Here is a 54713-nt window from a genome sequence, read left to right as displayed (position 1 = left end):
AGCTGAACCAGGCCAAGTTCATGGGCCTGTTCGCCGCCGAGGAAGCGGCCGAAGCGCAGGCCGGGGCCGAAGCCCAAGCCCGTGCTGCAGCGCAAGCGCCCGCCACGCCCGTCCACCCTGCCGACGCGGTGCCTGTCGCGGAGGCGTCCCCGTCCACCTTTCCCCCTGCCGAGGACGCAGGCGCGAAGGCTCCCGCCGTCGCCGCTGTGCCCCACGCCTCCGATGAAGACCCTGATCTGCAACTGCAACCAGACGATGCCGCTGGACGGCCCGGCGCTGCAACGCGCGCTGGGACCGGCGGCCTCTGACGGCCTCGACGTCGTCCACACGCTGCTGTGCCGCCGCGAGGCCGGCGCGTTCCAGCGCGCCGCGAAATCGGGCGAGGACCTGGTGGTCGCCTGCACCCAGGAGCAGCGGCTGTTCCTCGAGCTCAACGCCGAGACCGAGGGCGCACCCGGCGTGCAGGAGCGGCCGATCCGCTTCGTCAACCTGCGCGAGACCGGCGGCTGGTCGAAGGACGTGCGTGCACGGCCGTCGACGCTCACGCCCAAGCTCGCCGCGCTGCTGGCAGCGGCTCAGTTGCCCGATCCGGAACCGGTCGCCACCGTCGGCTACCGCTCGGCCGGGCGCTGCCTGATCGTCGGCCCGGCCGACGCGGCGCAGCGCGCCGCACTGCTGCTGCAGGACGCACTCGACGTGTCGCTGCTGCTCACGGCGCCCGGCGGCAGGCTGCCGCAGGCGCGCAGCCTGCCGGTCGCCGCGGGCCGGGTGACGGCGCTGACCGGCTGGCTCGGCGCCTTCGAGGCGACCTGGACCTCGACCAATCCCATCGACCTGGACCTGTGCACGCGCTGCAATGCCTGTGTCGAGGCCTGCCCCGAGTCGGCGATCGACTTCAGCTACCAGGTCGACCTGGCGAAGTGCAGCGCCCACCGCGACTGCGTGAAGGTCTGCGATGCCGCCGGCGCCATCGACTTCCAGCGTGTGCCGGGCGAGACCACCGAGCGCTTTGACCTCGTGCTCGATCTCGGCGTCGAGCCGCTGATCGGCCTGCACCAGCCGCCCCAGGGCTACTTCCACGCGGCCGACGAGGCCCGGCTCGTGTCCGCGGCGCTGCGCCTGCGCGGGCTGGTGGGCGAGTTCGAGAAGCCCAAGTTCTTCCAGTACAAGCACAAGCTCTGCGCCCACAGCCGCAATGAACGCGAAGGCTGCACCGCCTGCATCGACGTGTGCTCCGCACAGGCCATCGGCAGCCGGCGCAGCGAGGACGGGCCGGACAAGGGTGGCATCGCCGTCAACCCCAGCCTGTGCGTGGGCTGCGGCGCCTGCACCACCGTCTGCCCCAGCGGCGCGCTGACCTATGCCACGCCCACGCCGGCGCACCAGGGCCAGCGGCTGCGCACGCTGCTCTCCGCCTACCGCCAGGCCGGCGGGCCCAAGCTCGTGGGTGACGCGGCGCTGCTGCTGCACAGCCAGGGTGCCGGCGTGCAGCTGGTCGACGCGCTCGGTCGCGCGGCGCGCACCGATCCCGCGGTCCGCGGCGTGCCGGCCCGCGTGATCCCGGTCGATGTGTTCCACACCGCCTCGGTCGGGCTCGACCTCTGGCTCGCGGCCATCGCCCAGGGCGCCGCGCAGGTCTGGGTGCTGATGACCGACGAGGAGGCGCCCGACTACCGCGCGGCGGTGGCGGCCCAGATGGCCGTGGGCCAGGCGCTGCTCGACGGACTGGGCTACCGCGGCCGCCACCTGCGGCTGATCGAGGCGCGCGACGTCGCCTCGCTCGACGCGGCGCTGCAGGTCGAGCCGGCGCAGACCGTCGCGCAGCCGGCCGGCTTTGCGGTGCAGGCCGACAAGCGCGCCACGCTCGACCTCGCGCTCGACCACCTGCTGGCCCAGGCGCCGGCGCGGCCGGTGCCCGAGGCGATCGCGCTGCCGGCCGCGTCGCCGTTCGGCAGCCTGCAGATCGACACCGGCAAGTGCACGATGTGCCTGAGCTGCGTGGGCGCCTGCCCCGAGAGCGCGCTGGGCGACAACCCCGAGCGCCCGCAACTGCGCTTCACCGAGAAGAACTGCGTGCAGTGCGGGCTGTGCGTCGTCACCTGCCCGGAGGACGCGCTGGCGCTCGCGCCGCGCCTGTGGCTGGCCGACAGCGGCAAGGCGCGCAAGCAGCCGCGCGTGCTGCACGAGATGCAGCCCTGGGCCTGCGTGAAGTGCGGCAAGCCCTTCGGCACGCAGAAGGCGATCGAGGGCATGCTGACGAAGCTGGCGGGCCACTCGATGTTCCAGGGCGCGGCGCTCGAGCGCCTGAAGATGTGCGGCGACTGCCGCGTGATCGACCTGCACACCAACCCGAACGAAGTGAAGATCACCGACCTCTGAGCCGCGTGAGCGACAGGACTGCCTCCCGATGAAACCGCAACCGATCCAGTTCGCCACGCCGGCCGACGACCGCGAGGAACTCGCGCGGGCCGAGATCTACGGCCTGCTCGCGCAGCTGTTCGTCGCGCCGCCCGATGCCGCCTTCCACGCGCAGCTGCGCGTGGCGCCGACCGAGGCGCCCACGCCCGGCGGTTTTCTCGAGCCGGCCTGGGGCGAGGTGGTGGCGGCCGCGCGGCGCGTGCCGCCGGACGCGGTGGCCGCCGAGTACGACGCGCTGTTCCTCGGTGTCGGGCGGGCCGAGATCTTTCTCTACGGCTCCTTCCACCTGGCCGGCGCGCTGAACGACCGGCCGCTGGTCGAGCTGCGCGCGGACCTGCGCAGCCTGGGGCTGGAGCGCGCCGACGGCGTGAGCGAGACCGAGGATCACATCGCCAGCGTGTGCGAGGTGATGCGCTTCCTGATCGCCGGCGACGACCCCGAGATCTGCAACCTGGAACAGCAGCGGCGCTTCTTCCGCATCCACCTGCAGACCTGGGCCGAGGCGCTGTGCGCCGCGATCGAGGCGCACCCGCGCGCCGATTTCTACCGTGCCGTGGCCGGCTTCCTGCGCGCCTTCGTCGAAGTCGAGACGCAGGGCTTCGACCTGATCGAATAGCGCCTCAGGCCGGCGGCGCTGCTTCCGGCGGCTCGCTGTAGAGCCGCACGCTGAACACCGCGCCGCGCGTGCCGTCGTCCCGGTTGCGCGCGGTCAGCGTGCCGCCGTAGCGCTCGATCAGGCTGCGGCTGATCCACAGGCCCAGGCCGGTGCCGTCGGTCTTGGTCGTCACGAAGGGCTGGAACAGACGTGACTCGAGCTCCGGCCCCAGCCCCGGGCCGCTGTCGGCCACGTCGATCTGCACGCCCTGCACACGGCCGTCGGCGGCGTGCCAGTCGCGGGTGCGCAGTGCCAGCGTGCCGCTGTCGGGCATCGCGTGCAGCGCGTTGATCAGCAGGTTGAGCAGCACTTGCTGCAGCTCCTGGCGGTTGATGGCGGCGCTGGCCGTCGCCCGGTCGTCGCGCTGCACGGCGATGCGGGTGCGCGCGAGCTGCGGCCCGACGAGCAGCAGCGCGTCGTCGAGCGCACGCGACGGGTGCACGCTGTCCACGTAGCCGGCGTATTCGTTCGGGCGCGCGAACTGCAGCAGCTGCGTGACGATGAGCCGCATGCGCTCGATCTGCTCGTCCACCAGCCGCAGCTCGGCGTCGACCTTGGCGGCGGTCTGTGGCCCGAGCAGCTCGCGGAGCAGGTCGAGGTTGCCCTGGATCACCGCGATCGGGTTGTTGACCTCGTGCGCGATGCTGGCGGTGAGCTGGCCCACGGTGGCCAGCTTCTCCGAGCGCAGCAGCTGCGCCTGCGCCTGCTCCAGGTCGCGCGTGCGATCGACCACCTTGCGGTCGAGCTGGTCGCCCCAGCGCTGCAGCGCGCGCGTCTTGTCGTCGATCACGTCGAGCAGGTGGTCCAGGTGGGCGGCGAGCCGGCCGATCTCGTCGGGGTGGTGGCCGGCCGCGCCGACGCGTGCGTCGAGCCCGCCGGCCTCGACCAGCTGCATCGTGCACGCCATCTGCTCCAGCGGCTTGAAGATGCTGCGCGCCCAGCGCAGCGACACCACGGTGGCGCCGATCATCACGGCGAAGAAGATCAGGCCGATGCTCAGCAGCACGGCGTACTTCAGCCAGGTGAAGGGCCGCTCCAGGTAGCCGACGTAGAGCATGCCGACGCGCCGGCCGGCGCCGTCGGCCAGCGGCAGGTAGCCCGAAACGTACCAGTCGTTGACGACGAAGGCGCGGTCCAGCCAGGGCTGGCCGCCACCGAGCACGGTGTCGCGCACCGCCTGCGACACGCGGGTGCCGATCGCGCGGTTCTTCGGGTCGTCGCCGAACAGCCGCACGTTGGTGCTGATGCGCACATCGTCGAGGAACAGCGTGGCGGTGCCGCGGCTGCCGAACGGCAGCGCGCCTTCGGGGTAGACGATCTCGTTGATGTGGTCGATGAAGGGCAGGTTGCGCTTCAGCAGCACGCCGGCCTGCACATGGCCGCGCAGCGTGCCGCGTTCGTCGCGCACCGGCGCAGTGGCCAGCACCACCATCGCGCGGTCTTCCTGCGTGCGGTCGGTGGGCGCGGCATTGCGCGTGGTCACCAGCGGCACCGCGACGCGGTCCTGCAGCGTCGGCGCCAGCCGCGCCAGTTCGTCGGGCTGCAGCACCTCGACGCTGGCATGCGGACGGACGCCGTCGGCGGCCGTCGTCGCCGCACCGAACGCGGGCGAGCGCCGGTCGGTGGCCGGCGCCGCGCCGGAATCGGTGACCAGCAGCGTGCCGTCGGGGGCACGCAGGTTGATGAAGTCCAGCCCTTCACGGGCCTTGAAGGCCTGCAGCAGCGCCACCCAGGCGGCCGGATCGGCCGGCGCCGCCGTGCGCTCGCCGAGGGCACGGTGCAGCGCCTGCGAGTCGGCCACCGCGGCGGCGCTGCTGCCCACCTCGCCGAGCACGCGCTCGAAGTAGCCCTGGGCGACCGCCAGGTCGCTGCGCACCTTGGTGATCAGCAGGCGGTCCAGCGCCACGTTGCCCCAGACCAGCAACAGCAGGCCCAGCAGCGGCAGCACCACCACCAGCGGCAGCAGCACCATCGCCAGCAGCTTGCTGCGGATCGGCAGCCGCTGGAAGCGCGCGTAGAACCTCATCTCAGCCGCAACGGGGGAATCAAGCACCCATCCACTCGGCGCAGCGCCGCTCGAGGGTGCGGCGCGAGATGCCCAGCAACTCGGCTGCGCGCGTCTTGTCGCCCTGCACCGACTCCAGCACCGCGAGGATGTGCTGCTTCTCCAGCGTCTGCAGGTCGGTCGGGCCGGCGCCCGCGCCGCCGCGCGGCGCGCTGCCGCCGGGGTAGAGCGCCGACACGTTGAGCGCGCCCAGGATCATCGAGCGCTCCACCAGGTTGCGCAGCTCGCGCACGTTGCCCGGCCAGTCGTACTGCTGCAGGTAGGCCATCTCGGCCGGGCTGACGGCGATCGGCTCGACACCGAGATGGGGCGCCAGCGTGGCGGTGAAATGCGCCACCAGCTCGGCAATGTCGTCCTTGTGTTCGCGCAGCGGCGGCAGGCCGATCTCGACCACCTGCAGGCGGTAGTACAGGTCCTTGCGGAAGCGCCCGGCGGCCACCTCGTCGGCCAGCCGCCGGTTGGTGGCGGCGACGATGCGCACGTCGACCGGGATCTGCTGCTCGCTGCCGACCGGGCGGATGCGGTGGTCCTCCAGCACGCGCAGCAGCGCGGCCTGCTGGGCCAGCGGCAATTCGGCGATCTCGTCGAGGAACAGCGTGCCGCCCTGGGCGTAATAGAACAGCCCGTCGCGGCCGTGGGTGGCGCCGGTGAAGGCGCCCTGGGCATGTCCGAACAGCTCGCTCTCGATGCGCTCGGGCGCCAGGCTCGCGCAGTTCACGGGCACGAAGGGCTCGGCCGCGCGCGGGCTGTGGCGGTGCAGCGCGATCGCCGCCAGCTCCTTGCCGGTGCCCGACTCGCCCGACAGCAGCACGGTGCTGGCCACCGGCGCGGCGCGCTGCAGCGCGCGCCGCAGGTCCTGCATCGCCGGCGAGCTGCCCACCAGGCCGTCGAAGCCCTCGCCGCGCTGCGAGATCATGTGCTTGAGCACCCAGTTCTCGCGCTTGAGCAGCGTGCGGTCGAGGCCGTGCTTCACCGCGTTGAGGATCTGCGTCACGCGGAAGGGCTTGAGGATCAGGTCGGAGGCGCCGGCGCGCAGCGCCTCGATCGCGGTGTCGAGGTCGGCATAGGCGGTGATCAGCACCACCTCGCCGCTGTAGCCCTGCTCGCGCAGTTCGCGCAGCCAGGCCAGGCCGCTCTTGCCGGGCAGCGAGATGTCGAGGACCACCAGGTCGAAGCGGTGCCGGCGCACCAGCGCGTCAGCCTCCTCGGCGCTGGCGGCGCTCTGCACGTTGCCGCAACGCGGTGCCAGGGTCTTCTCGAGGAAGTTGCGCATGCCCTGCTCGTCGTCGACCAGCAGCACCGAGGCGCGTGGCCAGGCGTCGAGTCCGGGGGCGGGAACGGGCAAGGCAGTGCTGGCGGACATCGGGCGGTGGGACAGGGCGGACAGGGGAACGGCTGCGACTGTGGCATATCCGCCGGGGCCTGATGTCGCCGGTGCCGCAGGCCGGCGACGGCGGTGCGCGGCACCGTGTGCCGTGGCGATGCGTGGGCAGTGCCCGAGCCAGTCCCTGGGACTTTCCCGCATCCCGCGACCCGGCGCACTGCGACAGCTTGTCGTGCATCCGGCGGTCAATCTGTCGATGTCCACGGGCGGGCCGCGACAGGCTGGCGCAGGTTCCGAACTGCTGCGCTGCAGCGTCCTTGCCAGGGCGGCGGCTGCGGGGTTTCCCTCTGCGCAGTCACGCGCAGCGTGCAAAAGCCAGGGCTAACATAGGAACGGAATTGCCGAAGTCGGCGATCAGCTCGATGCCAAGGCACGCGCGCCCCACCGGGCGCAGAGACCCAGGAGTCAGCCATGAACGATCCGAAATCCAAGCTCTCGCGCCGCCACGTCGTGGCCGGCGCCGGCACCGTGGGAGCGCTGGCCGCCGCGGCGGCGGTGCTGCCGGGCGCTCGCGAGGCCGAGCCCGTGTCCGCCACGGCAGGCGCCCGGCCCGAGGCCGGCGAAGCCGCCGGCTACCGCCTCACGGCGCACGTGCAGCGCTACTACCAAACCACCAAAGTCTGAGTGCCGGAGGTCCCATGTTGCTCACGCGCAAGTCGCCTGATGCGGGCTCCGGCTCGCCTGCATCGTCGCTGGTCTCGAGCCTCTCGCGCGGCCTCTCGCGCGCCATCCCGACGATGGACCGTCGGTCCTTCCTGCGCCGCTCCGGCCTGGGCGTGGGGGCCGGCCTCGCCGCCGGGCAGCTGACGCTGGTGCGCAAGGCGCAGGCCTCGGAGGCGTCCAAGGCCGAGGCGGGCCCGGGCAAGGTGGAGGTCCGGCGCACGGTGTGCGGTCACTGCTCGGTCGGCTGCGCGGTCGACGCGGTGGTGCACAACGGCGTGTGGGTGCGTCAGGAGCCGGTGTTCGATTCGCCGATCAACCTGGGCGCGCACTGCGCCAAGGGCGCGGCGCTGCGCGAGCACGGTCGCGGCGAGTACCGCCTGCGCTACCCGATGAAGCTGGTGAACGGCAAGTACGAGCGCATCAGCTGGGACACCGCGCTCGACGAGATCAGCGCGCGCATGCTCGAGCTGCGCAAGCAGAGCGGCCCGGACTCGGTGTTCGTGGTCGGGTCGAGCAAGCACAACAACGAGCAGGCCTACCTGCTGCGCAAGTGGATGAGCCTGTGGGGCAGCAACAACTGCGATCACCAGGCGCGCATCTGCCACAGCACCACGGTCGCGGGCGTCGCGAACACCTGGGGCTACGGCGCGATGACCAACTCCTACAACGACATGCAGAACGCCAGGATGGCGCTCTACATCGGCTCCAACGCCGCCGAGGCGCACCCGGTGTCGATGCTGCACATGCTGCATGCCAAGGAGACCGGCTGCAAGATGATCGTCGTGGACCCGCGCTTCACGCGCACCGCGGCGCGCGCCGACGAGCACGTGCGCATCCGCTCGGGCTCGGACATCGCCTTCCTGTTCGGCGTGCTGCACCACGTCTTCAAGAACGGCTGGGAAGACAAGCAGTACATCAACGACCGTGTCTACGGCATGGACAAGGTGCGCGAGGACGTGCTCGCGAACTGGACGCCCGACAAGGTGCACGAGGCCTGCGGCGTCGACGAGGCCACCGTGTTCCGCGTGGCCAAGACCATGGCCGAGAACCGCCCCGGCACCATCGTCTGGTGCATGGGCCAGACCCAGCACACCATCGGCAACGCGATGGTGCGTGCCTCGTGCATCCTGCAGCTCGCGCTCGGCAACATCGGCAAGAGCGGTGGCGGTGCCAACATCTTCCGCGGCCACGACAACGTGCAGGGCGCCACCGACGTGGGCCCGAACCCCGATTCGCTGCCCGGCTACTACGGCCTGGCCGAAGGTTCGTTCAAGCACTTCGCCAAGACCTGGGGCGTGGACTTCGAGTGGATCAAGAAGCAGTACGCGCCGGGCATGATGACGAAGCCCGGCATGACGGTGTCGCGCTGGGTCGACGGCGTGCTCGAGAAGAACGAGCTGATCGACCAGGACAGCAACCTGCGCGGCCTGTTCTTCTGGGGCCATGCGCCGAACTCGCAGACGCGCGGCCTCGAGATGAAGAAGGCGATGGACAAGCTCGACCTGCTGGTCGTCGTCGATCCCTTCCCGTCGGCCACCGCGGCGATGGCGGCGATGCCCGGCAAGCCCGAGGACCAGAACCCCAACCGCGCGGTCTATCTGCTGCCGGCGACGACGCAGTTCGAGACCAGCGGCTCGTGCACCGCGTCGAACCGCTCGATCCAGTGGCGCGAGCAGGTCATCGAGCCGCTGTGGGAGAGCCGCAACGACCACATGATCATGTACCAGCTCGCACAGAAGCTGGGCTTCGACAAGGAGCTGACGAAGAACTACAAGCTGGTCGCCGGCAAGGGCGGCATGATGGAGCCCGAGCCCGAATCGATCCTGCGCGAGATCAACAAGAGCGTCTGGACCATCGGCTACACCGGCCAGAGCCCCGAGCGCCTGAAGGCGCACATGCGCAACATGCACGTCTTCGACGTGAAGACGCTGCGCGCCAAGGGCGGCAGCGACAAGGAGACCGGGTACTCCCTCGACGGCGACTACTTCGGCCTGCCGTGGCCGTGCTACGGCACGCCGGAAATGAAGCACCCGGGCTCGCCCAACCTCTACGACACCTCGAAGCACGTGATGGACGGCGGCGGCAACTTCCGCGCCAACTTCGGCGTCGAGAAGGACGGTGTGAACCTGCTGGCCGAGGACGGCTCGTTCTCCAAGGGCGCGGACCTCACCACCGGCTATCCGGAGTTCGACCACGTGCTGCTGAAGAAGCTCGGCTGGTGGGACGAACTGAGCGAGCCCGAGAAGGCCGCGGCCGAGGGCAAGAACTGGAAGACCGATTCGTCGGGCGGGATCATCCGCGTGGCGATGAAGAACCACGGCTGCCATCCGTTCGGCAACGCGAAGGCGCGGGCCGTGGTGTGGAACTTCCCCGATGCGATCCCGAAGCACCGCGAGCCGCTGTACTCGACGCGTCCGGATCTGGTGGCCAAGTACCCGACGCACGACGACAAGAAGGCCTTCTGGCGCCTGCCCACCTTGTTCAAGACCGTGCAGGACAAGAACAAGGACATCGGCAAGGAATTCCCGCTGATCATGAGCAGCGGGCGGCTGGTGGAGTACGAGGGCGGCGGCGAGGAAACCCGCTCCAACCCCTACCTGGCCGAGCTGCAGCAGGAGATGTTCGTCGAGATCAACCCGGCCACCGCCAACGATCGCGGCATCCGCAACGGCGAGACGGTGTGGGTGCGCACGCCGACCGGTGCGCGCCTCACGGTCAAGGCGCTGGTCACCGAGCGCGTGGACCGCGAGACGGTGTGGCTGCCCTTCCACTTCTCGGGCCGCTGGCAGGGCGTCGATCTCGCGCCCTACTACCCGCAGGGGGCGATGCCGGTCATCCGCGGCGAGGCGATCAACACCGCCACCACCTACGGCTACGACAGCGTCACGATGATGCAGGAGACCAAGACCACGGTCTGCCAGGTCGAGCGGGCGACTGCCTGAATTGGAGAGTTGACATGGCAAGAATGAAATTCATCTGCGACGCCGAGCGCTGCATCGAATGCAACGGCTGCGTCACCGCCTGCAAGGCCGAGCACGAAGTGCCCTGGGGCGTGAACCGCCGCCGCGTGGTGACGCTCAACGACGGCGTGCCGGGCGAGCGCAGCATCTCGGTGGCCTGCATGCACTGCTCCGACGCGCCCTGCATGGCGGTGTGCCCGGTCGACTGCTTCTACCGCACCGACGAGGGCGTGGTGCTGCACGACAAGGACATCTGCATCGGCTGCGGCTACTGCAGCTACGCCTGCCCGTTCGGCGCGCCGCAGTTCCCGACCAACGGCACGTTCGGGCTGCGCGGCAAGATGGACAAGTGCACCTTCTGCGCCGGCGGCCCGGAGGCCAACGGCTCCGAGGCCGAGTTCGAGAAGTACGGCCACAACCGCCTCGCCGAGGGCAAGCTGCCGGCCTGCGCCGAGATGTGCTCGACCAAGGCCCTGCTTGGCGGAGATGGCGACGTGGTCGCCGACATCTTCCGCACCCGCGTGCTGACGCGTGGCAAGGGCTCCGAGGTGTGGGGCTGGGGCACGGCCTACGGCAAGCCGACCGGTGGCGCCGCGCAGCCGGCCGCGGCCGAAGGCGGCAAGTCATGAGGCGGTCCCTGCCGCGCGGTCTGGCCCTCCTCGGTGGGGTGCTCCTGGCCGCCGGGCTGGCGGCGTGCGCCGACAAGCCGCAGACGGCGTCCGGCCCGTCCAAGAAGGGCGACAGCAAGCCCTGGGACGGCAGCACCGAAGCCGGCTACACGGTGCCGGACTGGAAGCAGGGCGACCGCGCCAGCTGGGAACAGCAGCTGCGCGCCCGCAACCAGCAGCAGAACGAGTACACGCGCTCGCGCTGATGGCGCGCGTCGAACACCGGCCGCAGCGTTGACACGGGGATGCCGATGACACATACGATGCTTCGATGGTGGGCTGCCGGCTGCCTGGCGCTGCTCGGCAGCGTGGCGGCGGCGCAGGGCTCCCCGGTCGCCGACCCGGCCGTGTCGCCTGCTGCACAGGCCGCACCGACCGTCCCGGCCGCCAGCGCGGCGGCCCTGGCGCTGCCCGACGCGAACGAGACCAACGCCCAGCGCGCCAAGACCCAGCCCTACAACAATGCGCCGTTCTGGCGTGCAGTGCGCGAGTCGGGGCAGCAATCGGGCATCAGCAACCTGCCGGGTGCCGAGAAGGGTGTGCTGATCCAACAGTTCGTGCAGTACCCGGGTTCGCGCTTCACGACGGCGGGCGAGGCCTGGCGCGAGGTGCGCAATCGCTGGATCATTCCCTACGGCGGCGCGCTGCTGCTGATCGTGGTGGTGGCGATCGGCCTGTTCTTCCTGGCCAAGGGCCCGATCGGCGTGCACGCGCCGGACACGGGCCGCAAGATCGAGCGCTTCACCTACTTCGAGCGTGCCGCGCACTGGAGCAATGCGGTGGCCTTCGTGGCGCTGGCGGTATCGGGCGTGGTGATGGCGTTCGGCAAGTTCTTCCTGCTGCCGGTGATCGGCGGCACGCTGTTCGGCTGGCTGGCCTATGCGCTGAAGAACCTGCACAACTTCGCCGGGCCGATGTTCGCGGTTTCGCTGGTGATCGTGTTCTTCACCTTCGTGCGCGACAACCTGCCACGCAAGGAAGACCTGCAGTGGCTGGCCAAGGGCGGCGGCCTGTTCAACGGCGCCCACGTGCCCTCGCACCGCTTCAACGCAGGCGAGAAGCTCATCTTCTGGGGCGGCGTGTTCGCGCTGGGCATCGTGGTGGTGGGCTCGGGCCTGGTGCTCGACAAGCTCATCCCCGGCCTCGCCTACACGCGCGGCGACATGCAGATCGCCCACATGATCCACGCCGTGGCCACGGTGCTGATGATGGCGATGTTCCTCGGCCACATCTACCTCGGCACCATCGGCATGAAGGGCGCCTACCGCGCGATGCGCGACGGCCAGGTCGACGCCGCCTGGGCACGCGAACACCACGAACTCTGGTACGACGACATCCAGGCCGGGAAGATCCCCGCGCAGCGCACGCCGTCGCCGACACCACCGGCGGCCGGCACGCAGGGCGCGGCCGTGCAGTCCTGAACGGGAGCGAGACGATGCTGATGATGAACCGACCCACCCCGGGCCCGTGCGCCGCCGCCGCGGCGCTGTGCGCCGTGCTCGGCCTGGCCCTGCTGCCGGCCGCTCACGCCAAGCTCCCCGCCCCCACGCCCGAAGCCAAGGCCAAGGCCGACGAGGCCAAGGCGAAGACCGCCTGGTCCGACAAGGTGGCGGCCTTCCAGCTCTGCAAGTCGATGGATCGCGTGGCCGCTCGTTACGCCCAGGAGGCCAAGGCGGCCGGCAAGGAAACCAAGCCGTCGACCGCCACGCCGGCCTGCACTGATCCCGGCCCCTACCAGGTCGCCGCGACCGCCGCCACGCCGCCGCTCGAGGCCGCCGGCGCGCACTCGCCGGCCAAGACGGCGGCCAGCCCGCCCAGCGGCAAGGCGACCTCGGCCGAGCAGACCGGGACGCCGAAGAAATAGACGCTGCCCGCGCGCGCCCCGGCCCGGGCCGACGGGGCGCGCCCGTTTCGGGCCACACTGCAGGCATGGACGACCCGCACCCGATGCTGCCCCGCATGAGCCGCGCACAGGCGGCGCTGACCCGCAGCGTCGACGTGCTCGACGAGCACGGCCGACGCGAGACGATCCAGATCCCGGCCGAGCGCCCGTTGACGGTGTTCGTCGACAAGCGAGAGCTCGTCACGCTGATGACGCTGGGCGCCGAACCCGAATTGCTGGTGCTCGGCTACCTGCGCAACCAGCGCCTGGTCGACTCGGTGCATGACATCGACTCGGTCACGGTCGACTGGGACGTGGGCGCCGCCGCGGTGAAGACGCGCGCCGGCATCGAGGACTTCGACCGCAAGACCGCCCGGCGCGTGGTCACCACCGGCTGCGGTCAGGGCACGGTGTTCGGCAGCCTGATGGACGAGCTCGACACGCTGGTGCTGCCGGACCCGCAGGCCGCCCGCATCAGCCAGCGCGCGCTGGTGGCGCTGCTCGACGCGGTGCGCCGCCAGGAGAGCACCTACAAGTCGGCCGGCTCGGTGCACGGCTGCGCGCTCTTCACGCTGGCCGGCGACGACGCGCGGCTTGAGCTCTTCGTGGAGGACGTGGGCCGCCACAACGCGATCGACACGCTGGCCGGCTGGATGTGGCTGCGCGGCCTGGGCGGGGCCGACAAGGCCTTCTACACCACCGGGCGCCTGACCAGCGAGATGGTCATCAAGTCGGCGCAGATGGGCGTGCCCATCGTCGTCTCGCGCTCGGGCGTCACGCAGATGGGCCATGAACTGGCCACGCGGCTCGGCCTGGCGCTGTTCGGCCGTGCCACCAACCGGCACTTCCTCTGTTACAGCGGCTTCGAGCGCTTCGACGGCGATCCGTCGCTGGCGCGGCCCCCTGCCGTGCCGCCGGTCGGGGAGAGCGGGAGCCGGGCTGCCTAGAATCCGGGCTTCTTGCAGGAAGAAGCACCGCGATGAGCATCAAGAGCGACAAGTGGATCCGGCGCATGGCCGAGCAGCACGGAATGATCGAGCCCTTCGAGCCCGGCCAGGTGCGCAACGCCCCCGATGGCCACCGCATCGTCAGCTACGGCACCAGCAGCTACGGCTACGACATCCGCTGCGCACCCGAGTTCAAGGTCTTCACCAACATCTACAGCACGGTGGTCGACCCGAAGGCCTTCGACGAGAAGAGCTTCGTCGACATCGACGCCGAGGTCTGCATCATCCCGCCCAACAGCTTCGCGCTGGCGCGCACGGTCGAGTACTTCCGCATCCCGCGCAACGTGCTGACCATCTGCCTGGGCAAGAGCACCTACGCGCGCTGCGGCATCATCGTCAACGTCACCCCGTTCGAGCCCGAATGGGAAGGCTACGTGACGCTGGAGTTCAGCAACACCACGCCGCTGCCCGCCAAGATCTACGCGGGCGAGGGCTGCGCGCAGGTGCTGTTCTTCGAGAGCGACGAGGTCTGCGAGACCAGCTACAAGGACCGCGGCGGCAAGTACCAGGGGCAGCGGGGCGTGACCTTGCCCAAGACCTGACGTTGGTGGCGCCGTTGCGCCGTTGCGCCGTGGCGTTGTGGTGATGTGGCGGACCGGCACGGGCGCCGCGCCAGGCCGCTGTGTTGCGCTCGTGCCCGGCCGCTTGTATCGCGGTCGGGCGTTCAGCAGCCGAGTGTCGCCTTCCGGCGCCACTCGCGCGGCTTCACTCCCCCGCGGTCCGCCCTGCGGGCCGACCGCTCCTCCTTTACCTCGCTCCACACAGCGGCCCGTCACGGTGCTTCGATACCCCGAGGTACTCTGGGTTTGAAGACCTTCGCGCGTTGCGGTGGTTCGTGCGACCAGGGCGTCGGGTGAATGGCGAAGTGAGGTAGAGGAGGAGGGCCGGGCGTGAGCCCGGCACGGGGGACACGAACGCAGCCGTTCACCCGACGCCCTGGTCAGCAGCGCTCCGCCCGCGCAGTAGCGCAGCAGCCTGTAGGAAGTTGCCTGACACGCCACTTCCGCTCCGCGCAGCAAGCGCTCAACTGCGGAGGCTTCGGCGGTGTATTCGCGGCATCGAGGGGCGGCGGCGCCCGTAAGCTGGTGCCATCGAAATGCCATCCCCGATGGCCCCGGAGCCGACCCATGAACCCGCGCGACCTGCCTGCCGACTATCACGACCTGCCGACCATGCCGGCCGAACTGCTCACCGAGTTCGACGACACCGGCTTCGCGTCGATCGATGACATCGCCTGCACCCGCCTGGGCGTGAAGGCCTCGCAGACGCCGCTGGCGGTCGATGTGTGGACGCTGTCGCGCTTCCGGGCGCTGATGGCCGAGGAGGGCTGGCCCGTGCATGCTGCCCGCATGCTGTTCGACCGCGTCTACGCGCACGAGCGCCTGGCCTTCGCCCACAGCAGCGCCAACCAGATCCTGCGCGAACTCGCGCTCGACCTGTTCCGCCGCATGCACGCCGACGACGGCCTGTCGCACTGAGGCCGGCGCCGCCGGCGCGCGGCCAGCCCAGCGGCTGTCCTTCCCCGAGACCGCTCCCGGCCGCGGCGCGAAAGCGCGGTGGCCGGCAGTACCATGGGCCGCATCGTTCGGCTTCCGGGGAGGAGCGCCATGAAGTGGGAAGGCCAGGAACAGAGTGACAACGTCGAGGACCGCCGCGGCATGGGTGGCGGCGGGCGCGGCGGCCTGCCGATCGGTGGCCGCGGCATCGGTGTCGGCACCATCGTCATCGCGCTGGTGGCGGGCTGGATCTTCGGCATCAACCCGCTCACCGTGCTCGGCATCCTGAGCGGCGGCGGGGGCGCACCCACGGCGCAGGTCTCCACCGGCCCGGCGCCGGCCCCACCGGCCGACGACGCGCAGGCGCGCTTCGTCTCCGTGGTGCTGCGCAGCACCGAGGACGTGTGGACCGAGGTCTTCCGCAGTGGCCAGGCGCAATACGTGCGGCCCAAGCTGGTGCTGTTCCGCGGTGCCACGGCCACCGCCTGCGGCACGGGCCAGAGTGCGATGGGCCCGTTCTACTGCCCCGGCGACCAGCAGGTCTACATCGACCTCCAGTTCTTCGACACGCTGCACCAGCGCCTCGGTGCGCCCGGCGATTTCGCGCAGGCCTATGTGATCGCGCACGAGGTCGGCCACCACGTGCAGCAGCTGCTGGGCATCAGCGAGAAGGTGGAAGCGGCGCGGCGTGGCGGCAGCGAGGCCCAGGCCAACGCGATGAGCGTGCGCCTGGAGCTGCAGGCCGACTGCTTCGCCGGCGTGTGGGCCAACCGCTCGCAGCAGGCCCGGCAGTGGCTGGAGCAGGGCGATGTGGACGAGGCGCTGAACGCAGCCTCGCAGATCGGCGACGACACGCTGCAGCGGCGCAGCCAGGGGCAGATCGTGCCCGAGAGCTTCACCCACGGCAGCAGTGCACAGCGCGTGAGCTGGTTCAAGCGCGGCATGCAGACCGGTCGCATCGCCGACTGCAACACCTTCGAGGCCAGCCGGCTCTGAGCGGGGCTCGGGCGGCGCGGTGCGCCGCTCGCCCCCGTCGGGCCTACTTCGAGGCCGGCTCGCCGATCTCGATCTGCAGCCCGGTTGTCCCCACGGCCACGGCGGCCGACAGGCCCTGCAGGTCGCCTGGCTGAGGCATCGCATCGCCGCTGCGCGACAGGCGGGCGCCGACCACCACCTGGGTCGCGCCCGAGAGCCGGGCCGCCGGCGACATCGACAGGCTGTCATCGAGCGTGAACTGCAGCGGCAGGTCCTTCGCCTGGCGGCGCAGGATGGCGAGCGGCATGCGCGGAGCGCCTTCGCCGGCCGCCCGCGCGAACACGAACAGGGTGTCGTCCGGGGCCACGCGGTCCTTCAGCGATGGCGCCAGCCGAACCGTGCCGCTGACCCGGGCCGGCGCGCCGGCGGGCGAAGGCGACGAGGTGGCCGGCACCGCGGCGGGCGCGGCCTCGGCGGACGGCGGCAGCCCGGCGAGCTGGCGGGCCTGCGCCACGCTCGCGCGGATCTGCTGGGCGAACGGGCTGTCGGGCGGCTCCACGCGTGACAGCGCCTCCCAGTGCTTCACCGCCGTCGGGTAGTCCTTGCGGTCGAAGGCGATCAGGCCGGCGAAGGCGAGCGCTTTCGGGTGCGCCGGGTCGAGCGCGAGCGCGCGTTCGACCAGCCGGGTCGGCTCGCCGTGCATCGCGTCGCGGTCCAGTGCGACCAGCGAGGCGCCCAGGTCCACCAGCAACGAGGGGTCGCGAGGATTGAGCGCGACCGCCTTGCGGTAGGCCTCGACGGCTTCCGCGTGCCGGCCCAGCGCCGCGTAGGAGCGCGACAGCATCTGCCAGCCCTCGGCGTCGTCGGGGCGGGACTTCAGCCGCTCGGCAAGCTGATCGACCATCGCGGCGATCTGCGCCCGGGCCGGGTCGCCGCCCGCGCCGCTCGCAGCGGCCGGCGGCGGGGCCGCGGCCGATCGCGACCCGGGGCCGAGGTCCAGCAGGCCGGGGGCGCCGAGCCAGCCGTAGCCGCCGACGACGACGACGAGCGAGAACACCGCGAGCGCGGCGGTCAGCCCGAGCCGGCGGCGCGGGCCGGCGGTAGCCGCGTCGCCGGCGCTGGCCGGTGGGGCGGCGCGCCACAGCGGGCGGGTCAGGGCGGCGATCGCGGCGAGGCACAGGGCGGCCGCCAGCAGCAGGAAGAACAGCATCGGGGTCATGGGGCGCGCGGTCCGGCGCCGTCGGCGTCGTCCTCGTCGGGTTCGAAGTGGTCGTCGCTCAGCCGCGCGCGCCGGCGCAGCACCAGCACCAGGGTGGCCAGGCCGCCCACCAGCAGCACGAAGGGGCCGAACCACAGCAGCCAGGTGCTGGTCCGGACCGGCGGGCGGTAGAGCACGAAGTCGCCGTAGCGGTCGGTCATGTACTGCAGGATCTCGGCCTGGCTGCGGCCCTCGCTCAGCATCGTGCGGACCTGCCGGCGCAGGTCGACGGCGAGGTCGGCGTGCGAGTCGGCGATGGTCTGGTTCTGGCAGACCAGGCAGCGCAGCTCGGCGGCGATGCGCATCACGCGCGCCTCGAGCACCGGGTCGTCGGCCAGCGGCGGCGCGTCTTTGGCCAGCACAGGACATGCCAGCAGGCCCGACAGCAGCGCGCCTGCGACCAGCGAGATCCACCTAGCCATTCAATTCCTTCAGCAACGGTCGGATGCGGGTCTCGATGACGACGGGCGTGAGCGGGCCGATGTGCTTGAAGCGCACCAGGCCCTGCCGGTCGATCACGAAGGTCTCGGGCACGCCGTAGACGCCGAAGTCGATGCCGACGCGGCCGTCCACGTCGAAGGCCGAAGCGTCGTAGGGGTCGCCGAAGCGGCGCAGCCACTCCAGGCCGGCCGGCCGCGTGTCCTTGTAGTTCAGGCCGATCACCGGCACCGACTTGCTGCGGGCGAACTCCATCAGCGTCGGGTGTTCCTCGCGGCAGGCCACACACCACGAGGCCCACACATTGAGGATCCACACCTTGCCCAGCAGGTCGTCGCGGCGCAGCGTCTGGTTCGCGTCGTCCAGCCGCGCGAGCGTGAAGGCCGGTGCGGGCTTGCCGATCAGCGGCGACGGCACCTCGGTCGGCGACAGCCCGAGCCCGCGCCACAGGAAGACGACGAGGACGGCGAACAGGCCGAGCGGAACGATGTAACGCAGGCTCCTCAGCATCACGCCACCGCTCCGGCCGGGCCCGCCTGCTGCCCGTGCTCCTGGCGCTGCCGGGCGCGGTAGCGCCGGTCGCTCGCCGCGAGGGCGCCGCCCAGCGCCATCAGCACGCAGCCGCCCCAGATCCAGTTGACGAAGGGCTTGAAGTAGACGCGCACGATCCAGCTGCCGTCGGCGGTGGGCTCGCCCAGCGACACGTAGAGGTCGCGCGTGATGCCGCGGTCGATGTCGGCCTCGGTCATCGGATTGCGCTGCACGCGGTAGATGCGCTTCTCGGGCTTCAGCAGCGCCACCGCCTTGCCGTCGCGCGTGACTTCGATCTGGCCCTGCAGGCCGTCGTAGTTCGGGCCCTGGATCTCCTTCAGGCCGCGCAGCGCGAACACGAAGCCGCCGGCCTCGGTGGTGTCGCCGATCGCCATCTTCACGTCGCGCTCGAGCTGGTAGGTGGTGACCATGCTCACGCCGAAGGCGAACACCGCCACGCCCAGGTGGGCCAGCATCATGCCGAGCATCGCGCGCGGCAGTTGCCGTGCGCGGGCCAGCAGACTCATCGGCAGGCTGCCGGCCGGGCGCAGCCGCTCCCACAGGTCGACGCCGAGCGTGGCGACGATCCAGTAGCTCATCAGCAGGCCGAGCGTCGCGCCCAGCGCGATGCGGCCGGCCAGCCAGCCCGTGAGCAGCGCAGCGACCACCGCGATGGCGGCGGCCCAGCGCAGCCGGCGGGCCAGGTCGGGCAGCTCGGCCTGCTTCCAGCGCGCCAGCGGCCCCACGCCGAGCAGGAACACCGCCGGCGCCATCAGCGGCACGAACACCGCGTCGAAGTAGGGCGGTCCGACGGAGATCTTGCCCAGGCCCAGGGCGTCGAGCAGCAGCGGGTAGAGCGTGCCGAGCAGCACCGACAGCGTGGCGACGACGAACAGCACGTTGTTGGCGAGCAGCATCGACTCGCGCGACACCACGCCGAAGCGCGCGCCCAGCCCGACCTTGGGCGCGCGCCACGCGTACAGCGTGAGCGAGCCACCGATCACGATCACCAGGAACAGCAGGATGAACAGGCCGCGCTGCGGGTCGGTGGCGAAGGCGTGGACCGAGGACAGCACGCCCGAGCGCACGAGGAAGGTGCCGAGCAGCGAGAGCGAGAAGGCGACGATGGCCAGCAGCACTGTCCAGGACTTGAAGGCGCCGCGCTTCTCGGTGACCGCCAGCGAATGGATCAGCGCGGTGCCGGCCAGCCACGGCAGGAAGGAGGCGTTCTCCACCGGGTCCCAGAACCACCAGCCGCCCCAGCCCAGCACGTAGTAGGCCCAGGTGCTGCCGAGCATGATGCCCAGCGTCAGGAAGGCCCAGGCGGCGGTGGTCCAGGGCCGCGTCCAGCGCGCCCAGGTGGCGTCGAGCGTGCCGCCGAGCAGCGCCGCGACGGCGAAGGCGAAGGCCACCGAGAAGCCCACGTAGCCCATGTAGAGCATCGGAGGGTGGACGATCATGCCGGGGTCCTGCAGCAGCGGGTTCAGGTCGTTGCCGTCCGGCGGCACCGGGAACAGGCGGTCGAAGGGGTTGGAGGTGATCAGCATGAACAGCAGGAAGCCCACGCTGATCAGGCCCATCACTGCGAGGATGCGCGACACCACCGGCATCGGCAGGTGGTGGCTGCGCAGCGCCACCGCGAGCGTCCAGCTGCTGAGCATCAGCACCCACAGCAGCAGCGAACCCTCGTGGCTGCCCCAGGAGGCCGCGACGCGATAGAACAGCGGCAGCGCGCTGTTCGAATTGGTGGCCACGTTCAGCACCGAGAAGTCGTGGCGCACGAAGGACGCCACCAGGCAGCCGAAGGCCAACGCGACCAGCAGGAACTGCGTGTGCGCCGCCGGCCGCGCGAGCGCCATCCAGTCGGCGCGGCCGCGGGCGGCGCCCAGCAGCGGCAGGGTGCCCTGGACCAGGGCGGTGGCCAGCGCCAGCAGCAGCGCGATCTGCCCGAGCTCGGGAATCATGGTCGGGTTTCCTTGACGACGGTCTCGCCGAGCTTCTGGTTGCTGGCGCCGGCGCGCTGCAGTGCCTCGGCGGCTTCGGGCGGCATGTAGTTCTCGTCGTGCTTGGCGAGCACCTCGCGGGCGACGAACACGCCGTCGTCGCCGAGCTGACCCTGTGCGACGACGCCCTTGCCCTCCTTGAACAGGTCGGGAAGGATGCCCTGGTAGCGCACCGGGATGCTCTTGACGGTGTCGGTCACGACGAAGCGCACCACCAGGCCGTCGCGCTGCACGCTGCCGCCGTCGACCAGGCCGCCGAGGCGGAAGGTGCGGCCCACCGGGGCCTCCTTCGCCGCCACCTGGGCCGGCGAATAGAAGAACACCAGGTTGCTCTGGAAGGCATTGAGCACCAGCGCCGCGGCCACGCCCACGGCCGCGACGATGCCGACGATCAGCGCCAGGCGCTTCTGACGCGGCTTCATGGCTGCAGCTCCGTGTCGACCGCCTCGCCGGCGGCGCGCGCCAGCGCGCGGCGTTGGCGGCGTGCGACGTGCCAGGGTTCGGCGGCCATCAGCAGGGCCGTGACGGCATACGAGCCCCACACGTAGAGGCCGTAGCCGCCCATGTCGAAGAACGCCGAGGCGCTGGGCCAATTCATCAGGAGGTCTCCTCGTTTGTTCGGGACCGGGCCGCCAGTTCGCGCACCCAGTCGGCATGCGACTCGCGTTCCAGCACCAGCGCGCGGGCGCGCATGAAGACGACCGCGAAGGTGTAGGCCCAGAAAGCGAACGTCATCAACAGCATTGCCGTCAGCATGGTGGTGGCCATCTTGGGCGCCGCGGTCATGGTGATCGTGGCGCCCTGATGGAGGGTATTCCACCACCGGACCGAGAAATAGATGATGGGGACATTCACCGCGCCCACGATCGCCAGCAGTGCGCCGGCGCGGTCGCCGCGTCGCACGTCGTCGATCGCCGCAACCAGCGCGATGTAGCCTAGATACAGGAACAGCAGGATCAGTTCCGAAGTCAGCCGGGCGTCCCATACCCACCAGGTGCCCCATGCGGGTTTGCCCCAGAGGGCGCCGGTCCACAGCGCGAGGAAGGTGAACAGCGCGCCGGTCGGCGCCAGCGCGTGCGCCAGCATGAAGGCCATGCGGGCATTGAACATCCAGCCGACGGCGGCCCAGAAGGCCATCGCGAGGTAGATCACCATCGACATCCATGCGGCCGGCACATGGATGAAGATGATGCGGTAGGACTCGCCCTGCTGCGCGTCGGTGGGCGCGACGAAGAAGCCCATGTAGAGCCCGGCCGCCGCCAGCGGCGCGGCCACAGTCCACAGCCAGGGGATGAGGCGGCCGGCCAGCGCGTGGAAGCGCGCGGGCGCGGCGAAGGTGAACCAGCGAAAGCGTTCGGTCACGCCGTTTTACTCCAGTGAGATGCGCAGCGCGGCTGCGGTGGCGACCGGCGCCGTCAACGCCGTCAGGATCAGCAGCGCCCCGAGGATGGAGAAGTGTCCTCCAGGCGACAGGCCGGCGTCGACCGCGGCGACGGCGCCGGTGCCGAAGATCAGCGCCGGGATGGTGAGCGGCAGCACCAGCAGCAGCAGCAGCACGCCGGCGCTGCGCAAGCCGAGCGTCAGCGCCGCGCCCACCGCGCCGAGCAGGCTCAGCACCGGCGTGCCGAGCAGCAGCGACACGAGCAGCGCGCCGAGCGCGTCGCGGTGCATGTCGAACAGCAGACCCAGCAGAGGCGCGGCGGCGATCAGCGGCAGGCCGCTCAGCGTCCAGTGGGCCGCCGACTTGGCCGCGGCGATCACCACCGCGCTGCGGCCGGTCAGCAGCATCTGCTCCAGCGAGCCGTCGGCGAAGTCGCTCGCGAACAGCTGCGACACCGACAGCATGGCGGCGAGCAGCGCGCACACCCAGGCCAGGCCGGGCGCCAGCTGGCGCAGCACCTGCGGCTCGGGCCCGACGCCGAGCGGGAACAGGCTGGCGGTGACGACGAAGAAGGCCACCGGCATCAGCGTCTCGACGCGCCGGCGCAGCGCGAGACGCAGGTCGCGCAGGTAGACGGCGAGGAACAGGTCGCGCATCTCAGGCGCACCGGTCCAGGTCGATCTCGCGCGGCCGCAGCCGCGCCGTGTCGAGCGCGAGGTGGCTGGTCAGCAGCACGCTGCCGCCGCGCGCCGCATGCGCCAGCAGCAGATCGTTCAGCCGCTCGATGCCGTCGGCGTCGAGCGCGTCGTAGGGCTCGTCGAGGATCCACAGCGAGGGCTCGTCCTCGACCGCCAGCCGAGCCAGCGCGACGCGCCGCCGCTGCCCTTGCGACAGGGTGCGTACCGCGGCCGTGCGGCGGCCCTGCAGGCCCATGCGGTCGAGCGCGGACTGCACAGTGGCCGCGCCGCAAGGGCGCCCGTGCAGGCGCAGCAGGAACTGCAGCGATTCGGTCGCACTCAGGTCGTCCTTCAGCGCATTGGCGTGGCCGATGAACACGAAGCGCCGGTCCACGGCAGATGCGCTGGCCGCCACGCCGCCACGCAGGATCTCACCGCCCTCGGGTCGGGCCAGTCCGGCGGCGAGGCGCAGCAGGCTGGTCTTGCCGCGGCCGTTGCGACCGCGCAGCCAGACGATCTCGCCGCCGGCGACCTCGAACGCCAACTCCTTGAACAGCAGGCGGTTGCCGCGCCGGCAGGCCAGGCCGGTGGCCGACAGGTGGGGTGCAGCGGCAGGGGACGGCGGGACGTGTGGCGACAACACGGGACGTTTCAGGTTGCAAGGGCGGTGCGCAAGGCGTGCCGACTGTACTGCGGTCGTGGCCGGCCGCTGGGCGTGCGGACGGTCCATGGCGGAGACCGGACGGCGACGCCGGTTGCGCTTGCTCACATCTGAATCGTCTTCATGCAGACAAGCACAAATACGGCAGCAAATCATCTGCGACAGCGTGTAAGCGCTGCGTGCACTGCCAACTATTGACGCGTTTTTCGCTGGTTCAAGCGCGAGTATTCGTCCGCTCCGAACCCGCCGGCTTCCGGCAGCGTCCGGCGCACGAAAGAACGAATGAACAAGAAGGGTCCGTCGCCCGATCGGCGGACGAGCAGCTCAGGGGAGATCGTGATGTCCATGTCCAGCATGTCGAGTGTCGGCCACCGCGCGGCGGGTTCGGCGCGCCTGCCGGCGGGCGCCTGGGTGCAGGGAGGCTGGATGCGGCGCGAGGAGGCCATCATGGGCACCTCGATCAGCGTCGAGCTGTGGAGCGAAGACCCGGCCGCCGGCAACGCCGCGATGGATCTGGTGATCGGCGAGATGCACCGCATCGACCGCGGCATGAGCCCGCACAAGCCGGACTCCGAACTGTCGCGCATCAACCGCGAGGCGGCGGTTCGGCCGGTACCGCTCAGCGAGGAGATGTTCGCGCTGCTGGCGCGCTCGCTGGAGTTCTCGCGCCGCTCCGAAGGTGCCTTCGACATCACCTTCGCCGGCGCCGGCCGGCTGTACGACTACCGCGAGCGCATCCGACCGACCGATGCCGCGCTGGCACAGGCCTGCGCGGCCGTCGGCCACCAGCACCTGGAGCTCGACGCCGCTGCGCGCAGCGTGCGCTTCGCCCGCGACGGCCTGCGCATCGACCTGGGTGGCTTCGCGAAGGGGCATGCGGTGGACAACGCCGCCGCGATCCTCGCGCGCCGCGGCATCCGCCATGCCTTCATCAGCGCCGGCGGCGACAGCCGCGTCATCGGCGACCGCCGCGGCCGGCCGTGGACGATCGGCGTGCGCGATCCGCGGCGGCCGGGCGAGATCGTCGCGCTGCTGCCGCTCGAGGACGCGGCGGTCTCCACCTCCGGCGACTACGAGCGCTACTTCGACGCGCCCGACGGCGCGCGCTGCCACCACATCCTCGATCCGCGGACCGGCAAGTCCCCGGACAGCGTGCGCAGCGTGACCATCATCGCGCCCGACGGGCTGACCAGCGAAGCGCTCTCCAAGTGCCTGTTCGTGATGGGCTTGGAGCTCGGCATGCGCTTCGTCGAATCGCACGCCGGCGTCGACGCCGTGGTGGTCGACGCGGCGGGGGCGCTGCACTACTCCTCCGGGCTGCTCGCTGCCGGCGCGCAGCCGAGGCAGTGACACAAGAACCTCAAGTGACTCTCGCTCGTTGAATTCACCGATCAGGGGACCAGGATGAAGAACCAGCTGGGAAGACAACAGGCACTGCTGCTGGGCTGCAGCGCCGCGCTGCTGGGCCTCGGGCTCACGGCGTGCGGCAGCGGCGGTGGCGGCTCGGACACGGTCACCGTCCAGGGCGACGTGCCGATCGCCTACGTGAAGCGCGCCAACACGATCCGCATGAACCCGACCAACGGCGCGCCGACCGCGCCGGGCGGCGACCTGATGATCCGCGAGAAGTCCTCGCCGAGCGCGCCCGAGCACAACATCACCACCCAGTTCACGCAGGGGCAGGGCGACGCGTCCGACCCCGAGGTCTCGTACGACGGCAAGAAGATCGTGTTCGCGATGCGCTGCCCGACCACGAACACCGCGCAGATCGATGGCGGGCCCGCCTGCACCGGCCGCTGGAACATCTGGGAATACGACATGACCACCGGTGGCTACACCGGCGGCAGCTTCCGGCGCCTGACCAGTTCGACGCAGGACGACGACGTGGACCCGGCCTACCTGCCGGCCGACCGCGGCTTCGTGTTCTCGTCGAACCGCCAGACCAAGTCGAAGACGACGCAGGCGCTCAACCAAACCTACTACGCGCTCGACGAGTACGAGCGCGAGCGCGTCTTCAACCTGCACACGATGACCGCCAACGGCGTGAACATCCAGCAGATCTCGTTCAACCAGAGCCACGACCGCAACCCGGTGGTGCGCCCGAACGGCGACATCCTGTTCTCTCGCTGGGAGCACGTGGGCGACCGCAACCGCTTCGCGATCTTCCGCACCAAGCCCGATGGCACCGACATGTTCGTGCTGTACGGCGCGCACAGCCCCGGCAACAGCTTCCTGCACCCGCGCGACATGGACCCGGCCGGGGCCTACAACGGCTTCCTGACCTCGTCGCTGATGTCGCTGTCGGGCACCGACGAGGGTGGCTCGCTGATGCTGGTCGACGCCGCGAACTACTCCGAATACAACACGCCGACCAACCGCAACGTGCAGGCGCTGGGCGGGCAGGCGCAGATCACCGCGCAGTCGCTCAACGACGGGCGCGGCCTGTCGCGCTACGGCCGCGTCACCTCCCCGTTCCCGCTGTGGGACGGCACCGACCGCGTGCTGGTGGGCTACCGGCCCTGCGAGGTCACGCGCGACGGCGACGTGGTGTCGTGCGCGACGCTCAGCAGCGCCGAGATCGCACGGCTCAACGACGAGGAGCGCACCGAGGCCGAGATCGCCGCCGACCCGCTGCAGGACAACGTGCCGCCGTCGTACGCGATCTACATGTACGACCCGGCCAAGCAGACCTGGCTCAACGTGGCCGCGCCGCCCTCGGGCTTCATGTACACCGACCCGGTCGCGCTGCAGGCGCGCTCCGAGCCGAACGCCGCCGACCCGACCAACGTGGACCCCACGCTCGCGGCGCAGAACCTGGCGCTGATCGAGGTGCGCAGCGTCTACGACACCGACGGCCTCGACCGCATGGGCACCTCGATGCTCGCTGCCGCTGACCTGCCGAGCGGCTGCACCACCGCGATCGAGAAGACCGCGCCGACCGATCCGCTGGACACCCGCAACCTGGTCGCCGACCTGCTGCGCATCAAGGACCCGGCCGACCCGGCCTACAACTGCGCGCCGGCGCGCTTCGTGCGCGCGGTGCGGGCGGTGGCGCCGCAGGCCAACATGATGGGCATGCGCGAGGCGATCGGCGAGACCGACTTCGAACCGCAGCAGATCCTCGGCTACGCGCCGGTGGAGCCCGACGGTTCCTTCAAGCTGCAGGTGCCGGCCGACACGCCGCTGGCGCTGGCGATCGTCGACGCCAAGGGCCGCGGCATCCAGACCCACCTGAACTGGATCCAGGTCCGGCCCGGCGAGCGCCGCACCTGCGACGGCTGCCACAGCCCGCGGCGTGGCGCGGCGCTCAACTCGGGCTCGATCGTCAACACGCTGGCAACGGCGCTGCTGCCGTCGATGTCGGGCGCGCACCAGTCCGGCGAGACCATGGCCTCGCTGCGCACCCGGCTCGATCCCACCGCGCTGAGCCTCGGCGCCGACATGGTCTACACCGACGTGTGGGCCGACACCAGTCGCGGCGGCGTGGCGCGCGCGCCGATCACGGTGCGCTACACCGGCAACACCAATCCGGCCGACGACCTGGCGACCGCGGTGCCGGTCAACGGCATCATCAACTACGCCGAGCACATCCAGCCGCTGTGGACGCGCAACCGCGGCGGCAACACCTGCACGGGCTGCCACAACGACCCGGCCAAGCTCTCGCTGCAGGGCACGACCAGCGGTACGGGCCGGCTGCTGTCCTACGACGAACTGCTGATCGGCGATCCGGTGATCGACGCCGGCACCGGCCTGCCGGTGACGCGCATCGAGGACGGCGTGCCGGTGATCGTGCGCGGCGCCGCGGTGGTGGAGACCATGAGCGGCAATGCCGGCGGCCTGGCACGCATGAGCCGGCTCACCGAGATCCTGTTCGGCGAGGAACTGATGGCCGGCGCCGCGGCGCGCACCGCGCATCCGAACCCGCCCGGGACGGCGCCGAACCACGCGACCCTCCTCAACGCGGCGGAACGTCGCCTGGTGACGGAGTGGATGGACCTGGGCGGCCAGTACTTCAACGACCTGACCAGCAGCCCGAGCGTCGTCAACGTCGCCGCGGCATTGACCCAGGCCTCGTTCGAGGCCCAGGTGCAGCCGGTGCTGCGCGCCAGCTGCTCGGCCGGCTGCCACCAGCCGGGCGGCAATGCCGGCGCGTCGCAGACGACGCCGTCCTATGCGCGCAACCGGTTCATCCTCACCGGCGACCCGGGCGGTGACTACAACGTCACGCTGACGATGATCTCCGACACCTGCAACGCGGCCGCCAACTACCTGCTGAGTCGTCCGTCCACGGTGCCGCACCCGGCCGGGGCCACCGGCCAGAGCGCCGCCGTGCTGCCGGTCGGCAGCGCGGGCTACACGGCGATCGCCAACTGGATCACCAGCGGATGCACGCCATGACCCTGAAGACCCTGCTGCCGCTGACGGCGCTGCTGCTGGTGAGCTGCGGTGGCGGCGGCAATCCGCTCGGCAATCCGTCGGACGTGGACAACAGTGGCGGCGTGACCGGCCAGAAGCTGTCGTTCATCTACTTCCAGAAGTGCATCAACCCGATCTTCCAGGCGCAGCTGCAGATCAACATCAACGGTGTGATCTCGACCAACAGCTGCGCCGGATCGGGTTGCCACGACAACACCAACGGCACCGGTGGTGCCTTCCGCGTGGTGCCGACGGCCGCCGAGGTCGACCTGGCCGATCCGGCCAACACGCCCGAGGTGGTGCGCGACAGCGACATGTACAAGAACTTCTACTCGGCGCAGGGCGAGGTGATTCCCGGTTCGCCCACCACCAGCCGGCTCGTCACGAAGCCCCAGGTGCTGGGCGTGCTGCACGGCGGCGGCCTGATCTTCGAGAACGACCAGGACCCGAACGTCAAGCTGCTGCAGTACTGGATCGGTCACCCCTCGCCGCAGGGCCAGGACGAGTTCAGCGTCGCCGGCAACAGCATGTTCACGCCGGCCGATCCGGATACCGGCGTCTGCAACACCCAATGAACCGACCTCGTCTCTTCTCCGCCCGCCCGGCCGTCACGCGCGCGCGCCACGGCCTCGCCCTCATGCTGCTCGCCGCCGCGGTGGCCGGCCTTCCAGCGCGTGCCGCCGAAGACGCCCCCGCGGCGCCCGACGACGAGGAGCGCGTGCAGATCGCCGACCCCTACATCGAACTGCACACCGGGCCCGGCCGCGGCTACCCGGTGCACTTCGTCGCGGCGCGCCAGGAGTGGATCGCCATCACGCTGCGGCACACCGATTGGTACAAGGTGCGCACTGCCGGCGGCAAGGAAGGCTGGGTGCACCGCAAGCAGCTCGAGACCACGCTGACCGAGGCAGGTGGCGCCAAGACCTTCCGCGACATCGCGCTCGACGACTACCTGGGCCGTCGCGTCCAGCTCGGCGCGGCCTGGGGGCAGTTCAAGTCGGAGCCGATGCTCAAGTTCTGGACGAGCTATAAGCTGTCGGACACGCTCAGCGTCGAGGGCACGATCGGCCAGGTGCAGGGCTTGTATTCCGGGACCGACTTCTGGCACGTCAACGTGCTGGCCGAACCCTGGTCGGACCAGCGGCTGTCGCCGTTCTTCGGCATCGGCCTGGGCAAGTTCCGCAACTTCCCGAACCAGAGCCTGGTGGCGGCGTCGGTCACCGACGCGAAGCTCGCGAACGCCGGCCTCGGCGCGCGCTACCACGTCTCCGAGCGCCTGGTGCTGCGGGTCGACTACACGATCTACACCGCCTTCGTTGCCGACACCCGCAGTACCGAGTACCGCGCGGTCACCGCCGGCCTGTCCTTCTTCTTCTAACGAGAACACCATGAACGGAAGAACCACTGCCCCGTCGCTGCTGATGACGGCCCTCGCGGCCGCCGCCCTGACCACCGCGCTGGTCACCGTGCCCACCACGGCCGCCGCCCAGAGTCAGCAGCCCGGCAACGAGCAGGTCATCGTGCCCGAGGTCGACCGCCGCGAGGTCAAGCTGCCGCGCTATCCGTCGAACGACTTCGAGATCGGCCTGTTCACCGGCACCTACGCGACCGAGAACTTCGGCTCCAGCGTCGTCGGCGGCGTGCGCCTGGGCTACCACATCACCGAGGACTTCTTTGTCCAGGGCGTCTACGCGCAGACCAAGGTCAGCGACGAAGCCTTCCGCCAGGTGCTGCCCGGCGGCGTGTTCGCCGACGAGGACGAGAAGCTGGCGTACTACAACCTCTCGGTCGGCTACAACGTGCTGCCCGGCGAGGTCTTCCTCGGCCGCAAGCGGGCCAAGGCCACCGCCGTCTACGTGATCGGCGGCATCGGCAGCACCAAGTTCAACGACCAGCGGCGCCAGACCTTCAATGTCGGACTGGGCATGCGCCTGATGCTGGCGGACTGGGCGGCGATGCAGGTCGACATGCGCGACCACATCTTCTCGATCGACGTGCTGGGCAAGCGCCAGAGCACGCAGAACCTCGAGCTGACGGCCGGCCTCAGCTTCTTCTTCTGAAGGAAGGACGCCCATGACCCCGATCCTGCAAGCCCCGCGACGCCAGGCGCTGCGCCTGTGCGCCGGCGCAGCGCTCGGCGCCTACGCCGGCCTCTGCGTCCCGGCCATCGCGCCCGCCTCGACGGCGCCCGACTTCACGCTGCGCAGCATGAACGGGCCGAACCTGCGACTGCAGGAGCAGCGCGGCCGGGTGGTGATGGTGAACTTCTGGGCCACCTGGTGCGGGCCCTGCCGCCAGGAGATGCCGCACCTCAACCGGCTGTACGAGAAGTACCGCGCCTCGGGCTTCGTGCTGATCGGCGTGAACGTCGACGACGACGTGCGCAAGGCGGCCGACGTGGCCGCCAAGCTGGGTGTGAGCTTCCCGGTGCTGCTGGACACCGACAAGAAGGTGAGCCGCCAGTACGACCTGAGCACCATGCCGTCGACGATCCTGATCGATCGCGACGGGCGCGTGAAGTACGTCCATCTTGGCTACAAGACCGGCTACGAGGACACCTACGACAAGCAGGTCCGGGAGCTGCTCAAGCAATGAAGTCGTCACGCATCCTCACTTCCGCGGCGGCTGCGCTGCTGGGCCTGTCGCTGCTGACGGGCTGCGCCATCCAGCCCTGGGTCAAGCCCTATGAGCGCGAGCGGCTCGCCGATCCCATCATGCAGTTCGCGCAGGATCCCTTGGTGGACAAGCACCGCGAGCATGTGCGCAGCGTGCGCGAGGGCGCGCGCGGCGCCACCGGGGTGCAGGGAGGTGGCTGTGGCTGCAACTAGCCTTCGCCGCCTGCGCCGGCGCCACTGGGCGCGCGTCGCCGGCCTGCTGGGCAGCGTGCTGGCCGCCGGCGCGGCCCGCGGCGTCGACCTGCCGGGCGATCAGGCCGAGGCGATGGCCCACGTCTACAAGGGCGGCGGCGTGACCGCCTCCGGCCCGGCGCTGCTGGTGCGCAAGAGCCTGGCCGACAAGGTGTCGCTGTCGGCCTCCTATTACGTGGACGCGGTGAGCAACGCATCGATCGATGTCGTCACCACCGCCAGCCCCTACCGCGAGCGTCGCACCGAGTACGGCTTCGGCGCCGACTACGTGGTTCGCGACTCCAAGCTCACGCTGGGCTTCACGAACAGCAAGGAGCCCGACTACACGGCCGAGACCATGAGCTTCGACGTGAGCCAGGAGGTGTTCGGCGGCATGACCACCGTGAACCTGGGCTTCACGCGCGGCTCCGACAAGGTCGGCAAGAAGGACTCGCCCGAGTTCTCGGACTACGCCCGGCACTGGCAGTACCGGCTGGGCGCGACGCAGATCCTGACCCCGCGCTGGCTGATGAGCGCGAACCTCGAGGTGCTGTCGGACGACGGCTTCCTCGGCAGCCCCTACCGGGTCGCGCGGGTGTTCGGCGCCGCCGTGCCCGAGCGCAACCCGCGCACGCGCTCGGCGCGGGCCGTCAAGTTCCGCGTGGTCGGCGACCTGGGCTCGCGCGACGCGCTGCGCGCCGAGTACCGCTACTTCTGGGACACCTGGGCCATCAAGGCACACACCGCGGAGGTCGGCTACAGCCGCTATTTCGGCGAACTCTGGCTCGGCGATGCCTTCGTGCGCGTGCACACCCAGGACCGTGCGCTGTTCTACAGCGACAACGCCACTGTCGAGACGACCTACATTTCGCGCAACCGCCAGCTGAGCAGCTTCAACAACATCGGGCTGGGCAGCAAGCTGTCCTACACCTTCAAGCAGGTGCCGGGGCAGTACGAGCTGAAGGCGGGCGGTGCGCTGGAGTTCGTTCGCTACAACTTCCGCGATTTCACCGACATCCGCACCGGCAGCCGCTACAGCTTCACCGCCAGCGTGCTGCAGGTCTATGTCTCGGCCACCTTCTGAAAGAGTCCGGCGTATGTTCAGTCGATGCTGTAGAGCCCTCGTGGCCGGGTGCCTGATCGGTGCGGTCCTCGAGCCGGCGCTGGCCGCCGATGCGGCCGCAACGGCGCCGGCCAGCGTGCCCGCCGGCGGCCTGGACGGCCGCATCCAGGACGTCAAGGGCGACGTGATCCGTCTCAACCGCGACCTGCTGGTGCTGGAGGAGGAACTGCTGTTCCCAGCCAGCACACAGGTGGCGCTGTTCGTGTCGATGGACGTGGGCAAGCTGTTCGAGCTCGACTCGGTGCAGATCAAGCTCGACGACAAGGTGGTGGCGAACTACCTCTACACGCCGCTGGAAGTGCAGGCCCTGCACCGCGGCGGCGTGCAGCGTGTCTACCTCGGCAACCTGCGCACCGGCGAGCACGAGCTGGTGGCCTTCTTCACCGGCAAGGGCCCGCACGAGCGCGACTACAAGCGCGGCGCGACCGTGAAGTTCGAGAAGGGCACCGACCCGAAGTACATCGAGCTGCGCATCAACGACTCCACCGGCAAGCTGCAGCCGGAGTTCGACGTCAAAGTCTGGCAGTGAGGCGCATGGGTTCGAGGTCCTTCCTGTCGCGCGCGACGAAGCGGCTCCTGGCCACGGCCGCGTTCGCGGCGCTGTTGCCGGCCGGCGGCGCGCTGGCGGCCGAGCCACAGCCGCAGCGGGTGATCAAGGACCCGCACTACGGCGACACGCTGTTCCACTTCTTCCAGGACCACTACTTCACGTCGATCACCACGCTGATGACCTCGCAGCACTTCGACCGCGTGCCCGCGCACGCCGACGAGGCCGAGGTGCTGCGTGGCGGGCTGCTCCTGTCCTACGGCCTGCACCGCGAGGCCGGCGAGATCTTCGCGCAACTGATCGAGAAGGGTGCGTCGCCGACGGTGCGTGACCGCGCCTGGTACTACCTGGCCAAGATCCGCTACCAGCGCGGCTTCCTCGCCGAGGCCGAGCAGGCCATCGACCGGGTCGAGAACCACCTGCCGCCGGCTCTGGAAGACGACCGCGGCCTGCTGAAGGCCAACCTGCTGATGGCGCGCGGCGACCACGCCGGCGCCGCCGCCGTGCTGAACGGCATGGCCAAGCGCCCCGGCGCCGGCCAGTACGCGCGCTTCAACCTCGGCGTGGCGCTGGTGCGCAGCGGCGACACCGCGGGCGGCAGTGCGCTGCTCGACGAAATCGGCCGCGCGCCGCAGCCTGACGAGGAGTTCCGCACGCTGCGCGACAAGGCCAACGTGGCGCTGGGCTTCGCCGCGCTGCAGGACGAACGGGCCGAGGCGGCACGCGGCTACCTGGAGCGCGTGCGGCTGGAGAGCCTGCACGCCAACAAGGCGCTGCTCGGCTTCGGCTGGGCGGCGGCGGCGCTCAAGCAGCCGGCCAAGGCGCTGGTGCCGTGGACCGAACTGGCGCAGCGCGACGGCAGCGACGCGGCGGTACTCGAAGGCCGCATCGCCTTGCCCTATGCCTATGCCGAGCTGGGGGCGCTGGGCCAGGCGCTGGAGCGCTACAACGAGGCGATCGCCGCCTACGACCGCGAGGCAGCGCACCTGAACGAATCGATCGCGGCGATCCGCGCCGGCAAGCTGGTCGAGGGCCTGATCGACCGCAACCCGGGCGACGAGATGGGCTGGTTCTGGACGCTGCGCGAGCTGCCCGAGCTGCCGCACGCCGGGCACCTGTCGCAGGTGCTGGCGGAGCACGAGTTCCAGGAGGCCTTCAAGAACTACCGCGACCTGCGTTTCCTGTCCAACAACCTGCAGCACTGGGCCGACAACCTCGGCGTGTTCGGCGACATGCTCGCCAACCGGCGCCAGGCGTTCGCGCAGCGGTTGACGCAGGTCCAGGCGGGCGCCAAGGCGAACGAGAGCGGTCTCGACGCGGTCCAGCAGCGGCGCGATGCGCTGGCCGGCGACCTGGCGCAGGCCGAGTCGCAGGCCGACGGCGTGGCCTTCGCCGATGCGCGGCAGCGCGAGCTGCTGATCCGCATCGACGACGTACGTGCCGCGCTGAAGACGCAGGGCGGCGACCCGCAGTTCGCGACGGCGCCCGACCGGGTGCGGCTCGCCGCCGGGGCACTGAGCTGGCAGCTGGCGCAGGACTACCCGGCCCGCGTGTGGGAGGCGAAGAAGGCGCTGCAGACCATCGACAGCGAGCTGGCCGAGGCGCGCCGCCGCGACACCGCACTCGCCCAGGCGCAGCGCGACGAGCCGGTGCGGTTCGGGGGGTTCGACGGCCGCATCGCCGAACTCGACCGCCGCATCCAGGCGCTGATCCCGCGCGTCGCCGCGCTGAGCCGCGAACAGCAGCAGGTGGTGCAGGACATCGCGGTGGCCGCGCTGACGCGCCAGCAGGAGCGCCTGACGGCCTACCTCACCCAGGCCCGCTTCGCGGTCGCGCAGCTGCACGACCGGGCCACCCTTGCCAAGGAGACCGACCGTGCGTCCGCGCAGTAGCCGTCGCCTGCTGCTGCCGCTGCTGATCGCCGGTGGGCTGGGTGCCTGCGCCGGCAAGCGCAGCGGCACGCCCGACGACGAGCCGACGCTGCGCAGCCTGGCCGGCCGCGAGATCAGTGTGCAGCAGGATGCCGGCATCGCGGGCAGCGAGGAGCAGGCGATCGCGGCCTACCGCAAGTTCCTCGAGGTCGCGCCCGGTGCGCCGCAGCGCGCCGAAGCGATGCGACGCCTCGGGGACCTGGAGATGGAGAGCGCCGACAAGCGCAGCGTCGAGGCCACCGCGAGCAGCGGGCCCGATTACCGCGCCGCCATCGCCAGCTACCAGGGTTATCTGAAGGCCTACCCCAAGGACCCGGGCAACGACCGCGTGCTCTACCAGCTCGCGCGCGCCCAGGAACAGGGCGGCGAACTGGAGGTGGCGCTCAAGACCCTCGACCGGCTGGTGCAGGACTACCCGCAGACCGCCTACCGCGACGAGGCCCATTTCCGCCGTGGCGAGCTGCTGTTCACGGTGCGGGACTACGCGAAGGCCGAGCAGGCCTACGGCACCGTGCTCGCCGGCGACGAGGAAGGCCCCTACCAGGGGCGCGCGCTGTACATGCAGGGGTGGTCGCGTTTCAAGCAGGGGCGGCTCGAGGAGGCTCTGAGCCCGTTCTTCGGCGTGCTCGACCTCACGCTGGGTGATCTCGAAGGCGACGACGACCTGGACAGCCTGGCCGACCTGAGCCGCGCCGACCGCGAGCTCGTCGAGGACACCTTCCGCGTCGCCAGCCTGTGCCTGCAGAACCTGCAGGGCGCCGAGTCGATCCCGGCCTACATCACCAGCGACGTGCGGCGCGGCTACGAGTTCCGCGTCTACCAGCAGCTCGGCGAGCTCTACATCAAGCAGGAACGCACCAAGGACGCGGCCGACACCTTCGGCGCCTTCGCGCGGCGCCAGCCGCTGCACGCGCAGGCGCCGGTGCTGCAGGCGCGCGTGATCGAGATCTACCAGCAGGCCGGCTTCGCCAACCTCGCGCTGGAGGCGAAGAAGGAATACGTGGCCCGCTACGGCGCCAGCAGCGAGTTCCGCCGTGCCAACCCGCAGGGCTGGGAGCGCGCGCAGCCGCTGGTCAAGACCCACCTGGCCGAGCTGGCGCGCCACTATCACGCGAGCGCGCAGAAGAGCAGGAGCACGGCCGATTACCAGGAGGCGGTGCGCTGGTACCGCAGCTGGCTGGAGTCGTTCCCGACCGACCCCGATGCGGCGGCCAACAACTTCCTGCTGGCCGAGCTGTTGTACGAGGACGCGCGCCATGCCGAGGCCGTGACCGAATACGAGAAGACCGCCTACCAGTACCCGCCCCACGCAAGGAGCGCCGACGCCGGCTATGCGGCGCTGCTCGGCCATGCGCAGCTCGAGAAGAAGGCCGCGGCGGCCGAGCGGCCCGCGCTGCAGCGGGCGGCGGTGGCCAGTGCGCTGCAGTTCGCGAAGGCCTTCGACGGCGATCCGCGCGTCGGCCCGGTGCTGAGCAACGCCGCCGAGAAGCTCTATGCGCTGGGCGACGCCGAGCCGGCCGCCGCAGTGGCGCAGCAGGTGCTGGACCTAAAGCCGCCGGCCGCCGCCGAGCAGCGCCGGGTCGCGTGGACCGTGCTCGCGCACACCGCCTTCGAGCAGGGCGCCTTCGACCGTGCCGAGCGCGGCTACGGCGAGGTGATCGCGCTGACGCCGGAGAAGGCGCCCGGCCGCGGCGAGCTGGTCGAACGCCAGGCCGCGTCGATCTACAAGCAGGGCGAGCAGGCCCGCGCCGCGGGTCAGTCGCGCGAGGCGGTCGACCATTTCGCGCGGGTGGCCACGGTTGCGCCGCAGTCGACCGTGCGGGCGACCGCGCAGTACGACGCCGCGGCCGCACTGATCGGTCTGAAGGACTGGGACGGCGCGGCCCGCGCGCTCGAGGACTTCCGCCAACGCTTCCCCACGCATCCGCTGCAGCCGGAGGTCGGCGGCAAGCTGGCGGTCGTCTACGTGGAGCAGGGCCGCTGGGCCCAGGCCGCCGGCGAGTATGAGCGACTGGCGGTCACGGCCAAGTCGCCAGCCACCGCGCGCGCCGCGCAGTGGCAGGCGGCCGAGCTGCACGAGAAGGCGGCCGAGAAGGGCGGCACGCGCGCCGCGGCCGCGAAGGCCTACGAGACCTATCTCAAGCAGCACCCCGAGCCGCTGGAGCCGGCGATGGAGGCGCGCTACCGGCTCGCCCGCATCGCCAAGGCGGACGGCAACGCGACGCGTGAGCTCGCGCTGATGCAGGAGAACCTGCAGGCCGACCAGCGCGGCGGCACGGCGCGCACCGACCGCACGCGCTACCTCGGCGCCACCGCGGCGCTGGCGCTGGCCGAGCCGAGCCTGGACGCCTACCGCAAGGTGGCGCTGGTCGAGCCGCTGGCCAAGCAGCTCAAGCTGAAGAAGACCCGCATGGAAGAGGTGCTGAAGGCCTATGGCGTGGCCGCCAACTACGGTGTGGCCGATGTCACGACGGCAGCGACCTTCCACACCGCCGCGCTCTACCAGGACTTCGGCAAGGCGCTGATGGCGTCGCAGCGGCCGAAGAAGCTGTCGAAGGCCGAGCTCGAGCAGTACAACGTGCTGCTGGAGGAGCAGGCCTTCCCGTTCGAGGAGAAGTCGGTCGAGCTGCACGAGGTGAACGCGCGCCGCGCCGCCGCCGGGCTGTACGACCCCTGGGTCCAGCGCAGTTTCGCGGCCTTGCGCGAACTGCAACCGGTGCGCTACGGCAAGGTCGAGCGCAGCGAGGGAGTGATCGATGCGATCCGCTGACGCGCGCCGCGCATCTTCCTTCGCTGGCGTGGCCGGTCTCGTGCTGCTGCTGGGCGCGGCGCTGAGCGGCTGCGCCGCGATGCCGCAGCCCTTGAAGGCGCTGCAGCAGGCGGTGACACCGGCCGCGTCCGAGCCCGCCGCGTCCGCAGCGGCGTCGGCGCCGGCGCCCGTGGCGGCACCAGTGGTCGCGGAAACACCGGTGAGCCCCGCGGTGCAGCGCGCCTACGACGAGGCCCGCAAGGCGATGCGCGCCGGCCGGCCGGCGGAGGCCGAGCGCGGGCTGCGTGCGATCGTGCAGTCCCACCCCGAGCTCGGCGGCCCGCATGCCAACCTCGGCCTGCTGCTGCGCCAGGCCGGCCGGCTGCCCGAGGCGGTGGCCGAGCTGGAAGCGGCGGTGCACGCCAACCCGCAGCAGGCGGTCTATTTCAACCAGCTCGGCATCGCCTACCGCCAGCAGGGCCAGTTCGCCAAGGCGCGCGAGGCCTACGAGCGCGCGATCGAGCTCGACGCGACCTATGCCTCGCCGCTGCTGAACCTGGGCATCCTGCACGACCTCTACCTCGGCGAGGGCCCGCGTGCCCTCGCGCTCTACGACCGCTACCTGGCGCTGTCGCCGGGCGGCGACGCGCAGGTCGCGAAGTGGGTCGCCGACCTGAAGAACCGCAAGCCGCCGCCGGTGGCGGTGAGTCGCAAGGAGCAGCCATGAGACCGTCGTCCGTTCGCGGCGTACTCGCCTTCGTCGCGGTGGTGGCGGCACCGGCGGTGTGGGCGCAGGACCGCGCCGACATCGACCGCACGCAGATCATCGGCAACCGCGAGTTGCCAAAGGTGCTGTACATCGTGCCGTGGAAGAAGCCCTTGCCCGGCGATCTGTCGGGCCGGCCAGCGGTGAGCGTGCTCGACGAGGCGCTCGCACCGATCGACCGCGACGTGTTCCGCCGTCAGCTCCAGTACGACGCGCAGTTGCAGCCCCGCCCTGCGGGGGCGGCGCCGGCCCGTCCTTGATCCGAGTCCCTCCCCCTTACCCAGTCCGTCACAGGAGAAGCCCATGAGCATCCTCGAGTTTGCCGTCAAGTTCTTTCAGGACAGCGGCGTCGCCATCTACTTCAGCATCGCGATCATGGCCATCGGCCTGGCGATCGCGATCGAGCGCTACATCTTCCTGAACCGCGCCCGCAGCCAGAACCGCAAGCTGTGGGCGCAGGTGCTGCCGATGCTGCAGAACGGCCGCTTCAAGGAGGTGCAGGGTGTGACCGAGAAGTCGGACGCGGCGATCGGCAAGATCGTCGCCAACGGCCTGCAGCGCATGCAGAGCCCCGGCCGCCGCGAGGACATCGACGCGGCGATGGAGGAGGGCATGATGGAGATCGTGCCGCGCCTGGAGAAGCGCACGCACTACATCGCGACCTTTGCCAACGTGATCACGCTGGTGGGCCTGCTGGGCACCATCATCGGCCTGATCAAGGGCTTCACTGCGGTGGCCGCGGTCAACCCGGCCGAGAAGGCCGAGCTGCTGTCGGCGTCGATCTCGATCGCGATGAACAACACCGCGTTCGCGCTGTCGGTGGCCATTCCCTTCCTGCTGATCCATGCCTTCCTGCAGGCCCGCACCAGCGAGATCGTCGACGGCCTGGAGGCCGCGAAGATCAGCTTCCTGAACCTGGTGCAGCGCATCAAGGCCGAATCGGCTCCGGCGAGGTAATCCACCATGCGTGTCCGACGCCTGCGCAAGAACGTGGCCCAGCTCGAGGTCACGGCGTTCATCAACGTCATCGTCGTGCTGGTGCCTTTCCTGCTCTCGACCGCGGTGTTCACGCGGCTGTCGGTGCTCGAGCTGACGCTGCCCGCGCCGTCGTCCGGCGTCGAGCAGCTCAAGGTCGACGACCTGAAGCTCGAGGTGGTGATCCGCCCCGACGCGCTGGACGTCGGCGACCGCATCGGCGGGCTGATCCAGCGCATCCCGATGGCCTCCGCCGGTCACCACGATCTGGCCGCGCTGTCGCTGCTGATGCAGCAGGTGAAGCTCAAGTTCCCGGACACCACCACGGCGACCGTGCTGGCCCAGCCCGACACGCCGTACGAACTGCTGGTGCAGGTGATGGACACGATGCGCGAGGCGCCGCCGGCGGCAGCGCCTGCAAAGACCCATGCGTCTGTGCCAGCCGCGGCGCTGTTCCCCGACATCTCGATCGGCGACGCCCCGATCAGCGTGGCCAGGAAATAAAGAGAGGTCGACGATGAAGCTCACCCCGCTTCAGAAGCGCGCCGAACGCAAGGCGCGCAACAACCACGGTCTGGACATGAACCTCGTGGCCCTGATCGACATCTTCACGATCCTGATCTTCTTCCTGATGTCGAGCACCGGCGTGGAGGTGCTGAGCACCAGCCGCGCGGTCAAGCTGCCCGAATCCAGCGCCGAGAAGACGCCGCGCGAGACCATCGTGGTCACCGTCAGCGGCTCGGAGATCCTGGTCGATGGCCGCAAGGTCGCCACGGTCGGCGAGGCCATGGCGGGCGAGGACGACCTGATCGCGCCGCTGAAGGCCGAGCTGGACCTGCAGGCCAGCCGCCCGGTGCTGCGCAAGGAGAACGAGGCGCAGGGCAAGGCCGTGACGATCATGGGCGACAAGGACATTCCCTACCGCCTGCTGCGCAAGGTGATGTACACCGCCGCGCGCGCCAACTTCAGCGACGTGGCGTTCGCCGTCACGCGGAAGGCGACGACATGAGCGCTGCCGCTGCTTCCGTCTCGTTCCGTGCACCGCTGCTGCCCTGGGCGGTGGCGCTGGAGGACGAGGCGCGCTTCCGCCGCATCCTGCGCGCCGTGCTGGTCGCCTGCGTGGTGGTGTGCCTGGCGCTGCTGCTGATGCCGCGGCCGGTCGAGGACCGTGCCGCCCCGGTCGAACTGCCGCCGCGCCTGGCCAAGCTGGTGCTGGAACAGAAGCCGGTGCCCCCGCCGCCCCCGTCGGCGGCAAAAGCGGCCGCCCTGCCACCGCAGGCCGACCCGAAGCCGATCGGCTCGACCAGCAAGCCGCCGAGCCGCGACCCTGAGACCGTGCGCCGGCCCGTGCCCGAGGCGCGCCAGCCGGTGGCCGGCAAGCCACCGGGCGAAGTGGCCGAGGCCGCGCGCCGCAAGGCCGCCGGCGTGGGCCTGCTGGCGATGGCCGATCAGCTGGCCGAGATCCGTGGTGCACCGGTGGCGGTGCAGTTGCAGAAGGACATCAAGCAGGGGCCCGGTGTCGGCACCGGCAAGGGTGTGGGTGTCGGTGCCGGCACCGAGGCCGGCACGCCGGCGCGCGCGCTGATCACGTCGAACGCCGGCCAGGGCAGCGGCGGCATCAACACCGCGGCCTACAGCCGCGACACCGGTGGCGGTGGCCTGGCCGGCCGCGCGACCACGCTGGTCGAAGGCGTGGCCGGTGGCGGTGGGGGCGGCGGCCCGGGCGGTGGGGGCGTGGCCGGCAAGGGCGGCGGCAGCGGTGGTGGGGGAGGCGGCGGCGGTGGGGCAGGGGCCGGCGGCACGCTCACCAAGAGCGGCAGCGGCAAGGCCTCGCGCTCGATCGAGGAGATCAAGCTCGTGTTCGAGCGCAACAAGGGCGCGATCTACGCGCTCTACAACCGCGCGCTGCGCGAGGACCCGTCGCTGCAGGGCAAGGTGGTGCTGGAACTGAAGATCGCGCCGGCCGGCGACGTGGTGGGCGTGCGCATCGTGTCGAGCGAACTGCATGCGAGCGAACTGGAAGGCAAGCTGCTGGCGCGCGTGCGGCAGTTCGACTTCGGCGCGAAGGACGTGGAGCAGATGGTGGTGTCCTGGCCGGTGGATTTCCTGCCCTCATGACAGCGGTAGGCGCTGTCGGCGTGGGCGCCGTGGACTGCAGCGGTTTGAAGGGTTTCGCTCGCTACGGTCGTACTGTGCGACCTGGTCAAGCAGTGCGCGGTCAAGGCAGGCGCAGATCGTTCGAACCTCAGCGGGTGTTGACGATGTCGCGGTGCATCGGCGCCAGCCGCGCGAGCAGGCGGTTCTGCACGGAGAAGGGGATGCCCTGCTGGTCCATCGACTGCTGAAGCACCTCGACCAGCGCGTTGAAGTCGGCCTTGCGGATCTTCATCTCGGCGTGGGAGTTCTTCATCGTCTCGCCCTCGTAGACACAGGAGCCGCCGGACACCACGCAGAACTGGTCGACGAGCTGCTTCTGCAGCTCCGACAGCTTGGTTTCCTTGAAGAATTCACCGATGCGCGGATCGGCCGCGAGACGGGGCACGAAGTCGGCCATCAGTTTCGTCAGACCGGGCGTGCCACCGAGGGCGCGGTAGAGCGCATCGTCGGGAGGCGTGGATTGCGCGGCGGCGGAGAGCGCCGCCATGGCGCAGCTCAGGGCGATCAGGAGACGCTTCATGGGGAGGCTCATGGGTTCGGGTGGGGTTGTCAGAACGCCACCTGGGCCGACAGGTAGGCGCCGCTCTGGCGCCGGTCGACGACGGCCGGCACGATGCGGCCGAGATCGACCCACGCCAGCGTCAGTGACAGGTTCTTGCCCGGGGCCCAGGCGATGAACAGGTCCTTCCAGTCGTCTTCGGCCAGGCCGTCGCCGAGCAGCGAGGGGTTCAGGTTGTCCGGCTTGAAGCGGTACTCGGCGCCGATCGCCAGATTGCGGCGCAACAGCCACGCAACGGAAAACTCCGGCAGCAGCTTGTAGCGGTCGCGCGCCGTGCTGCCGAAGCCGAGCAGGCCGTTCTGGTTGGCCTGGGTGGCCCGCAGCGTCGTGTTGAGCAGCACGCCCTGCGCGAGCAGGAGCTTGGTGGCACTGAGGTAGACGTCGGTACCGCGGTCGTCGGCGCCCAGGGCCTGCAGCGTCGGTGCCAGGCCGCCGGCGTCGAGCCGCTTGTGCTCTACGCCGATGGCGATCTGCGGCATCCACGTGTCGCTGTCCAGCACGGCCTCGCCGGCGATCCTGAGCTTCACCGCGAAGATGTCCTGCTTCAGCCTCAGGCCCGGCAGGCCGAGCGCGGTGCCGGTGCGTCCGGTGTCGAAGTCCTGGCGGGCCAGCGACAGTTCGATGCGTTCGTCGAAGCTGGCGGCCACGCCGTAGCCGGTGAGTCCGTAATCCTGCGTCCTCAGGCGCGTCAGGTAGGCGCTGGCGCCGAACTGCCCGACGCTGGCATAGCTGCCGGTCAATGCCCAGGGTGTCAGGCCGCCACCGGCGGCGCCATCGATGCTGCTGACGCCACCGGTCAAAAGCAGCTTGCCCTCGCGCGCCGGTGCTGGGGCTGCAGCAGCCAGGGCCGATGCCGCCAGCAGGAGCAGCGCGGTCACGCTGCCGCCGACCCCGACGGTCGGTCGGGACTCGCGACTCAGGACTTCGAATGACATGGAGGCTCCCACCACCGACGAAAGAGGCCGCGCGGCGGCGGCGGTTCGTGACGTCCTGCGCACAGCGGTGCGTGCGGACGTCGCCGTGGCCCCTCGGCTGCAAGTTGCGCGCCTGACAGGTTGTGGCATGTCAGTGGCGCCTCAGTCGTCGAATAGCGATCGCGTATGCGGCTGAGCGGCCGGCTTCGCTGCGGCGGGCGGGACGGGCTCACCGGGGCGCGACAGCGAGCCGACCCGCACGCCCAGCAGGCGCAGGCGTCGCTCGAGCGGGGCGCGCTTGAGGCATTCGCCGGCCGCCCGACGGATCGCCGCGAGGTCGTCGACCGGGGCCGGCAGCGTGAGGTCGCGCGTCACGGTCTTGAAGTCGTCGTAGCGCAGCTTCAGCCCGATGGTCTTGCCGACGTAGCCCTTGCGCTGCAGGTCGTCGGCCACCTGCTCGCACAGCCGCGTGAAGATGGCCGACAACGCGGCGCGGTCGCTGCGCGGGTGCAGGTCGCGGTCGAAGGTGGTCTCGCGGCTCAGGCTGACCGGTTCGCTGTGCGTCACCACCGGCCGTTCGTCGCGGCCGTGGGCGGCGGCATGCAGCCAGGCGCCGTAGTGGGCGCCGAAGTTCTTCAGCAGCCAGGCCGGGTCGGCGGCGGCCAGCTCGCCGATCGTGCGGATGCCCAGGGCCTCGAGCTTCGCCGAGGCCTTCGGCCCGATGCCGTTGATGCGCCGGGCCGGCAGCGGCCAGATGCGCGTCTCGATGTCAGCCTCGCGCAGGATCGTCAGACCGTCGGGCTTGTCGAGCTCGGAGGCGAGCTTGCTCAGCAGCTTGTTCGGCGTGACGCCGATCGAGCAGCTGAGGCCGGTGGCTTGCAGCACCCGGGCCTTGATGGCGCGCGCCAGCGCCGCGCCGCGGTCGGCCGCGACGCCGGGCAGCGCCGTGAGATCGATGTAGATCTCGTCGACGCCGCGGTCCTCGATCAGCGGTGGCGTGTTGCCCACGACCTCGGCCACTGCCGCCTTGAACAGGCGCGAATAGCGCCGGTACTCGTCGAAGTCGACCGGCAGCAGCACCGCGTCGGGCGCCAGCGCCGCCGCCTTCATCAGACCCATGCCCGAGTTCACGCCGTAGGTGCGCGCCGCGTAGGTGGCGGTGGTGACGACACCGCGGCCGGCGTAGTGGCGCAGCGTGGCGTAGCGGCGGCTGCCGTCGGCCAGCACCTGCGGCTCGTGGCGCCGGCCCCCGCCGATGACCACCGGCTCGCCCTTCAGTTCCGGATAGCGCAGCAACTCGACCGACGCGTAGAACGCGTCCATGTCGAGGTGGGCGATGTAGCGTTCGGGCATGTGCCGAGCCGCCGGCCGGGAGGCGGCCCGGGCGGGGGCTCAGTGCGTTTGGCGGTGTTCGAGCGACAGCGCGTAGAGCCGGCCGCTGCGGGCGCCGCTGCGGCAGAACGCCAGCACCGGCTTGGGCAGGCGCTCCATCAGTGCGGCCATCGCCTGCGCCTGTTCGGGCGTCTGGAAACCGCCGGCCACCGGCAGGTGGGCGTACTCCAGGCCGGCGGCCCGTGCAGCGGCCTCGATCGCGGCGCTGGTCGGCTGGTCCGGCCCGCCTTCGAAGTCGGGGCGGTTGTTGACCACGCTGCGGAAGCCGGCCGCGGCCGCGGCGGCCATCGCGTCGGGGGTCAGCTGGGGGGCCGTGGCGATCTCGGCATTCAGGCGGGTGGCGGGCAGATCCATCGGGAGGTCCTCGTCGTGCAGATGGCGTACGGGTAGCGTGCCAGCGCGAGCTTACTTCGACAGCGCCTGCTTCACCGCGGCCGACACCAGGCCCATGTCGGCCTTGCCGGCCAGCCGGGTCTTGACGGCGCCCATCACCTTGCCCATGTCGCCCGGGCCCGCGGCGCCGAGCTCGGCGACGATCGCGGCCACCTCGGCGGCCACCTGCTCGGCGCTCAGGCGCGCCGGCAGGTAGGCCTCCAGCACGGCCAGTTCGGCGGTCTCCTTGTCGGCGAGGTCGGTGCGGCCGGCGGCGCTGAACTGGCTGATCGAGTCCTTGCGCTGCTTGATCAGCTTGTCGACGATCGCGATCACCATGGTGTCGTCGAGCACCACGCGCTCGTCGACCTCCTTCTGCTTCAGCGCGGCCAGCAGCAGGCGGATGGTGCCAAGGCGCGCTGCGTCCTTGGCGCGCATCGCGCTCTTCATGTCTTCGGTGATGCGGTCTTTGATCGGGCTGGTCATGGGGCTCTCTCCGGTCTCCAGAAACGATCAAGCCCGCTTGGGCGTCCCCGCGCGGGCTTGATGTGGTGCCGACTGAGGGGCGGTCAGTACAGCTTCTTGGGCAGCTGCATGCTGCGCACGCGCTTGAAGTGGCGCTTCACGGCGGCCGCCTTCTTGCGCTTGCGCTCGGCGGTGGGCTTCTCGTAGAACTCGCGGGCCCGCAGGTCCGTCAGCAGGCCGATCTTCTCGATCGTGCGCTTGAAACGACGCAGAGCCACATCGAAGGGCTCGTTTTCTTTGACGCGAACGGTGGTCATGAAACGGTGGATCCTTGAATTTGCGCACCGGGTTCCGGGGAATCTTTCCGGATGACTCGGGCCGGGTTCGGCGCGCGGTTTGCCAGCAAAGACGAAGATTATAGACCGGCGGCGAAGACCGGCGCAATGCAGCCCGAGCCGGGCGTCAGGGGAGCGGAACCGGTGTCTCCGCGCGACCGGCGGCGGCCAGGGCCTCGGCGCAGGCGTGCCCGCTGGCCCAGGCCCACTGGAAGTTGTAGCCGCCGAGCCAGCCGGTCACGTCGACCACCTCACCGATGAAATGCAGGCCGGGCACGCGCCGGCTTTCCATCGTCTGCGAGCTGAGTTCGCGCGTGTCCACGCCGCCGGCGGTGACCTCGGCCTTGCGGAAGCCTTCGGTGCCGGCCGGCGTCAGCGTCCAGCGCTGCAGCGAGGCGGCGAGGGCGCCCAGGTCCTTGTCCTTGACCTCGGGCAGCGGCCGCGCGGCCAGGCCACCGAGCGGCGCGCACCAGGCCTCCGCCAGGCGGGCCGGCAGGCGGCTCGCCAGCTCGTTGCCGAGCTGGCGCTTCGACACGGACTTGGCCTCGCGCAGCGCGGCGGCCAGGTCCTGGCCCGGCGCCAGGTCCAGCGCGATCGGCGTGCCGGGCTGCCAGTAGCTGGAGATCTGCAGCACCGCCGGGCCGCTGAGACCGCGGTGCGTGAACAGCAGGTCTTCGAGGAAGCGGCCGGCGGCGGCGCCGCGGCCGGTGCTCACCGACACCTCGAGCGACAGCCCGGCCAGCGCCGCGAACGGCGCCCAGGCCTGGGCGTCGAAGGTGAGCGGCACCAGCGCCGGCCGCGGCTCGACCACACGGTGGCCGAACTGCCGCGCCAGCCGGTAGCCGAAGTCGCTGGCGCCGATCTTCGGGATCGACAGTCCGCCGGTGGCGACCACCACGCGCGCCGCGCGCACCGCGCCGCGGTCGGTGTCGAGCTCGAAGCCGCGGTCGGCGGCCTGCCGCACGGCGGCGACGCGGCAGGGCTGCCAGCGCGTCACGCCGCCGGATTCGCACTCGCGAAGCAGCATGGCGATCAGGTCCTCGCTGGTCTCGTCGCAGAACAGCTGACCCTTGTGCTTCTCGTGCCAGGGGATGCGGTGGCGCTGCACCAGCGCGACGAAGTCGCGCGGCGTGTAGCGCGCCAGCGCCGAGCGGCAGAACGCCGGGTTGCCGGACAGGAAGTTCGCCGGCCCGGTCTCGCGGTTGGTGAAGTTGCAGCGCCCGCCGCCGGAGATGCGGATCTTCTCGGCCAGCTTCTCCGCGTGGTCGATCAGCAGCACGCGCAGGCCGCGCTGGCCGGCGACGCCGGCACAGAAGAGGCCGGCTGCTCCCGCGCCGATCACCACGACGTCGAAGGAGGAAGCGGCCTGCATCGACACGATTATCGGGGGGCGCGCCACGCGTCCATGCGCCGCTGCAGGTCGGCGAAGCGCTCGACCAGCTGCTCCAGCACCACGCGCACCCGCACCGGCAGGTACTCGCGGCTCGGCAACAGCGCGTGCACCGGCACCTCGTCGCCGCGGTGGCCGGGCAGCACCTGCACCAGCCGGCCGGCCTCGAGGTCGGCGAGCACGTCGCACAAAGCCTTCGACGCGATGCCGCGGCCCTGCAGGGCCCATTGACGGGCCAGCGAACCGTCGCCGCACAGCGTGCCGCCCACGCGCACCAGCTCGCCCTCGCCGCGTGGGTGCCGGCCGCGCCAGAGGCGCCAGTCGCGGTTCGCGCGGCCTCCCAGCATCCAGAGCAGGCAGTCGTGGCCGGCCAGGTCGGCAGGTGTCCGGGGCATGCCGCGGCGGCGCAGGTAGGCCGGCGACGCGACCGCGATGCGCGGGCCGCTGCACAGCGGGCGCGCCACCAGGCCGGAGTCGGGCAGGGCGCCGTAGCGCACCGCGATGTCGACCGATTCGCGCCGCACGTCGTGCAGGCGGTCGCTGACGTGCAGGCTCAGGCGCAGGCCGGGGTGGCCCGCCAGCCAGGGGGCGAGCCAGGGCGACAGCAGCTGGTAGGTGGTGTCGGCGGGCGCGGCGAGCTGCACCTCGCCGTCCACCGCGCCGGGGTCGGAGCGCAGCGCCGCCGTGCCCTCGGTCCACCGGGCCGTCAGGGCTTCGCAGGTGTCGAGGAAACGCTCGCCTTCGGGGGTGAGTCGCAGCGCGCGGGTGCTGCGCTCAATCAGCCGCCGCTGCAGCGAGGCCTCGATGCGCTTGATGGTCGCACTCACCGCCGCCGGCGTCAGTGCCAGCTGCCGCGCGGCCGCGCTGAACGAGCCGCCGCGGGCCACCTGGATGAAGAGGCGCAGGTCGTCGAGATGCATGGGAGGGTCAGTATCTTCAAAACAGGATTGAAAGTATTGTCGATCTATAGGCGTTGATTCGCTGGCTCGGCCTTTCGACAATCCGGCATCCCGTTTCCCCGCAAGGAGCTCCACATGAAAGCCGTCGCCTTTACCCGCAGCCTGCCGATCGACGCCGCCGGGGCGCTGGTCGATATCGACCTGCCTGTGCCCGAGCCGCTGCCGCACGACCTGCGCGTCGCCGTGCGCGCGGTGTCCGTCAATCCGGTCGACACCAAGGTGCGCCGCAACGGCGCCCATGCCGACGGCAGCCCGCGCGTGCTGGGCTGGGACGCGGTCGGCATGGTCGAGGCGGTCGGCAGCGCCGTCACGCGCTTCCGGACAGGTGACCGGGTCTGGTATGCGGGCTCGATCGCGCGCGACGGCAGCAATGCCGAGCTGCACCTGGTCGACGAGCGCCTCGTCGGTCGCGCGCCCGAGTCCCTGTCGGACGCGCAGGCCGCCGCGTTGCCGCTCACCGGCATCACCGCCTGGGAACTGCTGTTCGACCGCCTTCAGGTGCCGCCCGGCAAGCGTGGCCGCGACAGCGCGGCCGGCGAGTCGCTGCTGGTGCTGGGCGCGGCCGGCGGCGTGGGTTCGATCCTGGTGCAGCTGGCGCGCCGCCTGACCGGCCTCGCGGTGATCGGTACCGCGTCGCGGCCCGAGACCCAGGCCTGGGTGCGCGAACTCGGCGCCCATCACGTGGTCGACCACAGCCGTCCCTTGGGCGAGGAGCTGCAGCGCATCGGCCGGCCGCAGGTCACGCACGTGGCGAGCCTGACCCACACCGACCGCCATTTCGTGCAGCTCGTCGAGGCGCTGGCGCCGCAGGGGCGCATCGCGCTGATCGACGACCCCGAGCCGATCGACGTGCGCCTGCTCAAGCGCAAGAGCGCGTCATTGCACTGGGAGCTGATGTTCACCCGCGCGCTGTTCGGGACGCCCGACATGGTGGCGCAGCACCACCTGCTGAACGACCTGGCGGCGCTGGTCGACGACGGCGTGGTGCGCAGCACGCTGGGCGAGCACTACGGTCGCATCACGGCGGCCAACCTGACGCGCGCGCACGCGCTGATCGAAAGCGGCCGGGCACGGGGGAAGATCGTGCTCGAAGGGTTCTGAGGTCCGAGGGTCCGGTGAGCGAACAGGCTGCCGTCGGCTTCAGCCGACCGCCGCTGGCGGAACGTCATCGCCGGTCATCCGCGCCTCCGCGCGAAGGCGCGGCAGGTACTGCGGGTACTCGCGCTGGATGAAGTCGACCAGGTACTCGCGCACATGGCAGCGCAGGTCCCAGCCGGCCGGTGCCGAGGCCGAGGTCACCAGGCAGCGCAGCTGCATCGCGTGCTCGCCGGCCTCGGTGACCTGCAGCAGCGCGAAGCGGCCGTCCCAGTGTTCGGTGGATTCGCAGGCGCGCTGCAGCGCCGCGCGCAGCGGGGCGAGCGGCATGCGGTAGTCGACCCACAGGAACACGGTGCCGATCAGCTCCGAGGTCTTGCGGGTCCAGTTCTGGAACGGCTTCTCGATCCAGTACTGCAGCGGCACCACCAGGCGCCGCTGGTCCCAGATGCGCACGACGACGTAGGTGCCGGTGATCTCCTCGATCACGCCCCATTCGCCCTCGACGATCACCACGTCGTCGATGCGGATCGGCTGGCTCAGGCCGATCTGCAGCCCGGCGATCAGGTTGCCCAGCACCGGCCGCGCCGCGAAGCCGGCGACGATGCCCACCACGCCGGCCGAGGCCAGCAGGCTGGTGCCGATCTGGCGCACCGCCGGAAACGTCATCAGCATCAGCGACGCGCCGATCAGCACGGCGAGGCCGGCCACGGTGCGCGACAGCACGCGGGTCTGGGTGTGGATGCGGCGCGCCTCCAGGTTGTCGGCCACCGTCACAGGATGGGCCGCGATCACCGCCTTGGCGAGGCCGTTGACGGCGCGCACCAGCAGCCAGGTGAATGCGGCGATCAGCAGCAGGCCGGTCAGCCGCTGCACCGAGGCCAGGCCGGCCAGTGCGTCGGGCGCCGCCTCGTGCCACACCAGGTTCAGCGCCAGCAGCGGCAGCGCCCAGCGCGCCGGGCTGCGCACCGCCTGCGCCACCGCCGAAGCCAGCGGTGTGCTGCGGGTGGCGCGCCGCACCACGCGCTCGCCGACGTGGAACAGCAGTTCGGCCGCCAGCATGGCCGCCGCCGCGATGCCCAACGCGGGCAGCCAGTCGGCGATCGACGGGGGGAGCCAGTTCGGAAAGTTCATCCCTGCTTGAGCACCGACTGGCGCGGGGGTTCCATCGATTGCCGCCTCAGCGCGTCGCCTCGACCACCGTGGCGACCGCCTGGCCCAGCTCGATCACCGCCAGCGCGTAGTAGCTCGACCAGTTGTAGCGCGTGATCGCATAGAAGTTCTGCGTGCCGGCCACGTAGCTCGGGGCCGCGTTGCCGTTCTGCAGTTCCACCAGCGCCAGAGGCCCGTCGTGCTGACGCCCTGCGGCCTCCAGTGCCGCGCCGTGCTCGGCGAACTGCGCCGCGCTGAAGCTGGGCAGGATGTCGGGCGCCAGCAACGTGGCGCGCTCGGCCACGTCGACCGGCGCGCCCACCGCGTAGTGCGTCGGCTGGCCGCGTTGCCAGCCGAACTCGGCCAGGTAGTTCGCCACCGAGCCGATCACGTCGGCGGCGCTGGCGTGCAGGTCGATGCGGCCGTCGCCGTCGAAGTCGACCGCGTACTTCAGCCACGAGCTCGGCATGAACTGCGGCATGCCGATCGCGCCGGCATAGCTGCCCTTGAGCGCCAGCGGGTCGCTGCCCTGCTGGCGGCACAGCAGCAGGAAGCTCTCGAGCTCGTCGCGGAAGAAGGGGCTGCGGTCGCGCCGCGCGTCGCGCGGGAAGTCGAAGCTCAGCGTGGCCAGCGCGTCGAGCACGCGGAAGTTGCCCATGTGCTGGGCGTAGATGGTCTCCACGCCGACGATGCCGACGACGATGGCCGCCGGCACGCCGTAGCGTGCCTCGGCCTCGCGCAGCCAGCGCTCGTTGTCGCGCCAGAAAGCCACGCCGGCGCGGACGCGTACCGGTTCGACGAAGCGCGCGCGGTAGGCCGCCCAGTTCTTGGCCGTGCCGGCCGGCGGCGGCTGGATCAACCGCACCACGCCCGGGATGAAGCGCGCCTGCGCCAGCGTCTCCTCGACCCAGGCGCGGTCGAGCCCGCGCCGTTCGGCAATGCCGGCGGCGAGCGCCACCACGTCCTCGCGGCGGCCGTAGGTCACGGCCTCGGGCGCGTTGTCGTCCTGCAGGGCGACCGGCTTCTTGCGGGCCCGGGCGGCCTCGGCATCGGGGGTCGGGCAGAGCGTGCCGAGCGCGACCAGGGTGGCGGCAAGCGCAGGAAAGAGGGGGCGGGGTTTCGTCATCATCGGGAAGCGGCGACCGGCATCTTGGACGGGGAAGTGTGAGGCTTCAGCGGGCGCAGGGCGGCCACGGCGGTGGCGGCGAGCCGGCGCGCCTGCACGGCCTGCCGGCGCCTGGAGGCCGGTGCGTCGGCACGGGCGTAGCGCAGGCGGTCGAGCGCGTCCAGCGCCCGCGCAGCGGGTTCTGCCGCACTGCCATGACGTGCCCGAAGGGCCGCGGCCAGGGTGCGCGGCGGCATGCCGTCGTGTGCCGGGATGCCCCGCTTCGCAGTGGCCTGCCGCACGCGCGCATAGGCGCGCAGCCAGGGGTCGGTGCGGTGGTAGCCCCACCAGGCCCAGCCGGCGACCGCCAGGCTCAGGCCGCTGGCCACGACGATCAGCAGCAGGGCCAGGTCCTCCCAGCTCGGCGAGGCATAGCCCAGACGCTTGAGCAGGTCGAACTGCGTACCGCGCGAATAGTTCAGCACCCACTGGTTCCAGGCGTTGTTGGCCGACTCCCACAGCGCACGCAACTGCAGCAACGCGTCGGGTGCCACGCCGCCGAAGGCCGTGGCCACGAAGCCGGGGGCCGGTGCCAGCGGGCGGCTGCGGTCGATGCGCTCGGGCGCCACGGCCGCCGTCGGGTCGGCGCGCACCCAGCCCTGGCCAGGCTGCCAGTACTCGGCCCAGGCGTGCGCGAAGCTGTTGCGCACGACCAGCGTGCCGTCGATCGGGTTGCGCTCGGCGCCCTGGTAGCCGGTCACCACGCGCGCGGGCACGTCGAGTGCCCGCAGGATCACCACGAAGGCGGTCGCGAAGTGCTCGCAGAAGCCGGCCTTGCCATCGAGCCAGAACTCGTCGATCGCTGTGCCGCGCTGCGCTTCGTCGTAGAGGCCGGGGGCCAGCGTGTAACTGTAGTTCTCGCGGCGGATGTGCTGCATCAGTGCGGCGGCGAGGGTGTTGCCGTCGGCCTGGGCATAGCGCGGGTCGCGCCGCAGCGCCGCAGCCCATTCGAGCGTGCGGGGGTTGAAGCCAGGTGGCAGGTCCAGCGCATCCTGGAGGCCGAGCGTGGGCTCGGTCGGGCCGTGGGCGAAGCGGGGCCACGAAGGGGCGGTGTAGCGGATGCGCTCGGCCAGCGGTCGGTTCGTGATCCAGTGCAGGTCGTCGAGCAACTGCGTGCGCAGGTTCTCCAACGGCGGCAGGGCCGGCGTGGCTTCCAGTGCCGGGATGGTGGACAACCGCGATGGTTCCACCGTGACCTCGAGTTCCACCGGCTCGCCGATCGGCCGCAGATTGCGCGCCAGCGCCGCGCCCGACGCGAAGCGCGGCGAACCGACGCGCCACGTCGTGCCGTCGAAGCCGGTCAGCACCGGCCCGCGAAAGTACAGCTGTTCCGGCGGCGGCGGCGTGCCCGAGAGCACGCGCACGCGCAGCGCGATGCTGTCGTCGGCGGCCAGCTCGGCGATCATGCCCACGCGCATCTCGCCGGACAGGCCGGTCTTCGCGCCGGCGTCGTTCGGCACGCCCCACAGCGGCCCGATGCGCGGGAACAGCAGGAACAGCAGCAGCATCACCGGCGCGCCCAGCAGCGCGAAGCGGCCGGCCAGCGCACCGGCCCGGTCCAGGCCGGGCTGGCCGACCGGCATGTGCGCGAGCACCAGCGCGGTCATCAGGCCCCACACCGACACCAGCATGGCCGCGGCGATGGCCATCGACTGCGAGCTCAGGAAGTGCGTCAGCACCAGGAAGAAGCCGAGGAAGAACACCGCGAAGGCATCGCGCCGCGCGCGCAGCTCCAGCGTCTTCAGCGCCACCAGCACCACCAGCAGCGTGATGCCCGACTCCTTGCCGAGCAGCGTGCGGTGCGTCATGAAGGTCAGCGCCAGCGCCAGCAGCAGTACCCCGGCGAGCACCCACCGGTTCGGCAGCGCCGCGCCGCGCACCGCCAGCGCGCCGCGCCACAACAGCACGGCGGCCGTCAGCGCGGTGCACCACACCGGCAACTGGCCGACGTGCGGCAGCACCGTCCAGGCGATCACCGCCAGCAGGAACAGCGTGTCGCGCGCCTCGCGCGGCAGATGCCGCCACCCGGGCCAGGTGATCGCTGCGGGCCGGCGCATCAGGCCCACAGCGCCAGGGCCTCCAGCGCTGCGCGCCGATGCGCCTCGCCTGTCGCCGGGGGCCATTCACGGCCCGGCAGGCGCAGCCCCCACGCCGCGCCGCCCTGCTCGACGGCCAGCACCCAGGCCGTCAATCGAGACAGCCGGGCCTCGAGCGGCAGCCCCCCGGTCGCCGCCCAGTCCAGCCAGAGTTCCTGACGCGCGGCGCTGCGGGTGTCGCGGCTGACCAGTTCGCCGCCGGTGTCGAGCGCACGCGCGGCCTTCTTCCAGACCACCCGCTTCAGCGGATCGCCGCGCCGGTAGGCGCGGATGCCTTCGAGCTCGCCGCCCTCGCTGCTGCGCACCGTGGTTGCCTCGCCACCGGCGGCCCGGGCCGGGGGCAGCGGGGGCGTGGGCCGCTCCGGCTGTGGGTAGGCCAGCACGGTCGACAGCGGGCGCCAGATGCTCCAGGCGCGGAACAGCCCCAGCGGGAAACGCGTTTCCAGCACCACGTCGGGCAGCGGCAGCCGGCCGCGACGCGGCGCGACGAAGCTCAGCTGCGCGGCCGCCTGGGCTCCGGCCGGCACGTCGGTCCAGCTCCAGTGCCGTGGTCGTTCCGGCCCGGCCAGCCGCAGGCCGATGCCGTGCCGGGTGCGCGGGGCGGTGGACGCCAGCACGCACTCGACCACCGCCGCGTCACCCGCGAACACCGGCGGGGGCGGGCGCAGGTGCAGGCTCAGGCCGCGCAGCGTGGCATGCGTGACGTGCATCGACACCAGGCCGCTGCCGGCGAGCAGGAAGGTCAGCAGGTAGCCGAGGCTCAACTGGTAGTTGATCGACGCGACCAGCAGCACGCCCAGCGTCAACGCGAACACCCAGCCGGCACGCGTGGGCAGGATGTAGACGTTGCGCTGCGTGAGCTGCAGCGTGTCGCTGCGCGGATGGCGGGCGCTCCACCAGGCGCGCCAGCGCGAGCGCAGCGGCGAGAGCGGGCCGCTGCGCGCCGTCGGGTCGTCGAGCACCGCGCTCACGTCGGCTCCGCGGCCTTCAGGGCAGCGCGATCGCGTCGATCATCGCGCGCACCTGTTCGCGCCGGCCCCGGCCAGCCCCGGCGACCGGCAGCAGGCGGTGCGCCACGGTCTGCGGCAGCACGGCCTGCAGGTCGTCGGGCGCCACGTAGTCGCGCGCATCGAGCAGCGCGTGGGCCTTGGCGGCGCGCAGCAGCGAGATGCCGGCGCGCGGCGACAGGCCCTCGACGAACCAGCGGCCGTCGCGCGTGGCGGCGATCAGCGCCTGCAGGTAGTCGAGCAGCGGTTCGCTGGCGTGCACGGCCAGCACCGCCTGCTGCGCGGCCTGCAGGTCGGCGGGGTTCATCACCGCCTGCAGCTCGTGGATCGCCTCGCGGCGGTCGCGGCCCGACAGCAGCGCGCGTTCGCTGGCGCGGTCGGGGTAGCCGAGCGTGATGCACATCAGGAAGCGGTCGAGCTGGCTTTCCGGCAGCGGGTAGGTGCCGAGCTGGTCGCTCGGGTTCTGCGTGGCGATCACGAAGAAGGGCGCGGGCAGCGCCCGGGTCTCACCCTCGACGCTGACCTGGTGCTCCTCCATCGCCTCGAGCAGAGCACTCTGGGTCTTGGGGCCGGCGCGGTTGATCTCGTCGGCCAGCAGCACCTGGGCGAACACCGGCCCGGGGTGGAACACGAAGCTCTCCTTGCCGCGCTCGTAGACGCTGACTCCCACCAGGTCGGAGGGCATCAGATCGGCGGTGAACTGCACGCGCGAGAAGCGCAGGCCGAGCGAGACGGCCAACGCGTGGGCGAGGGTGGTCTTGCCGACGCCGGGCACGTCTTCGATGAGCAGATGACCGCCGGCCAGCAGGCAGGCGAGGCTGTCTTCGATCTGGGGGCGCTTGCCGACGATAATCGTGGCGATCTGATCGACGAGCTGGTGAAGCCGGGTGTGCAGGGTCATGGCGCACACCTTAGCCGAAAGCCGCCGTTCCCGAGACCTCGCACCGCCAAGACGGATGGCCACCGCCTACTACTCCCACCCCGCCTGCCGCACCCATGACATGGGCGATGGCCACCCCGAGTGCCCTCAGCGGCTCGACGCCATTGCCGACCACCTGATCGCCACCGGCCTGGACATCGCGCTCGAGCAGCGCGAGGCGCCGCCGGTCGACGAGCGCGACTTGGCACTGGCCCACGAGTCGCTGTACGTCGCCAACCTGCGCGGCTTCATGGAGCAGGT

At 71.0% G+C, this 54713-nt stretch carries 57 protein-coding genes (2 of these 57 cut by a window edge); 32 read left to right on the top strand and 25 right to left on the bottom strand.

Going from position 1 to position 54713, the window contains the following annotated elements:
* The 3 genes in view from C1M51_RS02350 to C1M51_RS02340 are tightly spaced (at most 28 nt apart) and all read left to right on the top strand, a layout consistent with a single transcriptional unit that may run on beyond the window.
* On the top strand, positions 1 to 308 hold the end of the coding sequence (locus C1M51_RS02350) for a DUF3306 domain-containing protein (protein WP_129448050.1). 379 nt of this gene lie to the left of the window's left edge; the window shows 308 of its 687 coding nt (coding positions 380–687); its start codon lies beyond the left edge, outside the window; it ends in the stop codon at positions 306 to 308.
* Positions 223 to 2379: a 4Fe-4S dicluster domain-containing protein gene (locus C1M51_RS02345; RefSeq protein ID WP_242499949.1), complete on the top strand. Its 2157-nt coding sequence runs from the start codon at positions 223 to 225 to the stop codon at positions 2377 to 2379. Before C1M51_RS02350 ends, C1M51_RS02345 begins: the two co-directional genes overlap by 86 nt.
* Positions 2380 to 2407: 28 nt before the next feature.
* Positions 2408 to 3034 (top strand): molecular chaperone, encoded by a 627-nt coding sequence (locus C1M51_RS02340; protein ID WP_129448049.1) that lies wholly within the window; start codon positions 2408 to 2410, stop codon positions 3032 to 3034.
* A 4-nt stretch (positions 3035 to 3038) separates the two neighbouring features.
* Here C1M51_RS02340 and C1M51_RS02335 read toward each other — a convergent pair whose 3' ends face one another.
* Together C1M51_RS02335 and C1M51_RS02330 are read right to left on the bottom strand one after the other, a co-directional pair.
* Positions 3039 to 5099, bottom strand: coding sequence for a cache domain-containing protein (locus C1M51_RS02335; protein WP_129448048.1), 2061 nt, complete (start codon positions 5097 to 5099; stop codon positions 3039 to 3041).
* Positions 5100 to 5118: 19 nt separating this feature from the next.
* Complete coding sequence (locus C1M51_RS02330; protein ID WP_129448047.1) at positions 5119 to 6501, bottom strand: sigma-54 dependent transcriptional regulator; 1383 nt, start codon at positions 6499 to 6501, stop codon at positions 5119 to 5121.
* Between the two features lie 432 nt (positions 6502 to 6933).
* On the opposite strand from C1M51_RS02330, the gene C1M51_RS02325 reads away from it, so the two are divergent.
* The 10 genes from C1M51_RS02325 to C1M51_RS02280 all read left to right on the top strand — a co-directional run bounded on the left by C1M51_RS02325 (position 6934) and on the right by C1M51_RS02280 (position 16194).
* On the top strand, positions 6934 to 7146 hold the full coding sequence (locus C1M51_RS02325; RefSeq protein WP_129448046.1) for a formate dehydrogenase: 213 nt from the start codon (positions 6934 to 6936) through the stop codon (positions 7144 to 7146).
* 14 nt (positions 7147 to 7160) lie between these two features.
* On the top strand, positions 7161 to 10127 hold the full coding sequence (locus C1M51_RS02320) for a formate dehydrogenase subunit alpha (RefSeq protein WP_129448045.1): 2967 nt from the start codon (positions 7161 to 7163) through the stop codon (positions 10125 to 10127).
* A gap of 14 nt (positions 10128 to 10141) precedes the next feature.
* Positions 10142 to 10774 carry a formate dehydrogenase FDH3 subunit beta gene (fdh3B, locus tag C1M51_RS02315; protein ID WP_011828769.1) on the top strand — a complete coding sequence of 211 codons (633 nt, stop codon included), beginning with the start codon at positions 10142 to 10144 and terminating at the stop codon, positions 10772 to 10774.
* The gene (locus tag C1M51_RS02310; protein ID WP_129448044.1) at positions 10771 to 11019 is read left to right on the top strand and encodes a hypothetical protein; all 249 of its coding nucleotides are present in this window, start codon (positions 10771 to 10773) and stop codon (positions 11017 to 11019) included. The genes fdh3B and C1M51_RS02310 overlap by 4 nt, the downstream gene beginning before the upstream one ends.
* A 45-nt stretch (positions 11020 to 11064) precedes the next feature.
* The gene (locus tag C1M51_RS02305; protein WP_129448043.1) at positions 11065 to 12234 is read left to right on the top strand and encodes a formate dehydrogenase subunit gamma; all 1170 of its coding nucleotides are present in this window, start codon (positions 11065 to 11067) and stop codon (positions 12232 to 12234) included.
* A 14-nt stretch (positions 12235 to 12248) separates the two neighbouring features.
* Positions 12249 to 12677, top strand: coding sequence for a hypothetical protein (locus tag C1M51_RS02300; RefSeq protein WP_129448042.1), 429 nt, complete (start codon positions 12249 to 12251; stop codon positions 12675 to 12677).
* Positions 12678 to 12742: 65 nt separating this feature from the next.
* Entirely contained in the window at positions 12743 to 13642 is a 900-nt protein-coding gene (locus tag C1M51_RS02295; protein WP_129448041.1) for a formate dehydrogenase accessory sulfurtransferase FdhD, read from the top strand.
* A gap of 32 nt (positions 13643 to 13674) precedes the next feature.
* A complete protein-coding gene (gene dcd / locus C1M51_RS02290; RefSeq protein ID WP_036234456.1) occupies positions 13675 to 14244 on the top strand; it encodes a dCTP deaminase in 570 nt (189 codons plus the stop codon).
* A gap of 585 nt (positions 14245 to 14829) precedes the next feature.
* Positions 14830 to 15180, top strand: a complete 351-nt coding sequence (locus tag C1M51_RS02285) for a hypothetical protein (RefSeq protein ID WP_011828805.1) — start codon at positions 14830 to 14832, stop codon at positions 15178 to 15180.
* Between the two features lie 129 nt (positions 15181 to 15309).
* The gene (locus C1M51_RS02280; RefSeq protein WP_129448040.1) at positions 15310 to 16194 is read left to right on the top strand and encodes a neutral zinc metallopeptidase; all 885 of its coding nucleotides are present in this window, start codon (positions 15310 to 15312) and stop codon (positions 16192 to 16194) included.
* A 43-nt stretch (positions 16195 to 16237) separates the two neighbouring features.
* Here C1M51_RS02280 and C1M51_RS02275 read toward each other — a convergent pair whose 3' ends face one another.
* From C1M51_RS02275 to C1M51_RS18960, 10 genes are all read right to left on the bottom strand, one after another.
* A complete protein-coding gene (locus C1M51_RS02275) occupies positions 16238 to 17392 on the bottom strand; it encodes a tetratricopeptide repeat protein (protein ID WP_129448039.1) in 1155 nt (384 codons plus the stop codon).
* Positions 17389 to 17853 (bottom strand): cytochrome c-type biogenesis protein, encoded by a 465-nt coding sequence (locus C1M51_RS02270; protein ID WP_129448038.1) that lies wholly within the window; start codon positions 17851 to 17853, stop codon positions 17389 to 17391. The genes C1M51_RS02275 and C1M51_RS02270 overlap by 4 nt, the downstream gene beginning before the upstream one ends.
* Positions 17846 to 18379 (bottom strand): DsbE family thiol:disulfide interchange protein, encoded by a 534-nt coding sequence (locus C1M51_RS02265; protein WP_129448037.1) that lies wholly within the window; start codon positions 18377 to 18379, stop codon positions 17846 to 17848. The genes C1M51_RS02270 and C1M51_RS02265 overlap by 8 nt, the downstream gene beginning before the upstream one ends.
* A complete protein-coding gene (locus tag C1M51_RS02260; RefSeq protein ID WP_129448036.1) occupies positions 18379 to 20364 on the bottom strand; it encodes a heme lyase CcmF/NrfE family subunit in 1986 nt (661 codons plus the stop codon). Before C1M51_RS02260 ends, C1M51_RS02265 begins: the two co-directional genes overlap by 1 nt.
* Positions 20361 to 20825 (bottom strand): cytochrome c maturation protein CcmE, encoded by a 465-nt coding sequence (gene ccmE, locus C1M51_RS02255; RefSeq protein ID WP_036232504.1) that lies wholly within the window; start codon positions 20823 to 20825, stop codon positions 20361 to 20363. Before ccmE ends, C1M51_RS02260 begins: the two co-directional genes overlap by 4 nt.
* Positions 20822 to 21001, bottom strand: coding sequence for a heme exporter protein CcmD (gene ccmD / locus C1M51_RS02250; RefSeq protein ID WP_129448035.1), 180 nt, complete (start codon positions 20999 to 21001; stop codon positions 20822 to 20824). Before ccmD ends, ccmE begins: the two co-directional genes overlap by 4 nt.
* The gene (ccmC, locus tag C1M51_RS02245) at positions 21001 to 21765 is read right to left on the bottom strand and encodes a heme ABC transporter permease CcmC (RefSeq protein WP_129448034.1); all 765 of its coding nucleotides are present in this window, start codon (positions 21763 to 21765) and stop codon (positions 21001 to 21003) included. Before ccmC ends, ccmD begins: the two co-directional genes overlap by 1 nt.
* Positions 21766 to 21771: 6 nt before the next feature.
* A complete protein-coding gene (ccmB, locus tag C1M51_RS02240; RefSeq protein ID WP_129448033.1) occupies positions 21772 to 22440 on the bottom strand; it encodes a heme exporter protein CcmB in 669 nt (222 codons plus the stop codon).
* A 1-nt stretch (position 22441) separates the two neighbouring features.
* A complete protein-coding gene (ccmA, locus tag C1M51_RS02235) occupies positions 22442 to 23104 on the bottom strand; it encodes a cytochrome c biogenesis heme-transporting ATPase CcmA (protein ID WP_129448032.1) in 663 nt (220 codons plus the stop codon).
* A gap of 209 nt (positions 23105 to 23313) precedes the next feature.
* Positions 23314 to 23469 carry a hypothetical protein gene (locus tag C1M51_RS18960; protein ID WP_165349629.1) on the bottom strand — a complete coding sequence of 52 codons (156 nt, stop codon included), beginning with the start codon at positions 23467 to 23469 and terminating at the stop codon, positions 23314 to 23316.
* Between C1M51_RS18960 and C1M51_RS02230 the strand changes: the two genes are divergently transcribed.
* The 17 genes from C1M51_RS02230 (at position 23462) to C1M51_RS02150 (ending at position 40593) form a co-directional block, all read left to right on the top strand.
* A complete protein-coding gene (locus C1M51_RS02230) occupies positions 23462 to 24472 on the top strand; it encodes an FAD:protein FMN transferase (RefSeq protein ID WP_129448031.1) in 1011 nt (336 codons plus the stop codon). The genes C1M51_RS18960 and C1M51_RS02230 overlap by 8 nt on opposite strands.
* Before the next feature lie 54 nt (positions 24473 to 24526).
* Positions 24527 to 27520, top strand: a complete 2994-nt coding sequence (locus C1M51_RS02225) for a hypothetical protein (RefSeq protein WP_129448030.1) — start codon at positions 24527 to 24529, stop codon at positions 27518 to 27520.
* The gene (locus tag C1M51_RS02220; RefSeq protein WP_129448029.1) at positions 27517 to 28113 is read left to right on the top strand and encodes a hypothetical protein; all 597 of its coding nucleotides are present in this window, start codon (positions 27517 to 27519) and stop codon (positions 28111 to 28113) included. Before C1M51_RS02225 ends, C1M51_RS02220 begins: the two co-directional genes overlap by 4 nt.
* Positions 28114 to 28175: 62 nt before the next feature.
* Positions 28176 to 28916 (top strand): SH3 domain-containing protein, encoded by a 741-nt coding sequence (locus C1M51_RS02215; RefSeq protein ID WP_242499948.1) that lies wholly within the window; start codon positions 28176 to 28178, stop codon positions 28914 to 28916.
* Positions 28917 to 28926: 10 nt separating this feature from the next.
* On the top strand, positions 28927 to 29598 hold the full coding sequence (locus C1M51_RS02210; protein ID WP_129448027.1) for an outer membrane beta-barrel domain-containing protein: 672 nt from the start codon (positions 28927 to 28929) through the stop codon (positions 29596 to 29598).
* A 13-nt stretch (positions 29599 to 29611) separates the two neighbouring features.
* Entirely contained in the window at positions 29612 to 30133 is a 522-nt protein-coding gene (locus C1M51_RS02205) for a peroxiredoxin (RefSeq protein ID WP_129448026.1), read from the top strand.
* Complete coding sequence (locus tag C1M51_RS19205) at positions 30130 to 30366, top strand: DUF4266 domain-containing protein (protein ID WP_129448025.1); 237 nt, start codon at positions 30130 to 30132, stop codon at positions 30364 to 30366. Before C1M51_RS02205 ends, C1M51_RS19205 begins: the two co-directional genes overlap by 4 nt.
* Complete coding sequence (locus C1M51_RS02195) at positions 30353 to 31468, top strand: DUF3570 domain-containing protein (protein ID WP_242499947.1); 1116 nt, start codon at positions 30353 to 30355, stop codon at positions 31466 to 31468. Before C1M51_RS19205 ends, C1M51_RS02195 begins: the two co-directional genes overlap by 14 nt.
* Before the next feature lie 40 nt (positions 31469 to 31508).
* Complete coding sequence (locus C1M51_RS02190; protein ID WP_242499946.1) at positions 31509 to 32036, top strand: AraC family transcriptional regulator; 528 nt, start codon at positions 31509 to 31511, stop codon at positions 32034 to 32036.
* A gap of 5 nt (positions 32037 to 32041) precedes the next feature.
* Positions 32042 to 33946, top strand: coding sequence for a tetratricopeptide repeat protein (locus tag C1M51_RS02185; RefSeq protein WP_129448022.1), 1905 nt, complete (start codon positions 32042 to 32044; stop codon positions 33944 to 33946).
* Positions 33930 to 36755 carry a tetratricopeptide repeat protein gene (locus tag C1M51_RS02180; RefSeq protein ID WP_129448021.1) on the top strand — a complete coding sequence of 942 codons (2826 nt, stop codon included), beginning with the start codon at positions 33930 to 33932 and terminating at the stop codon, positions 36753 to 36755. The genes C1M51_RS02185 and C1M51_RS02180 overlap by 17 nt, the downstream gene beginning before the upstream one ends.
* On the top strand, positions 36742 to 37461 hold the full coding sequence (locus tag C1M51_RS02175; RefSeq protein WP_129448020.1) for a tetratricopeptide repeat protein: 720 nt from the start codon (positions 36742 to 36744) through the stop codon (positions 37459 to 37461). The genes C1M51_RS02180 and C1M51_RS02175 overlap by 14 nt, the downstream gene beginning before the upstream one ends.
* A complete protein-coding gene (locus C1M51_RS02170) occupies positions 37458 to 37760 on the top strand; it encodes a hypothetical protein (protein ID WP_129448019.1) in 303 nt (100 codons plus the stop codon). Before C1M51_RS02175 ends, C1M51_RS02170 begins: the two co-directional genes overlap by 4 nt.
* Positions 37761 to 37803: 43 nt before the next feature.
* Complete coding sequence (locus C1M51_RS02165; protein WP_011828827.1) at positions 37804 to 38457, top strand: MotA/TolQ/ExbB proton channel family protein; 654 nt, start codon at positions 37804 to 37806, stop codon at positions 38455 to 38457.
* Positions 38458 to 38463: 6 nt separating this feature from the next.
* Positions 38464 to 38979, top strand: coding sequence for a biopolymer transporter ExbD (locus C1M51_RS02160; protein ID WP_129448018.1), 516 nt, complete (start codon positions 38464 to 38466; stop codon positions 38977 to 38979).
* 13 nt (positions 38980 to 38992) lie between these two features.
* Positions 38993 to 39484, top strand: a complete 492-nt coding sequence (locus C1M51_RS02155; RefSeq protein ID WP_011828829.1) for a biopolymer transporter ExbD — start codon at positions 38993 to 38995, stop codon at positions 39482 to 39484.
* The gene (locus C1M51_RS02150; RefSeq protein WP_129448017.1) at positions 39481 to 40593 is read left to right on the top strand and encodes an AgmX/PglI C-terminal domain-containing protein; all 1113 of its coding nucleotides are present in this window, start codon (positions 39481 to 39483) and stop codon (positions 40591 to 40593) included. The genes C1M51_RS02155 and C1M51_RS02150 overlap by 4 nt, the downstream gene beginning before the upstream one ends.
* Before the next feature lie 127 nt (positions 40594 to 40720).
* Here C1M51_RS02150 and C1M51_RS02145 read toward each other — a convergent pair whose 3' ends face one another.
* From C1M51_RS02145 to C1M51_RS02110, 8 genes are all read right to left on the bottom strand, one after another.
* Positions 40721 to 41152, bottom strand: coding sequence for a group 1 truncated hemoglobin (locus tag C1M51_RS02145; protein WP_242499945.1), 432 nt, complete (start codon positions 41150 to 41152; stop codon positions 40721 to 40723).
* Between the two features lie 29 nt (positions 41153 to 41181).
* Positions 41182 to 42126 (bottom strand): DUF3034 family protein, encoded by a 945-nt coding sequence (locus C1M51_RS02140; protein ID WP_129448015.1) that lies wholly within the window; start codon positions 42124 to 42126, stop codon positions 41182 to 41184.
* Positions 42127 to 42267: 141 nt separating this feature from the next.
* The gene (dinB, locus tag C1M51_RS02135) at positions 42268 to 43458 is read right to left on the bottom strand and encodes a DNA polymerase IV (RefSeq protein ID WP_129448014.1); all 1191 of its coding nucleotides are present in this window, start codon (positions 43456 to 43458) and stop codon (positions 42268 to 42270) included.
* 39 nt (positions 43459 to 43497) lie between these two features.
* Positions 43498 to 43851: a TIGR01244 family sulfur transferase gene (locus C1M51_RS02130; RefSeq protein WP_011828834.1), complete on the bottom strand. Its 354-nt coding sequence runs from the start codon at positions 43849 to 43851 to the stop codon at positions 43498 to 43500.
* Positions 43852 to 43902: 51 nt separating this feature from the next.
* The gene (locus C1M51_RS02125) at positions 43903 to 44355 is read right to left on the bottom strand and encodes a GatB/YqeY domain-containing protein (RefSeq protein WP_129448013.1); all 453 of its coding nucleotides are present in this window, start codon (positions 44353 to 44355) and stop codon (positions 43903 to 43905) included.
* Between the two features lie 83 nt (positions 44356 to 44438).
* Positions 44439 to 44651, bottom strand: coding sequence for a 30S ribosomal protein S21 (gene rpsU / locus C1M51_RS02120; protein ID WP_011828836.1), 213 nt, complete (start codon positions 44649 to 44651; stop codon positions 44439 to 44441).
* A gap of 145 nt (positions 44652 to 44796) precedes the next feature.
* On the bottom strand, positions 44797 to 46041 hold the full coding sequence (locus C1M51_RS02115) for an NAD(P)/FAD-dependent oxidoreductase (protein ID WP_129448012.1): 1245 nt from the start codon (positions 46039 to 46041) through the stop codon (positions 44797 to 44799).
* An 8-nt stretch (positions 46042 to 46049) separates the two neighbouring features.
* Positions 46050 to 46979 (bottom strand): LysR family transcriptional regulator, encoded by a 930-nt coding sequence (locus C1M51_RS02110; protein WP_129448011.1) that lies wholly within the window; start codon positions 46977 to 46979, stop codon positions 46050 to 46052.
* Between the two features lie 114 nt (positions 46980 to 47093).
* Between C1M51_RS02110 and C1M51_RS02105 the strand changes: the two genes are divergently transcribed.
* The gene (locus C1M51_RS02105) at positions 47094 to 48119 is read left to right on the top strand and encodes a zinc-binding alcohol dehydrogenase family protein (protein ID WP_129448010.1); all 1026 of its coding nucleotides are present in this window, start codon (positions 47094 to 47096) and stop codon (positions 48117 to 48119) included.
* Between the two features lie 39 nt (positions 48120 to 48158).
* On the opposite strand, the gene C1M51_RS02100 is transcribed toward C1M51_RS02105, so the two are convergent.
* Genes C1M51_RS02100 through C1M51_RS02080 form a run of 5 tightly spaced genes read right to left on the bottom strand, consistent with a single transcriptional unit; the run spans position 48159 to position 54434 of the window.
* Positions 48159 to 49247, bottom strand: coding sequence for a mechanosensitive ion channel family protein (locus tag C1M51_RS02100; protein ID WP_129448009.1), 1089 nt, complete (start codon positions 49245 to 49247; stop codon positions 48159 to 48161).
* Between the two features lie 46 nt (positions 49248 to 49293).
* Positions 49294 to 50394, bottom strand: a complete 1101-nt coding sequence (mltB, locus tag C1M51_RS02095) for a lytic murein transglycosylase B (RefSeq protein ID WP_129448008.1) — start codon at positions 50392 to 50394, stop codon at positions 49294 to 49296.
* Entirely contained in the window at positions 50391 to 52487 is a 2097-nt protein-coding gene (locus tag C1M51_RS02090) for a DUF3488 and DUF4129 domain-containing transglutaminase family protein (RefSeq protein ID WP_129452064.1), read from the bottom strand. Before C1M51_RS02090 ends, mltB begins: the two co-directional genes overlap by 4 nt.
* On the bottom strand, positions 52487 to 53497 hold the full coding sequence (locus tag C1M51_RS02085; protein ID WP_129448007.1) for a DUF58 domain-containing protein: 1011 nt from the start codon (positions 53495 to 53497) through the stop codon (positions 52487 to 52489). The genes C1M51_RS02090 and C1M51_RS02085 overlap by 1 nt, the downstream gene beginning before the upstream one ends.
* 16 nt (positions 53498 to 53513) lie before the next feature.
* Entirely contained in the window at positions 53514 to 54434 is a 921-nt protein-coding gene (locus C1M51_RS02080) for a MoxR family ATPase (RefSeq protein ID WP_129448006.1), read from the bottom strand.
* A gap of 55 nt (positions 54435 to 54489) precedes the next feature.
* Between C1M51_RS02080 and C1M51_RS02075 the strand changes: the two genes are divergently transcribed.
* Positions 54490 to 54713, top strand: the 5' portion of a protein-coding gene (locus C1M51_RS02075) for a histone deacetylase family protein (protein WP_129448005.1). The gene runs 718 nt beyond the window's last position; 224 of the gene's 942 nt are visible here — the first part of the coding sequence; its start codon is at positions 54490 to 54492; its stop codon lies beyond the right edge, outside the window.

The organism is Methylibium sp. Pch-M (assembly GCF_004136295.1).
Taxonomy (GTDB): Bacteria; Pseudomonadota; Gammaproteobacteria; order Burkholderiales; family Burkholderiaceae_C; genus Methylibium; species Methylibium petroleiphilum.
The sequence above is the reverse complement of the archived record's forward strand: the minus strand, read 5'-3'. Positions and strand labels throughout refer to the sequence as shown.

Bases quoted from the DNA above. Each gene is read 5' to 3' on its own strand.
- dinB (WP_129448014.1), bottom strand. From the start codon at position 43,458: ATGCCCGAACGCTACATCGCCCACCTCGACATGGACGCGTTCTACGCG.
- C1M51_RS02215 (WP_242499948.1), top strand. From the start codon at position 28,176: ATGCTGCTCGCCGCCGCGGTGGCCGGCCTTCCAGCGCGTGCCGCCGAA.
- C1M51_RS02270 (WP_129448038.1), bottom strand. From the start codon at position 17,853: ATGGCTAGGTGGATCTCGCTGGTCGCAGGCGCGCTGCTGTCGGGCCTG.
- C1M51_RS02295 (WP_129448041.1), top strand. From the start codon at position 12,743: ATGGACGACCCGCACCCGATGCTGCCCCGCATGAGCCGCGCACAGGCG.
- C1M51_RS02325 (WP_129448046.1), top strand. From the start codon at position 6,934: ATGAACGATCCGAAATCCAAGCTCTCGCGCCGCCACGTCGTGGCCGGC.
- C1M51_RS02275 (WP_129448039.1), bottom strand. From the start codon at position 17,392: ATGACCCCGATGCTGTTCTTCCTGCTGCTGGCGGCCGCCCTGTGCCTC.
- C1M51_RS02305 (WP_129448043.1), top strand. From the start codon at position 11,065: ATGACACATACGATGCTTCGATGGTGGGCTGCCGGCTGCCTGGCGCTG.
- C1M51_RS02225 (WP_129448030.1), top strand. From the start codon at position 24,527: ATGAAGAACCAGCTGGGAAGACAACAGGCACTGCTGCTGGGCTGCAGC.
- C1M51_RS02220 (WP_129448029.1), top strand. From the start codon at position 27,517: ATGACCCTGAAGACCCTGCTGCCGCTGACGGCGCTGCTGCTGGTGAGC.
- C1M51_RS02090 (WP_129452064.1), bottom strand. From the start codon at position 52,487: ATGCGCCGGCCCGCAGCGATCACCTGGCCCGGGTGGCGGCATCTGCCG.
- C1M51_RS02100 (WP_129448009.1), bottom strand. From the start codon at position 49,247: ATGAACTTTCCGAACTGGCTCCCCCCGTCGATCGCCGACTGGCTGCCC.
- C1M51_RS02130 (WP_011828834.1), bottom strand. From the start codon at position 43,851: ATGGATCTGCCCGCCACCCGCCTGAATGCCGAGATCGCCACGGCCCCC.
- C1M51_RS18960 (WP_165349629.1), bottom strand. From the start codon at position 23,469: ATGGACATCACGATCTCCCCTGAGCTGCTCGTCCGCCGATCGGGCGAC.
- C1M51_RS02280 (WP_129448040.1), top strand. From the start codon at position 15,310: ATGAAGTGGGAAGGCCAGGAACAGAGTGACAACGTCGAGGACCGCCGC.
- C1M51_RS02230 (WP_129448031.1), top strand. From the start codon at position 23,462: ATGTCCATGTCCAGCATGTCGAGTGTCGGCCACCGCGCGGCGGGTTCG.
- C1M51_RS02140 (WP_129448015.1), bottom strand. From the start codon at position 42,126: ATGTCATTCGAAGTCCTGAGTCGCGAGTCCCGACCGACCGTCGGGGTC.
- C1M51_RS02265 (WP_129448037.1), bottom strand. From the start codon at position 18,379: ATGCTGAGGAGCCTGCGTTACATCGTTCCGCTCGGCCTGTTCGCCGTC.
- C1M51_RS02205 (WP_129448026.1), top strand. From the start codon at position 29,612: ATGACCCCGATCCTGCAAGCCCCGCGACGCCAGGCGCTGCGCCTGTGC.
- C1M51_RS02125 (WP_129448013.1), bottom strand. From the start codon at position 44,355: ATGACCAGCCCGATCAAAGACCGCATCACCGAAGACATGAAGAGCGCG.
- C1M51_RS02320 (WP_129448045.1), top strand. From the start codon at position 7,161: ATGTTGCTCACGCGCAAGTCGCCTGATGCGGGCTCCGGCTCGCCTGCA.
- ccmE (WP_036232504.1), bottom strand. From the start codon at position 20,825: ATGAAGCCGCGTCAGAAGCGCCTGGCGCTGATCGTCGGCATCGTCGCG.
- C1M51_RS02145 (WP_242499945.1), bottom strand. From the start codon at position 41,152: ATGAAGCGTCTCCTGATCGCCCTGAGCTGCGCCATGGCGGCGCTCTCC.
- C1M51_RS02300 (WP_129448042.1), top strand. From the start codon at position 12,249: ATGCTGATGATGAACCGACCCACCCCGGGCCCGTGCGCCGCCGCCGCG.
- ccmD (WP_129448035.1), bottom strand. From the start codon at position 21,001: ATGAATTGGCCCAGCGCCTCGGCGTTCTTCGACATGGGCGGCTACGGC.
- C1M51_RS02115 (WP_129448012.1), bottom strand. From the start codon at position 46,041: ATGCAGGCCGCTTCCTCCTTCGACGTCGTGGTGATCGGCGCGGGAGCA.
- C1M51_RS02285 (WP_011828805.1), top strand. From the start codon at position 14,830: ATGAACCCGCGCGACCTGCCTGCCGACTATCACGACCTGCCGACCATG.
- C1M51_RS02340 (WP_129448049.1), top strand. From the start codon at position 2,408: ATGAAACCGCAACCGATCCAGTTCGCCACGCCGGCCGACGACCGCGAG.
- C1M51_RS02345 (WP_242499949.1), top strand. From the start codon at position 223: ATGAAGACCCTGATCTGCAACTGCAACCAGACGATGCCGCTGGACGGC.
- C1M51_RS02155 (WP_011828829.1), top strand. From the start codon at position 38,993: ATGAAGCTCACCCCGCTTCAGAAGCGCGCCGAACGCAAGGCGCGCAAC.
- C1M51_RS02110 (WP_129448011.1), bottom strand. From the start codon at position 46,979: ATGCATCTCGACGACCTGCGCCTCTTCATCCAGGTGGCCCGCGGCGGC.
- C1M51_RS02335 (WP_129448048.1), bottom strand. From the start codon at position 5,099: ATGAGGTTCTACGCGCGCTTCCAGCGGCTGCCGATCCGCAGCAAGCTG.
- C1M51_RS02165 (WP_011828827.1), top strand. From the start codon at position 37,804: ATGAGCATCCTCGAGTTTGCCGTCAAGTTCTTTCAGGACAGCGGCGTC.
- C1M51_RS02210 (WP_129448027.1), top strand. From the start codon at position 28,927: ATGAACGGAAGAACCACTGCCCCGTCGCTGCTGATGACGGCCCTCGCG.
- C1M51_RS02330 (WP_129448047.1), bottom strand. From the start codon at position 6,501: ATGTCCGCCAGCACTGCCTTGCCCGTTCCCGCCCCCGGACTCGACGCC.
- ccmB (WP_129448033.1), bottom strand. From the start codon at position 22,440: ATGCGCGACCTGTTCCTCGCCGTCTACCTGCGCGACCTGCGTCTCGCG.
- C1M51_RS19205 (WP_129448025.1), top strand. From the start codon at position 30,130: ATGAAGTCGTCACGCATCCTCACTTCCGCGGCGGCTGCGCTGCTGGGC.
- C1M51_RS02160 (WP_129448018.1), top strand. From the start codon at position 38,464: ATGCGTGTCCGACGCCTGCGCAAGAACGTGGCCCAGCTCGAGGTCACG.
- mltB (WP_129448008.1), bottom strand. From the start codon at position 50,394: ATGATGACGAAACCCCGCCCCCTCTTTCCTGCGCTTGCCGCCACCCTG.
- C1M51_RS02170 (WP_129448019.1), top strand. From the start codon at position 37,458: ATGAGACCGTCGTCCGTTCGCGGCGTACTCGCCTTCGTCGCGGTGGTG.
- C1M51_RS02105 (WP_129448010.1), top strand. From the start codon at position 47,094: ATGAAAGCCGTCGCCTTTACCCGCAGCCTGCCGATCGACGCCGCCGGG.
- C1M51_RS02260 (WP_129448036.1), bottom strand. From the start codon at position 20,364: ATGATTCCCGAGCTCGGGCAGATCGCGCTGCTGCTGGCGCTGGCCACC.
- fdh3B (WP_011828769.1), top strand. From the start codon at position 10,142: ATGGCAAGAATGAAATTCATCTGCGACGCCGAGCGCTGCATCGAATGC.
- rpsU (WP_011828836.1), bottom strand. From the start codon at position 44,651: ATGACCACCGTTCGCGTCAAAGAAAACGAGCCCTTCGATGTGGCTCTG.
- C1M51_RS02185 (WP_129448022.1), top strand. From the start codon at position 32,042: ATGGGTTCGAGGTCCTTCCTGTCGCGCGCGACGAAGCGGCTCCTGGCC.
- C1M51_RS02080 (WP_129448006.1), bottom strand. From the start codon at position 54,434: ATGACCCTGCACACCCGGCTTCACCAGCTCGTCGATCAGATCGCCACG.
- C1M51_RS02175 (WP_129448020.1), top strand. From the start codon at position 36,742: ATGCGATCCGCTGACGCGCGCCGCGCATCTTCCTTCGCTGGCGTGGCC.
- dcd (WP_036234456.1), top strand. From the start codon at position 13,675: ATGAGCATCAAGAGCGACAAGTGGATCCGGCGCATGGCCGAGCAGCAC.
- C1M51_RS02310 (WP_129448044.1), top strand. From the start codon at position 10,771: ATGAGGCGGTCCCTGCCGCGCGGTCTGGCCCTCCTCGGTGGGGTGCTC.
- C1M51_RS02150 (WP_129448017.1), top strand. From the start codon at position 39,481: ATGAGCGCTGCCGCTGCTTCCGTCTCGTTCCGTGCACCGCTGCTGCCC.